Raw genomic sequence first — 57,671 nt, forward strand, 5'->3', positions numbered from 1 at the left:
GACCGATAAACATAATTGCCGAACCATGGCGGTCTTCAATATCCCGGTTTATCAGTTTCTTTCCTGGCAACTTTCACAAAACCTGATTAATCACATTACCCACGGCATTATCATTCAATCGAAAAATCCCCGTTTAGTCAGCTTATTTGAAGTACAGCGTTGGGAGCAGGAACTGCAATTGGAGGATCCCAACCGTCATAAACTGGTTTATGACGAAATCCAGCTGATGATCAAACGTGTCAGCCTTGACGGTTGGCTGTTATTGCTGGAGCCGCCTAAAAAAAACAATCACCAACTTTCCGGCTCCAAACATGCACAAAATTATGTTAGGACAATGCTGGATTACATCGCAAATCATTATAATGCGCCGCTTACCGTGCAATCCGTAGCAAATGCGGTGGGATTAAACACAAATTATGCCATGGGGCTGTTTCAAAGCGCCATGCAGCTAACTATTAAACAATATATTATTATGATGCGTATTAATCACGCCAAAGCTTTGTTGAGCGATACCAACCGAAGTGTGCTTGATATTTCGCTCACCACCGGGTTCAGCTCAATGAGCCGGTTTTACGATAACTTTTTAAAATATACGGGCGTTTCACCAAACAAATACCGCAAACAAATTCGAGCCGACGATAATTGGTCGGCGCAAGGTTTGATCCCGACTACGCAAGCCATAAAAGGCGCAAGCACCGGCGAAAAACTGATTATGACCGGCGAACATTTTAACCAATCCGAAGAATTTTAAGGAAAAATCATGCGACTCCCTCCCCTTAAGGCGGCAAAATTTATCCGCCGTTATAAACGTTTTATGGCAGATGTGGAATTAGCCGACGGCAATATTCTGACCATTCACTGCGCCAACACCGGTGCGATGACTGGCTGCGCGGAAAAAGGCGATACGGTTTGGTATTCCGACTCGAAAAGTACTACAAGAAAATACCCATGCTCTTGGGAACTCACCGAACTGTCAAACGGTAATCTGGTTTGCATTAATACGCACCGTTCGAATCAATTAGTGCAGGAAGCCTTACAAAACAAAGTAATTAAAGAACTTGCCGGGTATTCGGAAATTTACCCCGAGGTTAAATACGGCGAAGAAAACAGCCGCATTGATTTTCTGCTCAAAGGCGAAGGTTTGCCCGATTGTTACGTGGAAGTAAAATCCATTACCTTGGTAAAAAACAATATCGGCATGTTTCCCGATGCCGTCACTACCCGCGGACAAAAACACGTTCGCGAATTGCTAGCCATGAAAAAACGGGGTTATCGCGCTGTTGTGTTATTTGCCGGCTTGCACAACGGCTTTGACTGTTTTAAAACCGCCGAATATATTGATCCCGATTATGACAAGCTTTTGCGCCAGGCAATGAAAGAAGGCGTTGAAGTTTACGCTTATGCGGGCAAATTCGATAAAATTCAAGAAATTCCGACCGCACTTTCTTTAACGGAAGTCGTACCGCTTTGCTTTAATTGATAATTATTTGCATTTATTTATTGACAATAAATATGAGAATGATTATCATAATTACTATTCAAACAATAATAGATAATCACTCCAACATTTCCGGCGTTTCCTTCCCCACAAAGGAAACGCTTTTTTTTCGCCGTCATTCACCGCAAGTTTCTTGCGCAATCGTAAATAATCAAGCAAAAAACAAGGTTCCAGACTTTTCATTTTGACAATAATCTCTATAATGCTAGGTCTAATTATTAAATAGGGCGCCCGGCGGTGGCTTTATCGCTTGAAACCTCGCCAATTAAAATAAAAAATGCCCGTAAAACTGAGTATCAAACCTAAAACAGGAATAAACAATGAGTGATATCAATGTTGTTCTCGCGGAACTAAAGCGCGGTGTTGATGAAGTTCTTTCTGAAGCAGATTTAATTGAGAAACTGAAAGAAAACCGTCCATTGAAAATAAAATTAGGCGCTGACCCTACCGCTCCCGATATCCACTTAGGTCATACAGTGGTGTTAAATAAGTTACGCCAATTCCAAAACTTCGGCCATGAAGTCATTTTCTTAATCGGTGACTTTACCGGCATGGTAGGCGATCCTTCAGGTAAAAACAAAACCCGTCCGCCGTTAAGCCGTGAAGATGTATTACGCAATGCCGAAACCTATAAACAACAAATCTATAAAATCTTGGATCCGCAAAAAACCCGTATCGTATTCAACTCGGATTGGTTAGGTAAATTAGGTACTGAAGGAATGATCCGCTTAGCTTCTAATTATACCGTTGCGCGTATGTTGGAACGTGATGATTTCAAAAAACGCTTTACCGAAAAACAGCCAATTGCCATCCATGAATTTATTTATCCGTTATTGCAAGGCCACGACTCTGTTGCTTTAGAAGCGGATGTTGAATTAGGCGGTACGGATCAAAAATTTAACTTGTTAGTCGGTCGCGAATTACAAAAATCGGCAGGTCAAAAACCGCAAGTTGCAATGACATTACCTCTTTTAGTCGGCTTAGACGGTGAGAAAAAAATGTCTAAATCCTTGGGAAACTACATTGGCGTAACGGATGCGCCGAACGATATGTTCGGTAAAATTATGTCAATTTCCGATGATTTAATGTGGGATTGGTACGATCTTCTTTCATTCCGTCCGTTGACAGAAATCGCTCAATTTAAAGAAGAAGTGAAAAACGGTCGCAATCCTCGCGACGTAAAAATCCTGCTAGCAAAAGAAATTATCGCCCGCTTCCACAGCGAAGCCGATGCGGATGCCGCGGAACAGGAATTTATTAACCGCTTCCAAAAAGGTGCGATGCCTGATGAAATGCCGGAATTTACTTTTGAAGGTGAAATAGGTTTAGCTAATTTATTAAAAGAAGCGGGGTTGGTTGCCTCCACTTCCGAAGCAAACCGCATGGTTCAGCAAGGCGGTGTGAAAATTGACGGCGAAAAAGTCGAAGACGCCAAAACAACGATTAGCGCCTCAACCCATGTTTACCAAGTGGGTAAACGTAAATTCGCGCGCGTAACCGTTCGATAATCAACATTAACCGGGGCGTAATATACGCCCTTTTTTATGGCTCCCTATTTGAGGAAATGCATATGACAAACAAAATTTGGGTATTAGGCGATGCCGTGGTGGATTTAATTCCTGACGGAGACAACCATTATTTACGTTGCGCAGGCGGCGCACCGGCTAATGTGGCGGTCGGCGTTGCCCGTTTAGGTGTGCCTAGCGCATTTATCGGCCGTGTAGGTAAAGATCCGTTAGGGGAATTTATGCGCGATACGCTGAATCAGGAAAATGTAAACACCGATTATATGTTGTTAGATCCTAAACAACGTACTTCGACGGTGGTGGTGGGATTAACCGACGGCGAACGTAGTTTTACCTTTATGGTGAATCCAAGTGCGGATCAATTTTTACAAATTTCCGATCTGCCGCAATTTCAAGCCGGAGACTGGTTGCACTGCTGCTCTATCGCCTTAATCAATGAACCGACCCGCAGCGCTACTTTCACGGCAATGAAAAATATCCGTGCGGCCGGCGGTAAAGTATCTTTCGATCCGAATTTACGCGAAAGCTTATGGAAATCCCAGGATGAAATGATCGATGTGGTGATGGAAGCGGTAAGCCTTGCCGACGTATTGAAATTTTCAGAAGAAGAATTAACGCTGTTAACCCATACCGACAGCCTGGAAAAATCTTTTGAAAAAATCACCGCACTTTATCCCGATAAATTGATTATTGTCACTTTAGGGAAAGATGGCGCGCTCTATCATCTGCACGGTAAAAAAGAGGTGGTTGCAGGGAAAGCGCTGAAACCGGTAGATACCACCGGTGCCGGCGACGCTTTTGTCAGCGGGTTATTAGCCGGATTATCACAAACGGAAAACTGGCAGCAACCTGAACAACTCGTTACTATTATTCGCCAGGCCAACGCCAGCGGTGCGCTTGCCACAACGGCAAAAGGCGCTATGTCGGCATTACCGAATCGGCAACAATTAGCGGAATTTTTAGCAAACTAAAATTCGCAAAATTTATTCCAAACTCATTCTCCGATTATTAATTGCATCAACTTAAAAAGTAAAAATGCAGTGCGTTAAGCGGCCTATGTGAGTGTTCCGCTAAATCTGCACGAATTAAAGAACGTTTATATGCCCCTAATCGGCAGGTTATATCCATTGATTAGTACAGTACAAAAAAGTCCGGCGCTTATCACCGGACTTTTTTATGCCTAAAAATAGAATTTGGTATAAATATATTGTTTTTTATATTTACCGGCTATCTTTTAAGCTAGGAAATACAGCGCCTGATAAGGTTTCAACCAAATACCGGAGTCTTCTTGGGGTATATCCGCATAATTGTTGATTAACACCTGACCTTGCGGTTTTATTTCGATAAATTGCGGCTGATTGCTCAAATTAGCCGCAACCGTTAACCGCTCAGCGGCAGTCGAACGTTGATACAGCCATACGGACTCATGGTTTGGTAACAGATCGTGATAATCGCCGTCGGTTAATACCGCTAATTGTTTACGTAACGCAATCAATTTTTGATAGGTATAAAATACCGAATCTTTATCCGCCAACGCCTGTTCGACGTTGATTTGCGGATAATTTTTAGCCACGTCAATCCACGGCGTAGCACTGGTAAAACCGGCATTCGGCGAAGCGTCCCATTGTACCGGCGTACGCGAATTATCGCGTGATTTTTGCGCTAAAATTTGCAAAATTTCAACCGCACTTTTTCCCTGATTTTGCAGAATTTGATAGGCATTCAGGCTTTCTACATCGCGATACTCTTCAATGGAAGAGAAATTCGGGTTAGTCATACCGATTTCTTCGCCTTGATAGATATACGGCGTACCCTGCATTCCGTGTAATAACATCGCCAGCATTTTGGCGGATACGGTGCGCAATTCGCCTTCATCGCCGAAACGGGAAACAATACGCGGCTGGTCGTGGTTGCACCAAAACAGCGCATTCCACGCTTTACCATGCATACCCTTTTGCCAGTAGTTGAAAATCGATTTAAGTGCTACATAATCCGGTTTGGCATAAGTCCATTTTTCACCGTTCGGATAATCTACTTTGAGATGATGGAAATTGAAGGTCATCGATAACTCGGAGCCGTCCAGGTTAGCGTAGCGCTGACAATGTTCCAGTTTAGTCGAAGACATTTCGCCCACTGTCATCAAGCCGAAAGGTTTTAACGCATTTTGATTCAATTCTTGCAGATATTGGTGGATTTTCGGCCCGTCGGTATAAAAGCGGCGACCGTCACCCTCAAAATCGTCCTCATATTTTTCCGGCTTGGAAATCAGGTTGACTACATCCAGACGCAAGCCATCCACGCCCTTTTCCGCCCAGAAACGACAAATATCGTACAGCTCGGCGCGTAATTTAGGATTTTCCCAGTTAAGATCCGCCTGCTCCGGCGCAAATAAATGCAGGTAATATTTTTGCGCTTTATCCGACCATTTCCACGCATTACCGCCGAATTTGGATTGCCAATTAGTCGGCTGCTCGCGCCAAATATAATAGTCGTGGTACTCGCTGTTCGGATCTTCGCCCTGCTTAAACCATTGGTGAAAAGTTGAGCTATGATTGAACACCATATCCATCACAATACGGATATCACGCTTATGCGCCTCGGCAATCAGTTGCTCAAAATCCGCCATCGTACCGTAACTCGGGTCGATATTACGGTAATCGGCGATGTCATAACCGTTATCAATTTGCGGCGAAACATACATCGGAGTAATCCAGATACCGTCAATACCCAGAGTTTGCAGATAATTCAAGCGCTTAATAATTCCCTGAATATCACCGGTACCGGAACCTGTCGTGTCCTGAAAACTTTTCGGGTAAATCTGATAAATTACCCCGTTTTTCCACCAGTTATCGTTCATTTTGCTTTCCTTTAAATATTTTTTGATATCTCACTGTACACTTTTTGCCAAATCTCCCCTAACCCCTCTTTGCTAAAGAGGGGAATTTGATCTCTAAATGTTTTAATTCAGTAAAAATAATCAAATTCGGTAATCTATCAATCCGCTTTCTATCCCTCTTTGCTAAAGAGAGAAATTTGATCTCTAGATGTTTTAATTTACTGAAAATAATCAAATTTAGATGAGCCGGCAATCTATAAATCCGCTTTCTATCAGTTCCCTTCTTTAGCAAAGAGGGGTTAGGGGAGATTTGGCAGACTAAAAACTTAAAGTGAGAGCTTAACAATTTATTCCAGTGTTCCCGCCGCTTCTTTGCGTTTATATATTGCCATCGTTAATAAAATCGGCACAATAATCGCAACTAACATCGCAATGGCGAAAGTTCCCCAGAATTGGTGCTGAATCGAAAGAATGCCCGGTAAACCGCCGACCCCGATACTGCTTGCCAACACGCCGGCAAATCCGCACACCAATGCCGCACAGGCGGAACCTGTCATCGCGCAAAGCATTGGGAAACGGTATTTTAAGTTGATACCGTACATTGCCGGCTCGGTAACCCCCAGATAAGCGGAAAGCGCCGCAGGTACCGCTACTTCTCGTACGCTGGCTTTTTTCGCCATAATTAATACCGCAACTACCGCAGACGCCTGAGCGATATTTGATAAGGCGATTAACGGCCATACGGGCGTACCGCCGATGCTTTGGATCATCTGCATATCGATGGCAAGTGAAGTCTGATGTACACCGGTAACCACCAACGGCGCATATAAGAAGCCGAATAAAGCGGCGCCGATTGGAGCGAATTCGCCGGTCATCGCCGCTTTCACCACAAAGGCTACGCCGTTACCGATTTCACGTCCGATAGGACCGATAATGGAATGCGCCAGAAACACCGCTAAAATCAGCGACGTGACGGGTACAATGATTAGATTTAAGAAATCCGGCACGATTTTATTTAAGAAACGCTCGATATAGGAAAGAGTTAAGCCCGCCATAATCGCCGGAATAACTTGTGCCTGATAACCGACTTTTTCAATCGAAAATAAACCGAAATCCCACACTTCCGGAATTTGCGAACCTAACGCATAGGAATTCATCAACTGTGAGGACACCAGAGTAACGCCAAGGGTAATACCAAGAATCGGCGAAGTACCCATTTTACGCGCAATCGACCAACAGATACCGACAGGCAGGAAGAAGAAAATCGCCTCGCCGATAAGCCACAGGAAGCTGTGCATACTCGCCCAGAACGCACTGATATCGACCAGAGTTTTAGTCCCCTCTTCAAACATCTTAATATCGCCGATTACGTTGCGGAAACCTAAAATCAAACCTCCGCTGATAAGTGCCGGCAATAACGGAATAAAAATATCCGCCATATGGGAAATTAAACTTTCATACCATTTTTGATTTTTGCGTGCCGCAGCTTTAACCTGCTCCTTATCCACGCTCGCCAAACCGGTCTTTTCCAGTAAAACCTGATAATAATCCCCCACTTCCTGGCCGATAACCACTTGATATTGTCCGCCGGTCGCAAAATTAGCTTTCACCATAGGCAACTCTTCGATAGTCTTTGCATCCACTTTACTTTCATCATTTAACACGAATCGCAGACGGGTAATACAATGAGTTACCGTCGCAATATTTTCCCGCCCGCCGACAGCAACAATTAATTTATCGACATTTTTAGGATCTACTTTATTGATTTTCGCCATAGGATATTCCTCTAACCATTGAAATCGGCCAAATTATAACCTGCAGAAATAAAGTGTAAATGGGAACGTTCCCAATTTTATTCAAAAATATGACAGTGATCACAAAATTTAAGGTTGATGTGTTGAAACCAGATAATGCTCCGTTGAAGATTTTCCCCGTAACTGTCGCATTAATAACTCCACTGCTTTCAGTCCGGCCTGACAATAGCCGAAATCCAGAGATAAAGCGTTTGGCATCATATACTGCAGCAGTTCGTTATATCCCACATATGCTATCGGGAAAACCCGTCCCGATTGTTGAGAAAATTTAAACGCGCCTAAAGCAAGCCGACCGGTAGCGCAAACCAGCGCATCCACCGGTCGGGTAAAAAGTTCCGCACAATGCAGGTATGCACTTTCCGCACTGAGTTCAACCGACACTGAATTCGGACGAATATTATGAGACCGACAAAATTGTAAATAGCTTTGAGTGCGCAGCTTACCTGTTGTTTCGTCACTGTCCTGAATACCCAAATAAGCGATTCTACGATGTCCTTGCCGGTAAAGTTCCGTCATCAAGCGAGTAATTGCCTGTTCATCGTCATAATAAACAGAACTGATATTCGGGTAAGTACGTGCAATCACAACCAGAGAACCCTGCCACTCCCGTACGATTTCAAGAGGTAAAGGAAAAAAACCAAAAAGAATGACGGCATTGACCTGACGTTCACGAAAAAGCTGAAAATGATGTCGCACCTGCTCAGCTTCAAAGCGGCTTTCAACTATCAAAGGCGTGATATGTTCAGCCTGCAATGCCTGTAAAATTGCACGTAAAGTCTGAGATTCACTGCCCGAATCAAGTTTTGAGACAATCACACCTACTACCGGTTCTTGTCCCGCCCGCATGGCTCGAGCGGAACGATTAGGCTGAAAACCGAGTCGATCAATCACTCGTTGAACTTTCTCGCGGGTTTCCGACCGCACTTTAGGATCTTTATTCAGTACGCGGGAAACCGTTGACTTTCCCACATTGCAGAGTTTGGCAATTTCATTAATGGTGTATTTCATAAAGGCCTGTCCTAAATATCGGTGTTGTAATTTGTGAACAAAAATTATACTTAAAATAGGTTTTTGCCGCTATATAAATAGCTCCTCAAATCCCATCGCCATCTTATACAAAAATCCGATATAACCGAGAATACGCCCTGATTTTAACCATAAAAAAGAAAAAATATCATATCCGCAAGAAGTCAATAAACATCACACTTTTGCAATTATTTCTCACCTGATACGGATAAAACCACCATTACGGAAAAAGTATTACCATACGGAAATGCAATCTAGGTTTCATATTTTCTCACTGTAAAGCAAACGTTCTCGTCCGTATTTATCAAAAAATCTTGACATATATCAATTAAATACAAAATCGGGCTTTTCAAGCCAGAACTTTTCCGCTACCATCCGCTTCGTCAAGTAATTGCTTGATATTCATAAAGTTCCTAAATAAAATAATCATAAATAGCTAAACTACTTTCCTACCACCCTTTATGGGTGGTTTTTTTTGTCTGTGTTCTGTTAAAACACTTTTATCCGAATAAAAACCATACTAAATACAAAATTTCCGTTTTTTAAACCGCACTTTTATAGTATTTGCTCAACTCCCCTTACCAATACATCAATTTTCGAGTAAAATGCACCGCTAAATTCAGTTAACCATTATGGGATTTTATATGTCATCACAATTCGTTTTTACGATGCATCGGGTGGGCAAAGTAGTTCCCCCGAAGCGACACATTCTTAAAGATATTTCTCTAAGCTTCTTCCCCGGAGCAAAAATCGGCGTATTAGGCTTAAATGGTGCGGGTAAATCCACCCTTTTGCGCATTATGGCCGGCGTAGATAAAGAATTTGAAGGCGAAGCCCGTCCGCAACCGGGGATCAAAATCGGTTATTTACCGCAAGAACCTAAATTAGATCCGCAGCAAACCGTGCGCGAAGCCATTGAGGAAGCGGTTTCTGAAGTCAAAGGCGCATTAACGCGTTTAGACGAAGTCTATGCGCTTTATGCGGATCCTGACGCCGATTTCGATAAACTCGCTGCGGAACAGGCCGAATTAGAAGCAGTTATTCAAGCCCATGACGGTCACAATTTAGATAATCAGTTGGAACGTGCGGCGGACGCCTTACGCTTACCGGAATGGGAGGCAAAAATCGAAAATTTATCCGGTGGCGAACGCCGTCGTGTGGCCTTATGCCGTTTATTACTGGAAAAACCGGATATGTTGCTGTTAGACGAGCCGACCAACCACTTGGATGCGGAATCCGTAGCCTGGTTAGAACGCTTCTTGCATGATTATGAAGGTACCGTTGTAGCCATTACCCACGACCGTTACTTCTTAGACAATGTTGCAGGCTGGATTTTAGAACTTGACCGCGGCGAAGGCATTCCTTGGGAAGGTAACTATTCTTCCTGGTTGGAACAAAAAGAAAAACGCTTAGCGCAGGAACAAGCGCAGGAATCCGCCCGCCAAAAATCCATCGAAAAAGAATTGGAATGGGTACGTCAAAACCCGAAAGGCCGTCAAGCGAAAAGCAAAGCCCGTATGGCCCGCTTTGAAGAATTGAATTCCGGCGAATACCAAAAACGTAATGAGACCAACGAACTCTTTATTCCGCCAGGCCCTCGTTTAGGTGATAAGGTGCTGGAAGTCGAACATTTGACTAAATCCTATGGCGAACGCACATTAATTGACGATTTGTCTTTCTCAATCCCTAAGGGTGCCATTGTCGGAATTATCGGTCCCAACGGTGCCGGTAAATCTACTTTGTTCCGTATGCTTTCCGGTAAGGAACAACCGGATTCGGGATCTATCACCTTGGGTGAAACGGTGGTGCTGGCCTCGGTAGATCAATTCCGCGACGCAATGGATGACAAAAAAACCGTATGGGAAGAAGTGTCGAACGGTCAGGATATTTTGACGATCGGTAACTTTGAAATCCCAAGCCGTGCTTATGTGGGCCGTTTTAACTTCAAAGGGGTTGATCAGCAAAAACGTGTGGGTGAATTATCCGGTGGTGAACGAGGCCGCCTGCATCTTGCGAAACTGCTACAACGTGGGGGTAACGTTTTATTATTAGATGAACCGACCAATGATCTTGATGTGGAAACTCTACGCGCATTAGAAAACGCGATCTTGGAATTCCCCGGTTGTGTCATGGTTATCTCGCATGACCGTTGGTTCTTAGACCGTATCGCAACTCATATTTTAGACTATGGTGACGAAGGCAAAGTCACCTTCTATGAAGGTAACTTCTCAGACTACGAAGAGTGGAAAAAGAAAACCTTTGGTGCGGAATCTACTCAACCGCATCGTATGAAATACAAACGTATTGCGAAATAGTTAATATTTCAACCAGCATAAAAAATGGCTAAACTCGTTAAGTTTAGCCATTCCTTTTTTAAAAGCATCTAATCCAATATCCGAATAATCACCGGATCTGAATTATCGACCCGTCTACGTAATTCGCCGACTTCAATCAACTCAATACCCGCTTGGGCGGCAAGTTCCAGCAATTGTGTTTCACCCTCAGCTTTAACCGCAACCAATAAACCGCCGGAAGTTTGCGGATCGCATAAAACCGCTTTTTGAAACTCGGTAATTGCACCAATCTTGATTCCGTAACTCTCATAATTTCGCGTTACTCCGCCGGCTAAACAGCCTTGCTCGATATAATAAGGTACACCGTCCAGCATTTTAATTTTATTAAAATGTACATCGGCAACCAAATTCGATCCTTCGCAAATTTCAGCCAAATGACCTAACAACCCGAATCCGGTTACATCGGTCATCGCGGTGACGGATTCCAATTGCGAGAACTGACTGCCAATTAAATTCATTTGGCACATCACTTCCGTTGCCAACCCTTTATGTTCGGGTTTCAATTTACCTCGTTTTTCAGCGGTCGTTAAAATACCGATACCCAATGGCTTGGTTAAATAGAGTTTGCTCCCTGCTTCAGCGGAAGCATTACGTTTTACTTTTTCAGTAGGCACAATTCCCGTTACGGCTAAACCGAAAATAGGTTCCGGCGCATCAATAGAGTGCCCGCCCGCTAAAGCAATTCCCGCTTCACGACAAGCAAAACGTCCGCCATCCACAATCTTTTGCGCCACCTCTGCCGGCAATACATTAATCGGAAATCCAAGGATTGCGATCGCCATTATCGGTTTTCCGCCCATAGCGAAAATATCACTAATGGCATTGGTCGCGGCGATACGTCCGAAATCGAACGGATCGTCAACAATCGGCATGAAAAAGTCCGTGGTACTGATAATACAAGTACCGTTACCAATGTCATAAACCGCCGCATCATCATTAGTGTCGTTCCCCACTAATAAATGAGGATCAACAAATTGTTCCAGCTGACTGTGTAAAATAGTCCCTAACACCTTAGGAGAAATCTTACAGCCTCAACCTGCGCCATGGCTATACTGAGTCAGCCGAATTTGTTCCGCCTCGCTTAAAGCCGGTCGAACTTCATTCGCATCATTTTGCATGCTAAGCTCCTTGTGTTAAGAAATAGGATTTGCATATTATACCCTGATTTATAACAAAACTTGGGATAATTATTATATTTTCCAACCTTATCGGCAAAAAGTCCCTTAAGCGGTTTTAACCTGCTACCGAATCCAGTAGAATAACGCTTAATAAGGATTTTTAACGACGGAATTATGACAAAACACAAACGCCCAACCTTACAGGATATCGCAAATCATCTAGGCGTTACCAAAATGACGATCAGTCGTTATTTACGTAACCCTGCCTCCGTTGCGGAGGAAACCGGTAAGCGCATTGCCAAAGCCATTGAAGAATTCGGTTATATTCCCAACCGGGCGCCGGATATTCTGTCCAATGCCAAAAGCCGTGCTATCGGTGTGCTTGTGCCCTCTTTAACTAACCAGGTTTTTGCCGATGTTATTAAAGGGATTGAAGAAATCACCGATGAGGCGGGTTATCAAACCATGCTGGCTCACTACGGTTATAGCGAAAAGAAAGAAGAACAGCGCATTGAAAGTTTGCTCTCTTATAATGTTGACGGCATTATCCTATCGGAAAACAGCCATTCCGAGCGTACAAAAAAAATGCTGCAGGTTGCTAATATTCCCGTAATTGAAATTATGGATACCAGCGAAATCGGTATTCAGCAGGTGATCGGTTTCGACAATATTGCTGCGGCACAGGCGATGGTTGAGACTATGATTAAGCGCGGATACAAAAAAATCGTCTATTTTTCCGCACGGCTGGATAAACGCACTCAATTAAAAATGCAGGGCTATCAACAAGCAATGAAAAAATATCAGCTGTCGCCACGAATCATTGCTACAAAAGAACATTCCTCGTTTACCCACGGAGCGGAATTATTACATCAGGCATTGAAACAATACCCTGATATCGACGGTATTTTCTGTACCAATGACGACCTGGCTATCGGCGCATTATTTGAATGTCAACGTTTGGGTATTAAGGTTCCCAAGCAAATCGCCATTGCCGGTTTTCACGGGCATGATGTAGGGCAATCCATCACGCCGCAGCTGGCTACGGTTATTACGCCGAGATTACAAATCGGGCGAATCGCCGCTCAAGAACTTTTGGCTCGGCTACAAAATATTCCGGCACAGAGTTCGATTATTAATCTGGGTTATCAAATCCATCTGGGTGAAAGCATATAGTAAAAAGTGCGGTTGAAATTTTTGAATTTTCGACCGCACTTTTCTTCCTATTACTAGGTATTCTTTTTGACTTTAATCATGAATTTATAACGATTTAATAAAAAATTTCAAAAAGTACTTTGTATTTCTCATTAAATATCCTACTATTTTAGTCAAGTTATTCAAATTCTATTTTCCCCACTACAAATTCAGAGGTAATTATGTCTTTTGCAAATCAAAAACTAAGTGACATCGCATTAACCGTTCCCGGCGCAATTCAATTGTTTCGAGAATATGATTTAGATTATTGCTGCGGAGGTGCAGTAGAATTAGCCGTTGCCGTACAGGAAAAAAATTTAGATATTAATGAAATCAACGATCGCTTAACCGAATTACAAAATAATCCGGTAAACGCAGAAGAACAGGATTGGACAAGCGCCTCGTTTGATGAGCTGATTGACTATATTGTGCCTCGTTTTCATGACGGTCACCGTAGTCAGTTGCCCGAACTAATTACCCTGGCGGAAAAAGTTGAGCAGGTACACGGCGATCGTCCGGACTGCCCGACCGGGGTTGCCGCCGAATTACGCAATATGCTGACGGATCTTACTCAGCATATGATGAAAGAAGAGCAGATTTTATTCCCGATGATTAAGGCGGGCAATTACATGATGGCAAGAATGCCGATTCAGGTAATGGAAATGGAACATGCGGAAATGGGCGATCAGCTGGAAGTATTAAAATCCTTGACCGACAATCTGACGCCGCCCGCCGACGCCTGTACCAGCTGGCTGTCATTATATAGCGGTATTGAACACTTTATTGATGAATTAATGTTGCATACTCATACGGAAAATAATATTCTTTTTCCTCGCGTGCGTAATGCCGCTTAATCTGACAAAAAAGTGCGGTAAATTTTACCGCACTTTTGCTTTTATCCGTTTAATTCAGTTTAATTATTGAGCGAAAACCAATACATTTGCCTGATTGATCCTTAATGTTCTCAACGCTGAATTCATAATGGTGCAATTCGGCAATGCGATGCACAATAGACAAACCTAAACCGCTTCCCTTTTCATTCTGCCCGGCGGGGCGATAAAAACGTTGCCCTAATTTATTAATATCCTCATCGCTTACCCCATACCCGTTATCTTCAATAACCACGGTATCTTCATTTAAATTCACCTGAATAACGGAACCTTCCGGGCAATATTTTATACAATTATCAATAAGATTACGCAACATAAGCGAAACTAATAACGGCTGTCCTTTTTTAACCTGAGGCAACGCCTTTCGGTCAAATTTAATCTCAATATTTCGTTGCTGAGCATGGCTGTATTGTTCGCTAATTACTGCCGGAATCAGTTGTTCCCAATAAATGGGTTCCAATTCGTTTAGTTGCGATAAATTATCCAGACGGGACAAAATAAGCAGCTGTTCGATTAACTGACTCGCCCGATCAATGCCTTTCGTTAAATTATCTAACGCTTGTGTCTGTAATTCAGGCTCATCGGTAAGCATTTGCGCCACTTCGGTTTGTATTCGCAGAGCGGCTAGAGGGCTACGCAGCTCATGGGCGGCATCAGAGGTAAAACGGCGCTCGCGCCGGAAAGTTTCCGCCGTACGGGCAAAATAGCCATTCAGGCTTTGCAATAAGGGCAACACTTCCGTCGGCATATCCGCCGTATCAATTAAGTGATTATCTTCCGGCGATCGTTCTCTTACCTCCACAGAAACACGATTTAATAAGCGTAATTCATGATGAATAACAAAAATAATAAGCCCAATCAGCAACGGCAGACTTGCGATCCAAATCCACATCTGACCCAATACGAAATTATTGATTAAGTTATTGCGGTAATCCATTTCCTGTCCGACCGCAATGATCAGATTTTTATCTTTTGAAGGCAGCCAGAATATACGCCAAGACTCATTTCCTTCCGATAACTTCGTTTCCGTAAAGCCCCGATCCGGCGCAAATTGAAATTTTGCCCCGTTGGCATCATCGCTTACCAGCATCTCGCCGGAACGGGTAAAAATGGCAAATGCCAAAGCATCATCGTCATAACTCATCGGTGCTCTCAAAGGTGCCAAATGTCTGGCAAACCGCCCTCTCATATTACGCTCGCGCTGCTGTTCATGCAAAATCTGTTGCAATGAGGAAGAAGATAAGCGCTTTGCCAATAAAATCTGCTGAATATCAAACATATTATTGACTTCCTGACGGACATAATGCCAATTTAACGCGCTTGTTACGCCCCAAATAACCAACGCAATAAAGGAAAGGATCACAATTAACCGAAGTCGAATGCTGTTCATCTTCAATAAATTCATTCTTCGTTTTTACCTAAGGCATAACCGACACCATGTACCGTGCGAATAAACTGTTTACCTAATTTTTGACGTAAATTATGAATATGCACTTCAAGGGCGTTGCTGCTTACTTCATCGTCCCAGTTATATAATTTCTCCTCAATAAACGAACGGGACAACACCCGCTCTTTGTTCATCATAAATAATTCGAGCAAATTATATTCTCTGGTGGTTAACGGAATGTCTTTGCCTTGCAGGCTGACTTTGCGACTGTTCGGATCAAATTTGACTAAGCTGTGTTCAACGATAGGATTCGCCTGACCGTAGCGACGACGAATCAGCGCCTGTAAGCGGGCAATGACTTCCGCTAAGGCAAAAGGTTTGCATAAATAATCATCCGCACCGCGTTGCAAACCGGTAACCCGATCATTCAAGGTATCGCGGGCGGTTAATATTAACACCGGCGTGTCAATTTTTTCATTACGCCATTGTTGCAGAATATCCATACCGTCCATACCGGGCAAGGTTAGATCTAATACAACAGCATCATAAGGTGCGGATTTTATCGCCTGTAAACCGGTTTTTCCGTCTGTGAACCAATCCACTGAAAAGCCTGATTTGGTTAATCCCACTTTGATGCCGTTACCGATTAATGCATCATCTTCAATTAACAATATTCTCATCATCATGCTACTCACAATAAATGTAGGGATACACTGCTGCTATCAAATCACAAGAATACAGCAATTTGAGTAAAGACAGACGGACGCAGCAGTGTATTCCTACATCTACTTCCGGCTATTCTAATTCATTTCATTTCTATAAAAAAGGCGACATCGCTGTCGCCATTAGTTTAATCGCACAATTGCTGCGTTTTTTACTGATTATTGCCGGTTTTATTCCCTTGAGACGGCGCTGCCGCATCTGGTCTAATCTGTTCGATATGAACGGCAAGCACTTCCGTTTTACCCCAGGATTTTTCAACATTCGCTACTAAACGAACGCGATCATCCGCAGAAAAAATATCGCCGTGCCATGCCCGACGGGAAATTTCTATTTCCAATTCTCCGCTACCGTCTTTAAATACATAATCTTTTCGACCGACGCGCTTAATGATATTACCTTCCAGCACAATCATTTGATCGTCTTCCCATTTACCGGCATCCGCCACGCGGGTAACCGACTGGTTTGCAACAAAACCGCCTCGTTGCCCCATTTGCATTCCCATGTAGGGCGCATTGCCCGGCATATTTTTAAACCCTCTGCGCATATTCGCTCTTCCGTCCGGATAACCTCGGTTACACATAGCGCCGTTACACATAGGATTATATTCTCTTACCATGCCGCAAGGCATCACTTCATACGCCGGCGCATTGGCTGCTGGCGCATTAGTTTGCGCGTTGTCCGCCGCATTGGCAAAAAACGCCATACCCATGGTTGATAATGCTAAAATAGTTGCTAAACTTACTTTTTTCATACTATGTTCTCCTTACCTCATTGATAATAACCGCTCTTTATTTGAGCTCAGTAAAACATAGAATTATTAAAAAATAATTAAGGACAAAGGAAAAACTATGCGATACGACAAAATGTCCCCTTTTATTGTAATGGATATTGTAAGAGAGGCGGCAAAATACCCCAACGCCATTCATTTTGAAATAGGTCAACCGGATCTGGCGCCGTCGGAAAAAGTGAAAAAAGCATTGCAAAGTGCGGTAGAAAATAACAAATTTTCTTATACCGAAAGCTTAGGATTATTGGCGCTGCGGAAAAAAATCTGCCAATATTATGACCGCACTTATCATGTTAAAATTACGCCGAATCGCGTACTGCTTACTCCCGGCACAAGCGGTGCATTTTTAATCGCCTATGCGCTAACTTTAGCGCAGGATGATAAATTAGGTTTGACCGACCCGTCTTATCCCTGCTACAAAAATTTTGCCTATATGATGGATATTCAGCCTGAATTTATGCCCGTGGATAAACATAATTGCTATCAGCTTGAGGTTGGGCAATTAAAAGGACGTAACATCAAAGCATTGCAGATTTCCTCGCCGGCGAATCCCACCGGAAATATTTATACCGCCGAAAGTTTGAAAAGCTTAAACGATTACTGCATGGAAAATCATATTGATTTTATTTCCGATGAGCTTTATCACGGCTTGGTTTATGATCAAAATGCCGCCACCGCCTTACAATTCAATCCAAGAGCCTATGTAATTAACGGTTTCTCAAAATATTATTGTATGCCGGGTATGCGTTTGGGCTGGATTATTGTACCGGAAGATAAGGTTCGCGAAGCGGAAATTATCGCGCAAAATATTTTTATCTCGGCGCCGACATTGAGCCAATATGCCGCACTTGAAGCCTTTGAGGAAGAATTTCTAACGGCGACCAAACAAGTATTTCAACAACGGCGCGATTTTTTATACGATGCGTTAAAAGACTTATTCACCATTGAATTTAAACCTCAAGGCGCATTTTATTTATGGGCTGACGTTTCAAAATATACCGATGACAGCTACCAATTCGCTAAAAAAATGTTGCATGAAATCCAGGTCGCCGCAACGCCGGGCATTGATTTCGGCGAGAACGGCACCAAACATTATTTGCGCTTCGCCTACACCAGAGACATCGAACATTTACGCGAAGGTGTAGAACGCATGAAACAATGGTTGAAAAATAAATAGTCTTTCTTCAACACTGATAAAAAATCAAAAAAATTAACCGCACTTTTGATCGAATATCATCAAAAGTGCGGTTAAAAATTTTAAAATTTCTGTAAAAGCTTAAACGGCAACCGTCGGAATTAAGTTTTCATTCCAGAAATCCACCACCGGATTAACCACCGGTTTGATGATGCCGACGCGAAGTACGAAATCACCGAAACCTTCGCCTTGATCGCGTTCCGTTGCCCAGCGTGCGATTAAGCCGTCCAGTTCCGAAAGAATTTCATCAAGTGTGATGTTTTCTTTATACAGTCTTGGAATACGGGTTCCCGCAATATTGCCGCCGAGATGAAGGTTATAGCGCCCTACCGCTTTGCCCACCAGGCCGATTTCCGCTAACATTGCGCGTCCGCAGCCGTTCGGGCAACCGGTAATACGGGTGACGATATAGTCTTGTTCCACATGGTGTTTCGCCATAATTTTATCCAGTTCGTCGATAAATTCCGGCAATACCCGTTCCGATTCCGCCATTGCCAGCGGGCAGGTTGGGAAGGATACGCAGGACATGGCGTTTTCACGCAATTTGCTAATCTTTCTGATTAAACCGTATTGGCGGGCGATATCTTCGATTTGCCGTTTATCTTCTTCGGCAACATTGGCGATAATAATATTTTGGTTGGCCGTAATACGGAAATCGCCCTTATGCACTTTCGCCAGTTCCAGCATACCGGTCATTAACGGTAAATCCGGTTTATCCACTAACCGACCGCTTTCAATAAAGCAGGTTAAATGCCATTTTTTATCAATACCTTTTACCCAGCCGATACGGTCGCCGCGCTCGGTAAATTCAAACGGTCGGATGGCTTCGAATCGGCGTCCCATACGGCGTTCCACTTCTTCGCGGAAACCTTCTAAGGTCATATTCTGAATAGTATAACGCAAGCGGGCGTTTTTACGATCCGCACGGTTACCGAAATCGCGCTGCGTGGTTACAATGGATTCGGCGGCTTTCAGGGTATCTTCAACCGGCACATAACCTAATTCAAGAGCAATATTCGGATAGGTTTTCGTATTGCCGTGTTCAAAGGAAAGCCCGCCGCCCACAAGCACGTTAAAGCCCGCCAGTTTGCCGGTTTTTTCGTCTTTAATGCCCACGAAATTCATATCGTTGCTATATAAATCCACGTCGTTTAACGGCGGCAATACCACGGCGGTTTTATATTTACGCGGTAAATAACGGTTACCTAAAATAGGCTCGTCTTCCTGGCCTAAAAAGCTGTCGGAACTTTGCACTTTTTTGCCTGAAATCCACACATCCAGATAGCCGTTAGTGCGCGGCAATAAATGCTCGGAAATTTTCTTCGCCCATTCGTAGGCTTCCTGATGCAATTCCGATTCAACCGGGTTTGAAGAACATAGCACATTACGGTTCATATCCGAGGCGGTGGCGATGGAATCCAGCCCCAGTTTATGCAGCAAGCGGTGCATATCCTGCAATTTGGTTTTCGGCACGCCGTGATATTGGAACGTCTGTCGGTTGGTTAAACGAATCGATTGATAATAATTGTTATCCCGTGCAAATTTATCAATTTCAATCCATTGCTCGGGCTTGATAATCCCGCCCGGCAAACGGCAACGTAACAGCATAAATTTCCGCGGCTCCAGTTTTTCCTCCTGGCGTTCGGCACGAATGTCGCGGTCGTCCTGTTCATACATTCCGTGGAAACGGATTAATTGGAAATTATCGCCCTTAAAACCGCCGGTTAAACCGTCTTCCAAATCATCTAAAATAGTGCCGCGCAAGTGGTTGCTTTCCTCTTTTAAACGTTCGTTATCAGACAGCGGGTTATCCTGCCACTCCAGGCCTTTTTGTTTTTTATCGCTCATTGGTATTCACTCCTAATACACATCACGTTGATAGCGTTTATCTTCGCGCAAGTCATTTAAATATTCTTCCGCATCCTCCGGCGTTAATTTGCCTTCCCGTGCGATCACTTCCAGCAAAGCGTTTTCCACGTCTTTTGCCATTTTAGAGGCGTCGCCGCATACATAAACATGTGCGCCCTCCTGCAGCCATTGCCAAAGTGCGGTGGATTTTTCACGAATTTTATCCTGCACATAAATTTTCTCCGCCTGATCCCGCGACCACGCAAAATCGTATTTATGCAGATAGCCGTCCTTGGCGAATTGTTGCCATTCCGCCTGATATAGGAAATCCGTCGCAAAATGCTGATTACCGAAAATCAGCCAGTTTTTGCCCTCGGCCTCCTCTGCCTGGCGTTGTTGCAGGAATGCACGGAACGGCGCAATACCAGTTCCCGAACCAATCATAATGATCGGTTTCGATTTATCCTGCGGCAGGCGGAAATTATCATTCGGTTCCACAAAGATTTTCACTTCGCCGTCTTCTTCCACGCGATCCGCTAAAAAGCCGGATGCAACGCCTGTTCTCGCCCGCCCTTCATGTTCGAAACGTACCACGCCGACACTTAAATGCACTTCTTCGCCCACTTCTTCCGGCGAAGAGGAAATGGAATATAAGCGCGGCGTTAACGGACGTAATAAATCGGCAAATTGCTGCGCACTGATTTTGGCCGGGAAGTCGTGCAATACGTCAACAATCGGTGTGTCGTTTACATAATCCGCCAGTTTTTTATCGCTACTCACTAATGCGGTTAACTTTTTGTTATTTGCTAATTGAGCATAGCCTTTCACAAAAGCCGGGGTGTTTTGCGTTAATTCCAGACGGCTTAAAAGTGCGCCATGAATATCCAAGCTTTTGCCGTTTAATTGAACGGATTCGTCAGGTTGGATTTTCAATAACCCCAGTACTTCGTTAATTAAATCGGGATCATTTTCCGCCCATACCCCCAGTGCATCACCCGCTTTGTATTGCAAACCGGAACCGGATAAATCAAATTCGAAATGGCGCACATCTTTTGCCGAATCGCGGGCGGTAATTTTCTGATTGGTGATAAGTTTCGCCGTATATGGATTTTCTTTGCTGTAATTAACCGCACTTTGAGCCGAGCTTGCGCTTACAACAGATGCGACAACGGAAGCCGAAACGGCGGATTTGGCTTTAACCGCCTCAACCACATCCTGGATCCATTTATCGGCAGTCGGTTTGAAATCAAGATCCGCATCGGCACGTGCCAGTAAGCGTTTAGCACCGAGTTCTTCAAAACGTTTGTCGAAATCTTTTCCCGCCTGGCAGAAATTAGGATATGAAGTATCGCCTAAACCTAATACCGCAAATTCAAGGTTGGCTAAATTCGGCGCTTTTTTACCATGCAACAATTTATAAAGCGGCACGCCTTCTTCCGGCGCTTCGCCTTCGCCCTGTGTTGAGGTAACCAATAGGACAAACTGTTCATCGCCAATGGTTTTGGCTTTATACTCTTTCAGCGCTTTGCGGGTTACATTGACGCCTTCCGCTTTTAAACGTTCCGCCAACTGATTCGCCACCCCATTGGCATTGCCGGTTTGCGATGCGGACAGCACTGTCACATTTAAAGGTTTATCTTCGGTTACAAGGGTTGAAGCCGCATTTTCATTTGTCACATTTGTACCTGCATCCTCACCCTGTGCCTTAGCCCAGGCATAACCGGAAAGCCACGCCAGTTGGATTGGATTTAACTTTGCCAGCAACTGTTCCGTTTCCGGCGGTAAAGGGTTTGTTGTGTTTGACATTTTATTTTTCCCACAAATTATTAAAAATCACTCCCCTCCCTTAGCAAAGAGAGGAAATACTTCCCGGCACTAAATTTCCAGAATCATTCCCGCCGCAACCGTGTGATAAGTTGCTTCGTCAATCAAGATAAAGGATCCCGTTGCGATATTTTGCGCGTATGTTGTTGCGGTAATCGGTTTTTGCAAGCTGATTTGCACTTCACCGATATCATTCATTTTTAAGCTGTCCGCTTGCGCCGAATGGCTTAAAGTCTGCACGTCCAGGACGCGATCCACGCTGGATACTTTGGCGAATACGGTTAATGTCGTGTGTTTTAATAAATATTTACGTGCCGGATTTAGTGCGCGCTGATCAAACCAGCAAACCGTCGCCTTTAACGCTTTGGTTGCAACCGTTGCCGAATTTTCCGCTAAAAAAGTATCGCCGCGGGAAATATCAATATCGTCCGCTAAACGCAATGTGACCTGCTCGCCCACTTTTGCCGACTGCACCAGGCCGTTCGGCGAATAAATTTCGGTAATCCGGGTTTCATACCCTGTCGGCTCGATACGGACTTTATCGCCCTTACGGATAGAACCGGATTCAATACGCCCCTGATAACCGCGGAAATCGTCCTGTTTATCCTGATCCAAACGGCTGACCAATTGCACCGGGAAATGAAAATCCTCCGCTTTTTCGGATTGGTGATCATCCGTCGGCAGATTTTCTAAAACGGTTAACAAGGCTTCGCCTTCATACCAGGGCGTCGCATCGCTTTTATGCACAATATTATCACCCTGCAAAGCGGAAACCGGTACAAACACCACTTCTTTCAAACCCAGCTGTTTCGCTAATTTTGTATAGGCGGCGGTGATTGCATTGAATTTATTCTGTTCGAAATTCAGCAAATCCATTTTGTTAACGGCCACGATAATATGCGGGGTGTTTAGATGCTTTAAAATGGCGGAATGACGTTTGGTTTGCGCTAATAATTCCACTTCTTCTTTAGAAAAATCCAATTGAGAAGCATCAATTAGCACCACCGCCGCATTGGCGGTTGAAGCGCCCGTTACCATATTGCGGGTGTATTGCTCGTGTCCCGGGGTATCGGCGATAATGAATTTACGTTTTGCCGTAGAAAAATAACGATACGCCACATCAATGGTAATACCCTGTTCGCGTTCCGCTTCCAACCCGTCGGTTAAAATGGAAAAATCAATTACTTCCCCGTTGCTTTTGGATTTATCCAGACTTAACAGCTGATCGCTCAATAAGGCTTTGCTGTCGTAAAGTAAACGACCGATCAGCGTGCTTTTACCGTCATCCACACTGCCTGCGGTGATAAAACGAAGTGGTGCATATTGGTTTAGGTTGCTCATTATATAATCCTTCAATATTCTGTTTAGCTCCCTTCTTTGCCGCCTTGTGTGCTTGAATTTGTAGGAAAATTTAGCATGTTTGAGCTACGTAGTAGCGAGTTCTAAATTTTCCGTTAAACAAATTCAGGCTAAGCAAGGAAACAAGGCAAAGCAGGGGGTGCTTTCTTTGGTTACTTTCTTTGCACAAGCAAAGAAAGTGACAAAATCAAAAATAACCTTGCTTTTTGCGTTGTTCCATGGCGGCTTCACTGGTGCGATCGTCCATGCGGGTTGCGCTGCGTTCCGAAATCTCAGTTAGCGCCGTTTCTTTAATAATCTCTGCCGGAGTTGCCGCCGTACTGGCCACCGGACAGGTGCAGCTGATATCTCCAACGGTGCGGAAACGTACGGAGACCACTTTGCTTTCGTCGCCCGGTTGTTTCGGCGTAATCGGTGTAACCGGTACCAACAAACCGTTGCGTTCCACTACTTCACGTTGGTGAGCGTAATAAATCGGCGGTAATTCTAATTTTTCCCGTTCGATATATTGCCAGATGTCCAGTTCCGTCCAGTTGGAAATCGGGAATACCCGCATATTTTCGCCTTTATGCAATTTGCCGTTATACAGCGACCATAATTCCGGGCGTTGCGCTTTCGGATCCCATTGACCGAATTCATCACGGAAAGAAAAAATACGTTCTTTAGCGCGGGCTTTTTCTTCGTCGCGACGGGCACCGCCCATTAAGGCGTCAAAACCGTTGGCTTCAATAGTTTCAAGCAGCGTGACCGCCTGTGCCGCATTGCGGGAATCCGTTTCTTTGCGTAACACTACGGTGCCTTTGGCAATGGAATCTTCAACATGGCCGACAACCAAACGTGCATTCAGTTTTTTCACCTGCTCGTCACGGAATTGAATCACTTCCGGGTAGTTATGACCGGTGTCGATATGTACTAACGGAAACGGAAGAACCAAATCCCGTCCTTCTAATTGGAAGGCTTTACGAGCTAAGGCAAGTAAAACCACGGAATCCTTCCCGCCGGAGAAAAGTAATGCGGGATGACTACATTCGGCGACCACTTCGCGAATAATATAAATGGATTCCGCCTCAAGCCAGTCCAGGTGGCCGTTTTCAATTTGATTTTGTGTTGTCATTTATTTCTTCCTTTGTAGAGTGCGCCCATCGGCTCACCGCCTATTAATATAAAATTTTCCCATGGCGGGCGTCTTAAGCCCAGCCGACGGCTTATTTATGCAAACCGCATTCCTTGCTGTCTTTGTTTTCCCACCACCAGCGACCGGCGCGGATATCTTCGCCGGCTTTCACTTGTTTAGTACAGGGTTCGCAACCGATACTCGGATAACCCTGTTTGTACAGTTCGTTATAAGGAATGTCATATTTCAGGATATAGGCCCACACATCCATTTCATGCCAGTCAAAAATCGGGTTATATTTGTCAATACCACGGCTTTGATCCCATTCATGAAATTCAAGTTCGGTACGGGTGACCGACTGCTCTCTGCGCTGCCCTGTCAGCCAGGCATCCGCATCGGCTAACGCCCGGTTTAACGGCTCGATTTTACGGATAAAACAACATTCGCGGCGCAATTCCACGCTTTCATAAAAGGCAAATCTGCCTTTTTCGCGATCATATTTTTCCGCTGCGACGGGATCAGGACGGAATAATCGAAAATCCAAATCGGGATACGTCTTTTTCACCGTATCCGCCAAAGCCAGCGTTTCAGGATTTAAACGTCCGGTTTCCAAGGTGAATACCGTAATCTTTGCCTTGCTTTTAGCGATAACATCGGTAATCACCATGTCTTCCACGGCTAAACTGCTGGCAAATTTGGCATGTTGATGCCGATTGGCAATTTCATGAATACGCTGTGCCAGAAGCTGTTCTTTTTCAGCCAACGCGGCGAAATCCGTTACTGTCGGCTGAGGAATCTGCCAAAAATTCGGTTTAATAATCATTGTTTTCCCACTTTTAAATTAAATTTATCCGTCAGCTTACCCTAAGCTACTCGTTCAATACGCAGGCTATCCAAAGTAAAGTGCGGTCGTTTTTTCGTGAATTTATCTTCACCGAACCAAGCTAATTTTTCATGTAACGACACCACTTCACCCACCACAATTAAAGCCGGAGTCGGCGCTTTTTCCGCCAGTTCAGCCAGATTTTTCAGGGTGCCTATTTGCGTGTGCTGGGTTTCCTGCGTGCCTTGCGAAATTACGGCAACGGGCGTTGAGGCGGCTCTGCCGTGTTGCTGCAAACTTTGCGCAATGGTTGCCGCTTTTAAGGTCCCCATATAAATCACTAATGTCTGATTACTGCGGGCGAGAGTCTGCCATTCTATATCCGAGGCATCGGCTTTGCGGTGCCCGGTGACGAAAACCGCACTTTGCGCATAATCCCGATGGGTCAACGGAATACCCGCATAAGCGGTGGCGCCAATCGCCGCCGTAATGCCCGGCACAACGGAAAACGGAATGCCTTGTTGCGCCAGTACTTCCAGCTCTTCACCGCCGCGGCCGAACACAAAAGGATCGCCGCCTTTCAACCGCACCACACGTTTACCCTGTAGGGCAAGATCCGCTAAAAGCTGATTGGTTTCTTGCTGCGCCACCTGACGCCCCTGCGCCCGTTTGCCGACAAAGATCAATTCCGCATCACGACGTACCAAATCCAGGATTTCGGCGGAAACCAAAGCGTCATATAACACCACATCCGCCTGCTGGATTTCCTGCAAGCCTTTCAGCGTCAATAACCCCGCATCACCCGGCCCGGCACCCACTAAGGAAACCGAACCGCCTTGATAATCTTTGGTCAGTTGTAATTCCAATTCTTTTTTCGCCGCTTCAATCTGACGGTTTTTTAATAGCCGGCTGAATCTGCCGTTGAACAAACTTTCCCAAAAGCGACGACGTTCGGTAATTGTTTTTAATTGTTGTTTTACTTTGTGCCGCCATTTGCCGGAAATATCCGCCATCACACCCAAATGTTGCGGTAATAAGGCTTCCAGCTTTTCACGTAATAAGCGGGCAAGTACCGGTGCCGCGCCGCCGCTTGAAACGGCAACCTGGATCGGACTACGATCGATAATGGAAGGAAAAATAAAGGAGCAACGCGCTTGATCATCAACCACATTAACCAGTTTTTGCCGGCTTTCCGCCACCCGGAAAACCTGTTCGTTAAGTTGTTCGTCATCTGTCGCCGCCACCACTAAAAATACGTTGCGAACCTGTTCGCCGTGGAATTCTTTGGCAATCCAGATAATGCGATCCTGCTCGACAAGTGCGGTCAATTCCGCGTTTAATTTTTGTGCCGTAATGCGCACTTCCGCATTGGCTTTAAGCAGCAAGTTCACTTTACGCGCGGCAATCGCACCGCCGCCTACCACCAGCACCGGACGGTTATTTAAATCGGCGAAAACGGGAAAGTAATTCATCATTTATCCTTATGCTGAGCAGCAATGTAAAGTTGATCGAATAATGCGTTGTCGGCAAAATGGGTTTGATTGATTATGGCCCAATCGCCAAACACTTGGTTCACATCAAAGCTATTCACCGGTGGAAAAAGTGCGGTGGATTTTTGTAAAATTTTTTCATTAGTCGGGCGAAAATGATGTTTTACCGCCAATTCCTGCGCCGCTTCCGACCATAGATTACGTAAATAGGCTTGCGCTTGTTCGTGCGTACCGTTAATTTTTGTGTTGGCGTTAACTTCCGCCACATAAACCGGGGTATAAGCGGTATAACTCGGATAAATCACACTAAAGGTATTCTCACCCAGCGCTTTTGCCGCCAGCGCCGCTTCGTTTTCCGGCGTAATCAACACATCGCCTAAATTACGCTGAGTGAAGGAAATGCTCGCCCCCCGAGCACCGCTTTCCAGCACCGGCACACGGGCTAATATTTTTTTCATAAAAGCTTGCGCTTGTTGCTCATCGCCCTGTGCTTTGGCGTAAGCATAAGCGGATAAATAGGCAAACCGTCCGTTAGCCGAGGTTTTCGGATTGGCAAAAATAACGGATACGTCATCACGAATTAAATCATGCCAGTCATGAATATTTTTCGGATTGCCTTTTTTCACCAGAAATACCATCACCGAACCAAAAGGAACGCTATGGTTTGGCAAGGCTTGCTGCCAGTGGCTATCCACCAATCCTTTTTTAACTAAGGTATCTACATCGCTACTTTGCGTGAGCGTCACCACATCCGCCGGTAAACCGCTCGCCACACTTAACATTTGCTTGCTTGCTCCGCCGTGAGATTGGGAAATCATTAAGTCTTGCCCCTGTTGCGCTTTGTAGGCCTGACGAAATTCGAGATTATATTCTTTATAAAAATCACGAATTACATCATAAGCGACATTAAGCAATACGGTTTTCCGCGCTTGTTGTTCATGAGGTTTCAACCAGATTCCAGCCGAGATAAGCGCAATAAGAAAAATAACAATCCATTTTTTCATTTTGCTCTCCTAAATGTTCGGTGAAACCGAGGTGAAATTCATAACAACAAATACCCGTTCAATCGGTACGGCTAAATTTATAAAACAAAATTTATTCGTTCGAAAATAACAAAAATGAATTTCTTATAACCAAAAGAAATATTTCACCTTAATTTAATCGTTTAAATATTCATAAAAGTTATAAGAAATAATTTTTTGTTCTTTGCATTGAAGGAAAAGTGCGGTTATTTTTTTGAAAAATTTTGTCTGGATATGAATCACGGGAGCAAAAATGAGACAGGTATTGCCGGGCTTTAGACGAGGATTAACTGTCACGATCTTATGGCTGACCTCCATGATCGTGCTGCCTTTAATCTTATTGGTTATCACCGCGTTACAGCTCAAGGGTACGGAAATTTGGCAAATCATTACCAGCGCACGCGTTATTTCCTCCATTCTGCTTTCTTTTAAAATGGCGTTGGCGGCAACGGTGGTTAACATCATTTTCGGTTTTTTATTAGCCTGGATTCTTGTTCGCTACAATTTTCGGGGAAAATCGCTGGTGAATGCGTTTATTGACCTGCCTTTCGCCCTGCCGACGGCGGTGGCGGGAATTGCCCTTGCCTCTCTCTACGCGCCGACAGGTTTAATCGGCGGCATTCTAGCCAAAGCGGGCGTTCAAATCGCCTATACGCCGAGCGGCATTGCTATCGCCCTGATTTTTGTCAGCCTGCCTTTCGTAGTAAGGGCTATCCAACCCGTACTCGCCAATTTTGACCCGAGTTTTGAGGAAGCGGCCCATATTTTAGGCGCATCAAAATGGACGACGCTAACCAAGGTGATTATTCCCGCCCTGCTGCCGGCCATTATCGGCGGCGCCGGCATGGGCTTTGCCCGTTCGCTGGGCGAATACGGTTCCGTGATTTTTATCGCCGGTAACGTGCCTTTGGTCTCCGAAATCGCGCCGTTGATTATTATGTCGAAACTGGATCTTTATGATGTACAGGGGGCATCGGTTGTAGCGTTACTGATGATTTTAATTTCATTTATTTTGATTTTTCTAGTCAATTGGCTGCAATGGGCAATCAATAAACGCATAACACAGGTGAAATAAAATGGAAAAAACGGATTGGCAAAAATGGGGATTAATCGGCGTCGGGCTATTATTCTTCACAATTATTTTATTATTTCCGTTGTTGACGGTGTTCTATTACGCCTTGGAACAAGGTATTGATTTATTTATCAAATCGATTCAGGAGGAAGAGGCTCAAGCGGCAATTTGGCTGACCGTTAAAGTAGCGTTAATCGTGCTGCCGATTAATATTTTTATCGGCGTGGTAATGGCCTGGACGATTGCTTACTTTAATTTTAAAGGTAAGAGTTTTTTAACCGCACTTTTAGATTTGCCTTTTTCCGTTTCACCCGTTGTGGTCGGCTTAATGTTTTTGCTGATGTTCGGTATCGACAGTTTCTTCGGACAATGGCTTGCGGCGCATCAGATTCGCGTTATTTTTGCCCTGCCCGGCATTGTGTTGGCGACCTTATTTGTGACGTTCCCGCTGATTGTCAAATCCCTGATCCCGACGATGAATGCGCAAGGTAACAGTGAAGAACAGGCGGCATTAATTCTCGGTGCAAACAGTTGGACATTGTTCCGCAAGATTACTTTTCCCAAAATTAAATGGGCGTTAATTTACGGCGTTATTTTAAGCAATGCGCGCGCGATGGGCGAGTTTGGCGCGGTAAGTGTGGTTTCCGGACATATCCGCGGGCTGACTAATACCATCCCCCTTTATGTGGAAATAAGCTACAACGAATACCAGTTTGTCGCCGCCTTTGCTTGCGCCAGCTTGTTGGCTTTACTGGCAATATTTACTCTTGGTTTGCAAAATACGCTGACTTGGTTACAGAAACGAAAATTCAACCGACATTAAACAGGAAACCACCATGTCCATAAAAATTGAAAATTTAGAAAAACATTTTGGCAGTTTCCATGCCTTGAAAAATATTAATTTACAATTCAAACAAAACCAGCTAACGGCGCTTTTAGGCCCCAGCGGTTGCGGAAAAACCACCCTTTTGCGCATCATCGCGGGACTTGAATTTGCAGATTCCGGCAAAATTTTATTTGAACATCGGGATGTCACGGATTTATCGGCAAAGGATCGCGGCGTGGGATTTGTATTTCAGCATTATGCGCTGTTTCAAAATATGACGGTTTATGACAACGTTGCCTTCGGTTTACGGGTAAAACCGCGTAAAGAACGTCCGAGCAAGGAAGAAATTCAGCAAAAAGTAACCGCACTTTTAAAACTGGTAAAACTGGATTGGCTGGCAAATGCTTACCCTAATCAGTTGTCAGGCGGACAACGGCAACGCATCGCGTTAGCTCGCTCCCTTGCGGTGCAACCCAAAGTATTATTACTGGACGAACCTTTCGGCGCCTTAGATGCGCAGGTACGCAAAGAATTACGCCGCTGGTTGCGCGATCTGCATCAGGAATTGAATGTGACCAGTATTTTTGTCACCCATGATCAGGATGAAGCGCTGGATGTCTCCGATCGTATCGTGGTAATGAATCAGGGACAAATTGAACAAATCGACGAACCGAATCAAATTTACCATGCCCCGCAAACGCCTTTCGTCACCCAGTTTGTGGGTGATGTGAATATTTTTCACGGACATATTGATGAAGGTAATCTGGTCATTGGCGAGTTCAGCCACAAAATTGATCCGGCAACTAACACTACACAACCGGTAAATAATCAATCGGCGACCGCTTATATTCGTCCCTATGAACTCACCATATCAAGACATGCCGACAACGCCCTCGCTACCGGTAAAATCACCCATATTAATGCGATTGGTTTTATTGTACGTATCGAAATCGAGAGTGCGCAAAGTGATCAGCCGATTGAAGTAATTCTGACGAAAGCCGCTTATAGCCAGTCTCAATATAAGGTAAACGAACAGATTTACCTCGTACCGGACAAACTCAATCTGTTCCAGCAGATGAACATCTAGAATAAAAAGTGCGGTCGAAAAAACAAAATTTTTTGAATGGCGGACTTCAGCCGGACGCCATATCCGGCGTCCGGTCAATTATCCGTTAAATAAGAAAATATTCTTAATCCTTCAATTCACGGATTTTTTGGATGACATTGCTGGTTGAACAACCGTTCTCGAAGTTTAAGACCTTAACATCGCCGCCGTTTGCCCAAACTTCTTTTGAGCCGGCAATATCTTCCGGTTTGTAATCGCCTCCCTTCACCAATAAATCAGGCAAAACTTCACCTATTAAACGCTGAGGCGTATCTTCATCAAATGCCACCAGCCAGTCGACCGATGAAAGCCCGGCAAGTACCGCCATTCTTGACGGTAAATCGTTAATCGGTCTCGTCTCGCCTTTCAGACGTTTAACGGAATCATCCGTGTTGACGGCGACAATCAGACGATCGCCGAGTTTACGCGCATTTTCCAAATAAGAAACATGTCCGGGATGTAAAATATCGAAACAACCGTTAGTCATCACGATTTTTTCCCCGCGGGCTTTAGCTAATTGAACGGCAACTTTAAGCTCATCTTCGTTCATAATGCCGAAACCGGTTGAAGATCTGCCATGAATGGCATTTTCCAATTCGATGGTGGAAACCGTTGAAGTCCCCAGTTTACCGACCACAATACCGGCGGCGACATTAGATAAGAAGCAAGCTTCTTCAAAAGAACGTCCGTCGGCAAGGGCTGTGGCTAATACGCTGATTACCGTATCGCCGGCGCCGGTCACATCAAAAACTTCTTTGGCTTCTGTCGGTAAGTGATAAGCTTCCTGTCCCGGTCGTAATAACGTCATTCCTTTTTCCGAGCGGGTAACCAATAAAGCGCTTAATTCAATATCGGCAATAAGCTTGAGGCCTTTGTCGATAATGTCTTCTTCGGTATCACATTTCCCTACGACAGCTTCAAATTCAGACATATTCGGTGTTAATAATGTCGCACCGCGATAACGTTCAAAATCCGTGCCTTTCGGATCAATCAATACCGGTACTTTGGCTTTACGGGCAATCTGGATCATCTGTTGCACATCATTTAAAGTTCCTTTGCCGTAATCGGAAAGGATTAACGCACCAAAATTTTTAACCGCATTTTCAAGTTTTATCAGCAATTCGGTACTTTGTACGTTTTTAAAATCCTCTTCAAAATCAAGGCGTAACAATTGCTGATGACGGGAAAGAATACGTAGTTTTGTAATTGTCGGGTGAGTAGCTAACCGCACAAAATCACAATCAATTTTTTGTGTTTGCAACAACGTCGTTAGTGCTTTTCCCGTTTCATCCAACCCGGTTAAGCCGAGTAGTTGAACCGGCACATTTAGCGAGGCAATATTCATCGCCACGTTTGCCGCTCCGCCGGCACGTTCTTCATTTTCCTGAACTCGCACAACAGGCACCGGTGCTTCCGGTGATATACGATTTGTCGCACCAAACCAATAGCGATCTAACATTACATCGCCTAAAACCAGTACTTTCGCTTGATTAAATTGAGCCGAATATTGAGCCATATTGAATCCTATGCATATTTATTTGTTATAAAACAGAAATTTTGCAGATTTTACCACAGTCCCGACTTGATTGGCTTAAAATTTAAGTAAATTTCCGTTAAACTAATAAACAAGTTTTATCATGTTATATTTCATTCTCTGTTATGGCAAAAAATAATACTCCTATATTTCAAAAATCTTTTTTAGCCCCCAAGTACTGGCCGTTTTGGCTTGCTGTCGGCATTTTCCGTCTGATTCTTTTATTGCCTTACCCTCTTTTATGTAAAATCGGTCTGGGTTTGGGAAAATTATTTTCTAAACTGAGTGTCGGTAAACGCAGATCTCAAATCGTGCGCCGTAATCTGCAGCTTTGCTTTCCAAACTGGAATGAAGAAAAAATTGAATCAACTTTGCAAGCCAATCTAGAGTCTGTAGGTATGGCAATTATCGAAACCGGTATGGCGTGGTTCTGGTCAGATAAGCGTATTGCCAAATGGAGCAAAATTGAAGGTATCGAATATCTCAAAAATAATGCTAAAGACGGGATTATTTTAGTCGGTGTGCATTTTCTTACGCTGGAACTTGGCGCTCGTATAATAGGTTTGCAACATCCGGGGATCGGTGTTTATCGCCCGAATGACAATCCGATTATGGATTGGTTGCAGTATCGCGGCCGCATTCGTTCCAACAAAGATTTATTAGATCGCAAGGATCTGCGCAGCATGATTAAAGCCTTGCGCACCGGCAATACTATTTGGTATGCGCCTGATCATGACTACGGCAGAAAAAATGCGGTTTTCGTACCGCTCTTTTCGGTACCTGATGCGGCAACAACCACAGGCAGCTATTATTTATTAAAATCCTCTCCGCTCAGTAAGGTAGTCCCTTTTGCACCGCTACGTAATACGGACGGTTCCGGCTATACCGTGACTGTCGAACCTCCGGTAGATTTTACCGATATTTTGCATGATAAAGAGGCAATTGCCAAACGCATGAATAAAGTGGTGGAAAGAGAAATTATGCTTGGAGTGGAACAATATATGTGGTTACATCGCCGTTTTAAAACACGCCCTAACGAATCGGATAAAAGTTTATATGATTAAAACAGGATGTAAGCCGGACATAACGCTCGTTAAAATTGTATTAAGCTATCCATAAAATCATCTTTAAAATCAATATGGCGGACACCACACTCGGTGTCCGTTAAACATTTAGGCATTTATCAGTATCCGTATTGTCATTTTAAGAGTCAATCAACACTAAAATAGCCGCATCACCGCCCCACTCTTTCGGAGCCCGGTGTAACGCTCTTACGTTAGGATGTTGCACCAACCAGCGGGGAATTTGCCGTTTTAACGTATAAGTGCCATATCCCGTCATAATACTTGCGCAATAAACATGTTCGTCAAGGCAAGCCTGAATCAGGCTTGCCAATTCCAGTTTTGCCTGCTCTTTGGTTAATCCGTGCAGATCTAAAAATAATTCGGGAGAAAAATCCCCTCGGCGCAATTGTTTAAGTAAATAGGTATCTTCTCCCTCACGTAAATATTTCACCGCATCTTCTTCATTCAGTAAGGGTTCGTATTCATCTGAAAAATAAAACAGCGTATCTGATTTTTCTCTAATTTCACGCTGTTCCGATTTCTTTTTTACACTTACTTTTTTCGGTGCTACAAATGTATTTTGTGCCAGTTTTTTTGCGCCTTTAATACTTTCGCGAAATAAATTTATATCTTCATCTTTTAACATTCTTCACCTCAAAATATAGCTATTTATCGTCATGATAGCATATAATATCGTAAAATTAATCTTGCATAGATATGTGCTCTATTCTCATATCTCATTTCATATAGGTATTATTATGACGTCTGTTACTTTCAATCAAGAATTAATTGATTTTATTCAAGCGGATGATATAACAAACAATCTTCATAGCATTAAAGATTATCTGCGTTGGACTTATAGCAATTTCAATCGTTCGGATATTTATTACGGCCACGGACAAGACAATAGTTGGGATGAGTCAACTCAGCTCGTTTTATCTGGCTTAGATCTGCCGCTCGACCTTCCACAGGAATTATACAATGCCAATCTTACTCAAGCAGAAAAAGAAACGGTGATAAATTTAGTTATCAAGCGTTTGACAAAGCGTTTACCCGTTGCTTATTTAACCAATTCCGCTTGGTTTTGCGGTTTGGAATTTTATGTGGATGAACGCGTTATCATTCCCCGTTCCCCAATCAGCGCATTAATTGAAAACCGCTTTCAAGGCATTATTGTCAAGGAACCTAAACGTATTTTAGATATGTGTACCGGTAGCGGCTGTATTGCCATTGCCTGTGCGGAACAATTTAAAGAAGCGGAAGTGGATGCAGTGGATCTTTCCATTGATGCGCTGAATGTGGCTGAAATCAATATTGATCGTTATAACCTCTCCGAGCGGGTTTTCCCGATACAATCGGATTTATTCGATAATGTGCCCGCAGATAAATACGACCTAATCGTATCTAATCCGCCTTATGTGGACCGAGAAGATCTTGCCGATATGCCGGAAGAATTTCATTACGAACCGGAAATGGCTTTAGGATCGGGTGTTGACGGTTTAACGATCACCAAACAAATTTTAGCAAATGCGGCAAATTATCTGAATGATGACGGCGTATTGGTTTGTGAGGTAGGAAACAGTATGATCCACCTGATAGAACAATACCCTGATGTGCCTTTCAATTGGGTAGAATTACGTAACGGCGGTGTAGGCGTATTTGTTTTAACTAAAGCACAGTTAATTGCATATCAAACCAAATTTACGGATTGATCCCAAACAAAAACGGCATATAAGAATTTATATGCCGTTTATTGATTAATAAGAAAGTAAATTAACCGTTAATAAAATCTTCACCTGACTTAATGTCACCTTGTAAAGTTTCTAACATAGCATTTAACGCTTTTTCTTCAAATGCACTTAATTTACCCAGGGTTAAGTATTCTTCAACACCTTCTGTACCTAAACGAACCGGTTGTGCAAAGAAACGGGCATATTTGCCGTCGCCTTCCACATAAGCGCATTCAACAACTTTCGCACCTTGCGAGGCTTTCACTAATGCTAATGCAAAACGTGCCGCCGCCTGCGCCATAGATAAGGTTGCAGAACCGCCGCCCGCTTTTGCTTCAACCACTTCCGTACCTGCATTTTGGATACGATGCGTTAAAGCAATGATTTCCTCTTCACTGCTCCATTCAACATTTTGAACTTGAGACAATAACGGAAGAATGGTTACACCCGAATGACCGCCGATAACAGGAATTGTAACCCGAGTAGGATCTAAGCCTTTTAATTCGGCGATAAAGGTTTCCGCTCGAAGAATATCTAAGGTAGTAATGCCGAATAATTTACGTTTGTCGTAAACACCCGCTTTTTTCAATACTTCGGCCGCAATGGCAACCATCGCATTAACCGGGTTGGTGATAATACCCACACAGGCTTTCGGGCATTGTTCCGCCACTTTTTCGGTCAGACTACGAATAATACCCGCATTAACACCGAATAAATCCGCACGTGTCATGCCCGGTTTACGTGCCACACCCGCAGAAATTAACACAATATCCGCCCCTTTTAATGCTTCTGAAGGATCCGTACCGGCAAAACCTTCAACCACAACATCTGTTGGGATATGGCTAAGATCTTTAGCAACACCCGGGGTGACGGGTGCGACATCATACAGAGATAAAGATGAACCAGCCGGTAATTGTAACTTTAATAATAAAGCCAACGCTTGACCAATGCCGCCTGCGGCACCTAGAACTGCAACTTTCATTTAAGACTCCTTAATGTGGAAATTTATAACTTGAAATTGGTAGAAAGTATAAAGACAGAATCACAAAATTACAAATACTTAGTCGCTATTTTCACGATCTAAAACAAATTTTTTGCTAATTTTTTTCGAAAACGAAAATAACTAAAAATAGTTATTACCGAATAAATCATATTTCTAAATTTTTATTGCATTTTTTTGAATTTTTATGCAAAATTTATGCAATTTGTGTTAATGGAAAATAAATATGGCAATAGAAAAAACGGATAATTTATTAACTGTATTTAAAGACTTACTTTCACAGGAACGTTTCGGTTCGCAAAGTGAGATTGTCAGTGCGTTGCAAGACTTGGGTTTCAGTAATATTAATCAATCCAAAGTCTCCCGGATGCTGACAAAATTCGGTGCGATCCGCACCCGTAATACCCGTATGGAAATGGTATATTGCCTGCCCAATGAATTAAGCGTGCCGAACACCAGCAGTCCGCTGAAAAATCTCGTGCTAGACATTGATCATAATGACTTTCTTATCGTGATCAAAACAAGCCCGGGCGCTGCACAACTTATCGCCCGGTTACTGGATTCCGTCGGCAAAACGGAAGGTATTTTAGGTACTATTGCGGGAGATGATACGATTTTTATCACACCGACGAAAGGAACGGGCATTAAAGAATTAATTAATACCATTCAACAACTTTTTGAGAATTCTTTATAAATATGAAGATACTGATTACCGGCGCAACAGGGTTAGTGGGAAAAGCACTAACCCGACAATTACTCAAGCAATCTCATCAGATCACCGCCCTCACTCGCGCCGTTAATACCGCCCAAAAACTATTCCCCGAAGTTGATTGGGTTTCTTCTCTTTCTACTTATAAAAATCTGGATCAATTTGATGCGGTTGTTAATCTTGCCGGCGAACCTATTTTTGATAAAAAATGGACGGATGAACAAAAACTGCGGTTAAAAAACAGCAGAATTTTATTAACTCAACAACTAACGCAATTAATAAATCGGGGAAAACGCCCGCCGGTATTTATATCCGGTTCTGCATCAGGATTTTATGGCAATGCGGGAAGCCAATTATTAACAGAATCGGCTTTGCCCGCAACTTCATTTACAGCCGAACTCTGCCAGGCTTGGGAAGCTGCGGCACAACAAGCCGACACCCGGGTTTGCGTGATTCGCACCGGAATGGTGATGTCGCCCAGAGGCGGCGCTCTCGCCCGAATGTTACCGCTTTATCGTTTCGGATTAGCGGGGAAATTAGGCTCCGGACAGCAATTTATGCCTTGGATTGCCCTAAAAGACATGGTGCGAGGCATTATCTTTCTGATAAATAATCCCAACGCCGTCGGCGCGTTTAATTTTTCCTCACCGAATCCCGTAACCAATAAAGAATTTAACTGCTTATTAGGATCCAGACTAAAACGCCCTCACTTTTTTTCTGTCCCCGCTTGCATATTACGGTTATTTTTGGGTGAACGCGCCTGTTTGTTGCTGGACAGCCAAAATGTTTATCCTAAAAAACTGCTGGACTTAGGTTATACGTTCCAATTCGAATATTTAGAGACTTATTTTTCGAAAACGCTCAAGCAAAAACGAAAAAAATAAACCGCACTTTTGACGGTTTCATCACAATTTAACGCCAAAAGTGCGGTCGGTTTTTGCCAATTTTTTACAATTGCTGATAAAGCCGTAAGGCATAAGCATCCGACATGCCGGCAATATAATCGCAAATAATTCTGTGTTTTCCTTCATCTGTGGCATTTTGCCAGCGTTTTACCGTATTTCTCGGTAAAAGCCGTTCGGGATCACTTTCGAAAATCTGGAACATTTCGGTCAATATGCGTTGACCTTTATATTCGATCCGTTGGGTTTCTACGTCTCGGATAACATACTTGAATACAAAACGCTTAAATACATTCAACGCGTCCAGTACTCCTTTTGGCAGTTCCGCATTATAACGTAGCAACGGTTCGGCAAAATCTGCGGTCATTTTCCAGCGAATATGGGTAATAAAATAATTAACTAACGCACCGATAGCATTCTTCCTCTGGTAATGCTGATCGGAAAATAATTTTTCGGTAATTTGTTCAATGTTAGACTGTATCCAGTTTGAACGACAGTTTTTCAGTTCAACCTCCGCCTCTTGCCATTGCTGACGGTTAACCAGCCCGACGACGACGGCATCTTCTAAATCATGCACCGCATAAGCAATGTCATCCGCAATTTCCATAATACTGCAATCCAATGACTTAAATTTGGTTTTCAGCATATCCGACGGCGATTGGCGCGGTTGCTGAAATTGCCCGAACAAGGTGCGGTCGGCGTCGCTCAAAGGCTGTAACAACCACTCAAACATAGGTAAATCATCATAAAATAATCCTTTGCCCGGTCGCCAATCGTTAATCTTTACATAACGGGGATCACCATTTGACTGTAAATCCGATTTTGCATAATCGGGCGAGGAAAGATCCAGCAAAGTAGGATATTTTACCAACCCCAGAATAGTACGGCGGGTTAGATTCATGCCGGCGGAGAGCGTATAGGGTTCCAACTTGGTTACAATACGGAATGTCTGCGCGTTTCCTTCAAAACCATGATGTTCTCTCATCATATAATTAAGAGCAACTTCGCCGCCGTGCCCGAAAGGAGGGTGCCCGATATCATGGGCAAAACATAAACTTTCAATTAAATCGTTAGAAGGTAAAAGCGGTTTTAAACTTTGTTGCAATGCGGTTTTATCCGCATTCAGTTGCGCCGCCAAATGCTCAAAACTGTCGCCGAATTTCAGTTGCGCCACCAGACTATTACCAATTTGCGCCACCTCAAGAGAATGGGTTAAACGGGTACGATAAAAATCATTTTCACCTACTGCGTGAATCTGCGTTTTTGCCTGCAAGCAGCGAAATGCCGCACTATGCAAAATACGCCCGCGATCGCGCCGATACGGCGGACGATGATCTTTCTCTCTCGGCTTATCCGTAATAAATCGTTGCTGCCAAATATTATTTAACTGTATTTTCTGCATTTATCCATCACATACAAAATGAAACGAGTTTAAACACTAAAGGTGCTAATAATGAACTAATAATCCCACATAAAACCAATGAGATCGAGCTATAATTTCCCGCTTTTGCATCCACTTCAAGACAGCTGACCGTTCCCAGCGCATGAGATACCGATCCCACGGCAAGCCCAATGGCTTCCGAGTTTTTTAATTGTAATTTTTTTAATACCAAATAACCAAAAACAGACCCCTGCAAACCGGCAACAACCACCCCTACCGCAGCCACTGCCGGCACGCCGCCGATATTTTGTGCAATCGCCATAGCAATCGGCGTAGTGACCGATTTTGGTAATACCGTCGCCACCACATCTGCTGAAGCACCCAAGGCTAAGGCTAATAATGCACCGCTAAACATTGATAACAAGGAGGCGGAAGTCACTATAAACAAGATGGCTTTCCAACGGACGGCAATTTGATGAAGCTGTTCATATAACGGCAATGCCAATGCCACTACACTGACACCAAGCAAATTATTCAAGGGTGCATTACCCGCCATATATTGATCATAAGGAATGTCTGCCGCCAGCAATACCGCAACTAAAATAATTACGGTTAAAACAAAACTATTTAACAAAACGGATTTAATCCGCTTAGTGATGAGTAACGCAATCATAAAAGCGGCAATAGTTAATAACGTATAAAAATAAATCATGATGCCTCTCCTTTATTGTTTACATTATTAATATCCCGTTTTTTAATCGCTTTTTTACGTAGCCGGGTAAAGGAATTTAACGAAAACAAATAATCCCCTAAAAAACCGATCACCAATAAAGTCACGCAGGTGCTGACTATATTAGGAATTAATAATGAACTTGCGTGAGAAACCAACAGATCGGAATATTTCATCACGCCGACGCTTACCGGCACAAACAGCACCGCCATGTAGCGGATTAATAACGAGGCACCGAAGAAAACCCAATCGACTTTAATAATTTGCGTAGTCAGCCCGATAAAAAGAATCAGCAAACCGAATATACTGCCGGGAATACCGATGGGAATGAGCTTTGCAAGCCCTTCGCCAATAAATAAAATCAAATATAAAATAATCAAAGATCGCACGAATAAAAATATTTTTTGTCTCATAACTATCTCTCTGTTATCCGAGTAAAAATAAAAAATATAGCGCTGATAAATGCGTCGAAAAATAGGTTTCAAGTCTACTCTCATTTATTTCCTTTTGTTACCCTTTTTTGAGTAGAATATGCCGATTTAAATCAATATAACTGTAAAAACATGAAAAACATTCGCTCATTTATAAGTATCTTCTTAATTTTATTACCACTTTGGGCGCAGGCGCAGCGCGAAGTGAAATGTCGTGTAGTCCGGGTGTCCGACGGCGACAGCCTCACCTGTTTGGCGCATAACAATAAACAAATCAAAGTACGCCTGCTGGACATTGATGCGCCCGAACGCCGTCAGCCCTTCGGCAATAAAGCCCGTCAGCAATTAGCCCAACTGATTTTTAAGCGGGAAATAACATTGCGTATTTCCGGTTATGATCGCTATAACCGAACACTTGCCACGGTTTTTAACGAAAAAAATGAAAATATCAACTTAAAAATGGTACAACTTGGTTTGGCATGGGCTTATAATCAGTATTCGGAAAATCCCGAGTACGGCAAGGCCGAGGCGTTGGCGAAAAAACGCAAAATCGGTTTATGGCGGGAAACAAATCCCATAGAACCAAGCCGCTATCGCCGGGAATTATACAAAAGAAATATTCAAAATAAAAAACAACGTACTGAGAAAAATTAATGTTCGACACTACCGGATTCCGTTCGCACTTCCCTTATTTTCAGCATCCCGACAGGGTCATATATTTAGATAACGCAGCAACCACTCTAAAACCGCAAAGTTTAATTGATGCGACGGTAAAATTTTATCAATCCGCCGGTTCCGTACACCGCAGCCAATATGATGAAGAACAAACGGCACTCTATGAGCAGGCTCGCTCACAAGTTCGTCAATTAATCAATGCGGAAAGTGACAAAGCAATTATCTGGACCTCCGGTACAACGCAAGCCATTAACACCGTGGCAAACGGATTAATTCCTTATATTCAGTCTGACGATGAAATCATTATCAGCGAGGCGGATCATCATGCCAATTTTGTGACCTGGTCGATGATTGCACAAAAGTGCGGTGCAAAATTGCGTATTTTACCGATTCAGGATAATTGGCTAATCAATGAAAACGCTCTTTTGGTAGCCTTAAACAAACGAACCAAAGTAGTGGCGCTCAATTTTGTATCTAACGTAACAGGCACGGAACAACCAGTCGAACATTTAATCCGCTTAATCCGCAAGCATAGTTCCGCTCTGGTTTCCGTCGATGCGGCGCAAGCAATCAGTCACGTTAAAATTGATTTGCGGAAACTGGATGCGGACTTTTTATCCTTTTCCGCCCATAAAATTTACGGTCCGAACGGATTAGGAGTTTTAAGCGGGAAATTAACCGCACTTGAACTGCTTCAGCCCTTAATTTACGGCGGGAAAATGGTTGATCGGGTATCAAAACAACAAATTAGTTTTGCCGAACTGCCCTACCGTTTAGAAGCCGGCACGCCGAATATTGCCGGTGTAATCGGCTTTAATGCCGTATTGTCATGGCTTAATCAATGGGATTTCGAACAGGCGGAACATCATGCGGTGCAGCTTGCCGAACAGACAAAAGTGCGGTTAAAAAATTACGAATTTTGTCAACTGTTTAATTCGCCGAAACCAAGTTCGGTTATCAGTTTTGTCTTTAAAAATATTGCCGGTTCCGATCTCGCAACATTACTGGCAGAACAGAATATCGCACTGCGTACCGGCGTTCACTGCGCCCAGCCTTATTTATCCCGGTTGGGACAACATTCAACCCTGAGATTAAGTTTTGCCCCTTACAATACGCAACAAGAGGTTGACGCCTTTTTCACCGCATTGGACAAAAGCCTTGCATTATTAGAGGAATAAATGAATTTACAGGAACAATTAAAAAACGCTAAAAATTGGGAAGAACGCTATCGGTTAATTATTCAGGCGGGCAAAAATATTACCAAGCCGACGGAACAGGAACTGGCGGAAATGCAACCCCTCTCGGGTTGTGAAGCACAGGTGTGGTTTAAAATTTCACAAAATTCCGACCGCACTTTACATTTTCAGGCTTATAGCGACGCCCGTATTATCAACGGATTATTATGGATTTTATCCCTCGCCGTTAACGGGAAGCCGACGGAACAATGCCGCCGGTTCGATTTAACCTCTTATTATGCGGAATTAGGTATTGCTCAACGTTTAACTTCAACCCGTCTTAACGGTTTGAAACAAATTGAAGGCTTTATTCATCAAGCGGGAAATTAAGCAAGCGAAATTTGCTGATTTTTGACCGCACTTTTCAAATACAAAAAAAGAGATAGTTAAGACTATCTCTTTTGCATATTAGTGGGAACGCAAACGTTGTAAAAACGCTTTGGTTCGTTCATGTTGAGGATTATCGAATAATTGTTTAGGAGAGCCCCGTTCCACAATAATCCCGCCGTCCATCACAATCACTAAATCCGCCACATCTAACGCGAATTTAATTTCATGGGTGACAACCACCATCGTCCAGCCTTCTTTGGCAAGGCTTTTCATTGTATCCAACACATCTTGTACCAATTCCGGATCCAACGCCGAAGTAGGTTCGTCAAATAACATTAATTCCGGTTGTAACGCCAATGCGCGTGCGATGCCCACACGTTGTTGCTGACCGCCGGAAAGTTGGAACGGATAAAGATCCGCTTTATCGGCTAAACCGACTTTTGTCAGCAATGCTAAGGCTTCTTCACGGGCCTGCGCAACCTTTTTGCTCTGCACCCGCACCGGACCTTCCATCACATTTTCCAATGCGGTTTTATGGGGAAACAAATTATAGTTCTGGAACACCATCCCCGCCTTACGGCGCAGGGCCAAAATATCTTTTTTCGACGGTTTAGCGGCGAAATCAATCTTTAACGGCGCCGCATTATCAAACTCAATGGTGCCTTGCTCCGGCATTTCCAACGCATTTAAACAACGCAAAAAAGTGGTTTTGCCCGAACCGGAAGGTCCGAGAATAACCACCACTTCGCCTTTTGTAATGTCTAAATCAATACCGCGCAAAATCACGTTTTCACCAAAGGCTTTATGAATATTTTTTACTTTTATCATATTATCTCGCTACGTAACGCTCCATGCGTTTCTCAACCTTAGCCTGGATCACGAATAATACCCAACAGAAACACCAATAAATTAAACCCGCTTCAATATAAATCGGCAGGAAATCATAAGACATATTCGCCATTTGTTGAGCGACACGGAACATTTCCGTAACGGTAACCACCGAAGCCAAGGAAGTATCTTTAAACAAACCGATAAAGGTATTGCTTAACGGCGGAACCGCAACGCGAAAAGCCTGCGGAGCGATAATACGGCGAAATGTCTGCATATAGCTCATACCGATAGTATAGCCCGCTTCCCATTGACCTTTCGGTACGGAAGAAATCGCCGCACGTACGGTTTCGGAGGCATAAGCCCCGATATTCAATGAAAAACCGATAATTGCCGCAGGAATCGGATCAATAAAAATCCCCAGCGCGGGCAATCCGTAAAATACAACGGAAATCTGCACCAACATCGGCGTGCCGCGAATAATGGAGATATAAACTTTAACGACCACCAAAAATAAACGGTGGATTACTCCGTTAACCGGCGTAACCCGTACCAGCGCTACCGCAACGGAAATAATCATGCCGATTATAAAAGATGAAACGGCAAGAGGTATCGAAACCAATACCGCCGCTTCCACCATCGGCCAAAAAGCGCTAATGACCAAGTCCACGCGGGACTCGGTCATAAAAGGAATGGAAAGAAGGAGATTATTTAACACTGATATCTTTTCCGAAGAATTGTTCGCCTAATTTTTTCAACGTGCCGTCTTTTTGTAGCTCAATTACCGCCGCACTAATTTTTGCCAGCGCTTCGTCATTACCTTTATTTACGATTAAACCTGAACCTAATTTTTCTTCAGCCGGTGCTTCCCAAGCCGATTTTAAACCCGAATTCGGATTTTTCTTCAAATAATCTAAAATCGCCAGACTATCGTTTAAGGTAAAATCGGCACGTTTTTGTTGAACGACTAATAATGATTGCGCTAAACCGTCAACCGGTACGATTTTCGCCTGTTTCTCTCTTGCTAATTCACCATAGTTACTGGTTAACGACTGCGCCGCTTTACGATCTTTAATATCGTCTAAAGTTTTAATGCTATCGTCATCCGCACGAACCGCCATCATGGCGCCGGACCAGCTATAAGGCTCGGATTTATCAAATGTCGCCTGACGTTCAGGTGTCGTTAACGCCACTTGGTTCGCCACAATATCAAAACGCCCCGCTTTCAGGCCCGCCATCATAGAATCCCATGCGGTTTCCTTAAATTCAACTTTCACGCCCAGTTTGTCGGCTACCGCTCGCGTTACTTCTACATCATAACCGGTTAATTTACCGCTGGCGTCATGATAAGTAAAAGGTGCGTAAGTCCCTTCCGTACCCACCGTAATGGTGCCTTTATTATTAATGCGATCTAATAAACTATCCGCTGCAACAGCTTGAGTTGTGGTTGCCACAGCAAATATGCCTGTCGCTAAAAGTACTAATTTTTTAAACATCATAAAGTTTCCTTATAAAAAAATGGAATTAATTAAAAACGGAGCTATTTTAAAAGCAGAAAAAACTTTGAGGAAATAACTAATAAGAATAAGTTATTATAAAAAAAGAATAGGATTTGTTTATCTTTTATAAGCGGTTTTATTGAAAAATCGGTAAAAATGCACCGCACTTTTCCATCAAGTTATTTGTCTGCCGCCATGATTCCGTTACAATACTTACTAATTCTTTCGCCTAAGGATGTGTTATGACCATGCCGTTACCTTCTATTGAACAAACTCTGATTCAACTCGCCGATAATTTAATCACACATTTTCCGGAACAGTTTAACTCTCAAATTTATCAACAAATTCAAAAAGATATCAGTAACATTAAAACGCCGGTGGGCGCGTTAATGCGAGCGGTTTCAATGTCTGATTTTGTGACGGAAATTCTGCAAAAACAACCGCACTTTTTAGCCGAATGCTGGTATAAAACGCCGCAACCGGCGGATTGCGACAGTTATGCCGCCCGCCTGTCCGTTCAACTGGCTGACATTCAGGAAGAAACCGGCTTATACAAAACACTGCGTGATTTCCGCAATCAAGAAATGGCAAAACTAAGCATTTGCCAAAGTTTAAATTCAGCTACGGTAGAAGAAATTTTTATCCGTCTTTCACAACTGGCGGAAGCTTTGATTATCGGCGCGCGGGATTGGCTATATCAGCGTGCTTGCTTAGACTGGGGAACACCGACGGACAATCAGGGCAATGTACAACAACTTTACATTCTCGGTATGGGAAAATTAGGCGGTTTTGAATTGAATTTTTCTTCGGATATTGACCTGATATTCACCTACCCGGCCAATGGTGAAACCGTCGGTAGCCGAAAACCTATTGATAACCAAAAATTCTTCACCCGGTTAGGACAACGGTTAATCAGCGCCCTTGACGAATTCACCGAAGACGGTTTTGTTTATCGCACGGACATGCGCTTGCGCCCCTTTGGCGACAGCGGCGCCTTAGCGTTGAGCTTTAATGCCATGGAATCCTATTATCAGGAACAAGGACGGGATTGGGAGCGTTACGCGATGATTAAAGGCAGAATCCTGGGAGCGGACGAACAGGATCCGAATGTGAAAACGCTACGCCAATTATTACGCCCTTTTATTTACCGCCGCTATATTGATTTCAGCGTTATTCAGTCGTTACGTGACATGAAAAGCAAAATTGAGCGTGAAGTTCGCCGTCGCGGCTTGGTCGATAACATCAAACTCGGCGCCGGCGGTATCCGCGAAATAGAATTTATCGTTCAGGTCTTCCAACTTATTCGCGGCGGGCGGGAAATCAGTTTGCAGCAGCATGAATTGCTGAAATTACTGCCTGAAATCGAAAAATTGAATTTAATTACCGCAGATCAACATCAGGATTTGTTACAAGCTTATTTGTTTTTACGCCGGGTGGAAAACGTACTGCAAGCCATTAATGACAAACAAACTCAATTACTACCCGCTGACGAATTAAACCGATGCCGTTTAATTAGCGCCACCTGTGAATTTACTCAATGGGATAACAATCATCGGCCGCAAAAAATACAATATCCGATTCATGACTGGGAAAGCTTTTATCAGGTACTGCAACAACACCAACAAAAAGTGCGGTCGGTTTTTAATAATTTAATCGGATTTAATAATGAAAATGAGGCTGACGATTCGGACAATGCCTGGAGTGATTTTCTTGATGCGGATCTGGAACAAGGTGAAATCGCGGATATTCTTGCACAACAGGGGGTCAGCGAAGAAGAACGCGACGAGATTATCGGCAGACTGGAAGCTTTTCGTCATAGTGTCAGCCACCGTTCAATCGGGATCCGCGGGCGAGAAGTGCTGACTCAACTTATGCCGCTCCTGTTGCTGCAAATTTTTTCCAACAAAAAATACCGCACTTTGCTGCCGAGAATGTTGAATATTGTCGAAAAGATTCTTACCAGAACCACTTATTTAGAACTGCTACTGGAAAATCCGCAGGCACTAACGCAATTGATCGAACTTTGTGCCAAATCACAGCTGATTGCCGAACAAGTGGCGCAACATCCTATTTTATTGGACGAATTATTGGATCGCGAGGCATTGCTCAATCCGCCTTCCTTTGAGCAATATCCGGCGGAATTACAACAATATTTATTGCGTCTGCCTGAAGATGACGACGAACAATTTATTACCGCACTACGTCAATTCAAACAGGCGACGCTGTTGCGTATTGCCGCGGCGGACATTCTCGGCGCATTGCCGGTCATGAAAGTCAGTGATCACCTGACGTTCCTGGCGGAAACCATTTTGCATACGGTAGTCAACCTTGCATGGCAACAGATTACCGCCCGTTTCGGCAAACCCGAACATTTACAGAATAATGAAAAGGGATTTTTAGTGGTGGGCTATGGCAAACTTGGCGGTATTGAGCTGGGCTATCGTTCGGATTTGGATCTGGTTTTTCTCTGTGACGAAATCCATTCCGGTCAAACCGTCGGTGGCAAGAAAGTGATCGACAGTCACCAGTTTTATCTGCGGCTGGCTCAAAAAATTATCAGTATTTTCAGCATGACCACCAGCGCGGGAATTCTCTATGAAGTGGATTTGCGTTTACGCCCGTCCGGTGAAGCGGGGCCTTTATGTTGTTCATTCAAGGCTTTCGAAGATTATCAAATGAACGAAGCCTGGACATGGGAAAAACAATCGCTGGTTCGCAGCCGGGCGGTCTATGGCGAACCGGCATTGCGGGAAAAATTCGAATTAATACGAACCGGAATCCTCGCCTCACCCAGAGATTTAACCCGACTAAAAATTGACGTGCGGGAAATGCGTGAAAAAATGTATCGGCATTTTGCCGGTGCCGACGACAATAAATTCAATATTAAAAAGGATCAGGGCGGCATTACGGACATTGAATTTATCGCGCAATATCTGGTACTTGCCCATGCACCTGAAAATCCTAACTTAGCGTATTGGTCGGATAACGTGCGGATTTTTGACATTATGGCGGAACATGGAATTATTACACTTAATGAAGCCGAAAAGCTGAAAAATTGCTATACGGGCTTACGCAACCAAATTCATCACCTGAATCTGCTGGGCGAACCGCCAATTGTATCAAAAGAAGAATTTGCCGATGAGCGCCGGTTCATTCATCAAATCTGGCAAAAATTATTTTTTGAGTAGTTAAAGTAGTTAAAAGTGCGGTCGGTTTTGTCGGATTTTTAATAAAAAAGGGGTAAAGCACAAAATACTTTAACCCTCTTTAATCAACTCTGCTTATTTTACAATGCGTAAATGAGATGCCGATTTTTTATCCTTAGTTTTCTTATTCGCAGTTTTCGTGGTTTTAGCTTCTTTCTTCGCATTGTCAACCACATCTGTAAAACCTAAAGGCTGATCATGAGTAAGTTCAGCCGGTTTTTTATCTAATTCGTCATAAATCGGCTCAGGTTCGAACATCACTCCGTCACCGTTTTCTCTTGCATAAATCGCTAAAGCCGCACCGAGCGGAATGTAAATTTCGCGGGGAACACCCTGAAAACGCGCATTAAACATCACCGCATCATTAGTTAACTGCAAATTAGCTACCGCGCCGGAAGAAAGATTTAATACGATTTGCCCGTCTCTTACATATTCCTGCGGTACATCCACACCATAATAAGTAGCATCCACCACTAAATATGGAGTAAACTCATTATCAACTAACCAATCATAATAAGCTCTTAATAAATAAGGGCGCTTTGGCGATGATTTATATTCCATTTTATTTTTCATCCATTAAATTTTTAGGTGCGTTATTGCCTAGTGATTGAACAAATGATTCGCGTTCAAAAACTTTCGCCATATAACCTTTGATGGCTTTTGCACCCGCACCGCCGAATTCCACACCTAATTCTTGCATTCTCCATAATAACGGCGCTATATAGCAATCCACTAAGCTGAATTCTTCACTCATAAAGTATGGGGTCTGTGTGAAAATCGGCGCAATAGCTAACATTTCTTCTTTTAATTGTTTTAATGCCGTTGCACGTTCTTCTTCAGTGCCTTTTTCCGCTTTTTCTAAAGCGGGATACCAGTCTTGTTCGATACGTAGCATTAATAAACGGGTTTTACCTCGAGCAACCGGATAAACCGGCATTAACGGCGGATGAGGAAAACGTTCGTCAAGGTATTCCATAATAATACGAGAATTAAACAGCACTAAATCGCGATCAACCAACGTAGGTAAAGTGCCATAGGGATTTAATTCCATTAAATCTTCCGATAATGCTTGCGGATCTACAATTTCCGTCTCATAAGCAACACCTTTTTCTGCTAATACGATACGTACTTGATGGCAATAAATATCTGATTTATCTGAAAAAAGGGTCATTATTGAACGTTTATTTGCAGCGCTTGTCATCTATTCCTCCGACGACTTAAAATAAATTATGAATATTAGCTTAAAGCTTATTAAAAATACTAAGTTCTTAAAAAATTGGCGTTTATTTTACCATAAATCAGCAAGCGTTTTCCAAACGATCTACATTTTTTTAGGAAAAAACCTATTTTTAATAATTTTAAGGAAATGGTTAGAATTTGTTTATTAATTGAGCAAAAAAAATTGCAAGCCCGAAAGCTTGCAATCTCTGAATACAAACGAAAATATAAAATTAACGTTTTGAGAATTGTGGACGACGACGCGCTTTGCGAAGACCCACTTTTTTACGTTCAACACGACGTGCGTCACGAGTAACAAAGCCCGCTGCACGTAATACCGGACGTAAAGATTCATCGTATTCCATTAATGCACGAGTGATACCGTGACGGATTGCACCCGCTTGACCTGAAATACCGCCACCCTTAACTGTGATGTAAAGGTCTAGTTTTTCAGTCATCTCAACCAATTCTAACGGTTGACGTACGATCATGCGTGAAGTTTCACGGCCGAAATATACGTCTAGTTCACGTTGGTTGATAGTGATTTTACCACTGCCCGGTTTGATGAAAACACGAGCTGAAGAGCTTTTGCGGCGACCTGTGCCGTAGTTTTGATTTGCTGCTGTCATTTTCGTGCTCCGTGATTAGATATCTAAAACTTGTGGTTGTTGTGCTGCATGTTCATGTTGTGAACCTGCGTACACTTTTAATTTACGGAACATTGCACGGCCTAACGGACCTTTTGGCAACATACCTTTAACCGCAATCTCAATCACTGCTTCCGGACGGCGAGCAATCATTTCTTTAAAAGTCGCTTGTTTAATACCGCCGACATAACCAGTGTGCCAGTAGTAAACTTTATCGGTTTCTTTACGACCTGTTACCGCTACTTTATCCGCATTGATAACGATGATGTAATCACCTGTATCTACGTGCGGAGTGTACTCAGCTTTATGTTTACCACGAAGGCGACTCGCTAATTCGGTCGCTAAACGACCTAACGTTTTACCTGTCGCATCTACTACATACCAGTCACGTTTAACTGTTTCCGGTTTTGCTACAAAAGTTTTCATTAATTTAATTACCAATATTTGATATTAATACCCAGTGTTCTCTCTTTTATTTATTAGATGAACACAACCATTGATCTCAATCAAGCACCCCTTCGAGTGTGATCTCGACGAATTAATGTGCGGTGGGAAAACCGCCACATTTACAGGGTCGGAGGATTATACATAAAATATAAGGAGAATGCCAGCCATAAAATAAACAATTTCGATAAAAGTGCGGTCAAAAAATTGAGAATTTAAAGCTGATTTTGATTTCACCAAAACGACAAAACCCGCTCAAATAAGCGGGTCTTACTATATGGTGCTTCGGGCGAGACTCGAACTCGCACATCCCAAGGACACTGCCACCTGAAGACAGCGTGTCTACCAATTCCACCACCGAAGCATGTACGGCGCAAATTTTATCGGGGATCTGACATATCGGCAAGTACTTTCTTCACAAAACTTCTCTTTTTTTAAATATGATTCAAAAATTGAATGTGCCCTATGCCGTCAAAATCATATTAATCATTATAATAAGCCGGCTTAAATACCGTGATCCAGTTCAAAGAAACGGCGGACAAATAAGACAAAGTACAAAAATCAAGTTATGATATTGGTAATCGTTTTACCATGAGGAGTATTTATTATGCAAAGCGAAATGTTATTACCCGCAATCGGCGGTTTTATTGCCGGTGTGATTCTCACTTATTTAGTACTGCGTTTGACTAAAGGCTCGATAAAAAACCAAGCCAAAACGGAAAACGCCTTGCAACAGGCGAAAGCCGAATTGGCGGAACAAAAGAAACAGCTTGAAAGACACTTTGCCGAAAGCGCAAGTTTATTGAAAACCTTATCCGAAGATTATCAAAAACTTTATCGCCATTTAGCCGCTTCGTCCACCACTTTACTGCCCGAATTTAAAGAACTCTTTAACGGTTCGACGGTAAATCAGGATAAACCGCGTATTGAACCGACAATTTCCGACCTTAAAACGATTACCGAAGAAAACGAAGATCAGCCTCGGGATTATTCCGAAGGCGCATCCGGTATTCTGAGCGTAGAACGCTAACCCGGCGGAACCTTACAAAAATCCGAAAAAAACAACCGCACTTTTGCTTCGAAGTGCGGTTGTTTTTTCTGAATTTTCTGCGAAAATCAATTAATCTAAATATTCTAAGCCATATTGATACAAGGCATTTTTTTTATATCCGTAAAGTTCCGCAACAATCGCCGCCGCTTTTTTTAACGGCAGTTCCTTCGCTAGCAACGCTAAAGCTTTTATAGCCTGAGGGCTTATTTCTTCGGCATCATCCGATTTAGCTTTGCCTTCAATAACCAACACCATTTCACCTTTAGTCCGATTCGGATCTTCCGCCAGCCATTTTCGTAGATTGGCAACCGTATCACCTGTAATCGTTTCCCAGGTTTTCGTAATTTCCCGGGCAAGTACGATGTAACGTTCCGCGCCTAATACCGCTTCAATATCTTCGAGCGTATCAAGAATACGGTGCGTGCTTTCATAGAAAATTAAAGTGCGGTCTTCTTCGGCAATATTTTGCAATTTATCTTTTCTGGCTTTGCTTTTTGCCGGCAAGAATCCCTCAAAACAAAAACGATCGGAAGCAATACCCGAGGCGCACAATGCGGTAATCGCCGCACAAGCGCCCGGCAGCGGCACAACTTTTAAACCTGTCTGACGGCATTTACGCACGAGATGAAAACCGGGGTCGCTGATAAGCGGTGTGCCCGCATCCGAAATTAAGGCGATATTCGTGCCTTGGCGTAATTTTTCCACCAATGCATCCGCTTTTTGTTGTTCATTATGATCATGCAGGGCAAAAAATGGTTTCTTTATACCATAATGGCTCAATAATAAGCCGCTATGACGGGTGTCTTCAGCCGCGATTAAATCTACTTGGGTAAAAATATCTAATGCCCGTTGAGTAATATCTTGTAAATTACCTATTGGGGTCGCAACAATATATAAAGTTCCGTAGGAATTATTCATTTTGTCGATTCTTTTTATTTGCTTTTAATGAGTTAGAGAAGTAAGATCGCCCCATTCTTTTAGATACGGAGTAACTATGACTATTCTATTACAACGCGCCAAATTTAAAAAACGTTTAATGCCGATTTTATTTCCGCTGATGCTTGCGGGATGTACCAATTTATTTGGCAGTAATTTTCAAGATGTTTTAAAAAATGATGCGAACGCAAGTTCCGAATTTTATATGAATAAAATTGAACAAACCAGAGAAGTCGAAGACCAACAAACCTATAAACTTCTCGCCGCTCGCGTGCTTGTAACCGAAAATAAAACCGCTCAAGCCGAAGCCTTACTTGCCGAGTTAACCAAACTTACGCCTGAACAACAATTAGACAAATCTATTCTAGATGCGTTAATTGCCGCGGTGAAACGTGATAATGACAGCGCATCAACTTTGTTAAAAACGATTCCGTTGGCGCAGTTAAGTCAGTCTCAAACTTCCCGTTATTACGAAGTTCAAGCCCGTATTGCAGAAAACAAAACGGATATTATTGAAGCCGTTAAAGCCCGTATTCAAATGGATATGGCGTTAACCGACGTACAAAGAAAACAGGATAATATCGATAAAATCTGGGCATTATTACGTAGTGGCAATAAAACTCTTATTAATACCACTCAACCGGAAGGTAATGTCGCCTTGGCCGGTTGGTTGGATTTAACCAAAGCTTATAATGATAATTTAAGCCAGCCGAGCCAATTGGCACAAGCATTGCAAAACTGGAAAACCACCTATCCGAACCACAGCGCCGCCTATTTATTTCCGACGGAATTAAAAAGCCTTTCTAACTTTACCCAGACCCAAGTAAATAAAATTGCATTATTACTACCGTTAAGCGGTAATGCGTCTATTTTAGGCAGTACTATTAAATCCGGTTTCGATGATTCAAGAGGGGCGGATAAATCCGTCCAGGTTGATGTTATCGATACCATGGCAATGCCGGTAACCGATGCTATAACGCTGGCGAAACAAAATGGCGACGGAATGATTGTCGGTCCGTTATTAAAAGATAATGTGGATGTAATTTTAAGCAACCCGACCGCAGTTCAGGGAATGAATGTGTTAGCGCTGAACTCTACGCCGAATGCTCGAGCTATCGATAAAATGTGTTATTACGGTTTAGCGCCGGAAGATGAAGCGGAAGCGGCGGCAAACAGAATGTGGAATGACGGCGTTCGTCAACCGATCGTTGCTGTGCCGCAAAGTGATTTAGGTCAACGTACCGCTTCCGCATTTAACGTTCGCTGGCAGCAACTTGCCGCTAGCGATGCAGATGTACGTTATTATAATCAGCCTGATGACGCCGCTTATAATTTAACCGCCGATCCTGCACAAAATCAGGCAATCTACATTGTGGTTACCGACAGCGAACAACTAATGTCCATTAAGGGAGCACTGGATAATTCCGGCGTAAAAGCGAAAATTTATACCAACTCTCGCAATAATTCATCAAATAATGCGGTTGAATATCGTCTGGCAATGGAAGGCGTTACCTTCAGTGATATTCCGTTCTTTAAAGATTTAGACGGCGAACAATATAAGAAAATCGAAGCGGCTACCGGCGGCGATTATTCTCTCATGCGTTTATACGCAATGGGTGCCGATTCCTGGCTGTTAGCGCATTCATTTAATGAATTACGCCAGGTTCCGGGCTTTTCATTAAGCGGTTTAACCGGTAAATTAACAGCCGGACCAAACTGCAATGTCGAACGTGATTTGACTTGGTATTCTTACCAAGGCGGTAATATTGTGCCATTAAACTAATATGTTTAGTCTAAAACGGCAACAAGGGGCGAGCTTTGAGCAACAAGCTCGCCTTTTTTTAGAATCACAAGGTTTACAATTTATCGCAGCGAATCAAAACTTCAAATGCGGTGAATTGGATCTCATCATGCTGGACGGTGAAACCATTGTATTTGTTGAAGTCCGTCAACGCAAAAATGATCACTTCGGCTCCGCAGTGGAAAGTGTTGATTGGCAAAAACAGCAAAAATGGATAAATGCCGCAAGTCTTTGGCTGGCAACACAAAACCACAGCTTAGAAGATACGGATTGCCGATTTGATTTAGTCGCTTTTGGCGCTACCGCTTCAAATGTTCAATGGCTTAAAAATTTTATTGAATAATATGTTAGAAAAAATTAAAGATCTTTATACTGAAAATATTCAAACACAAATTTCCGCTTCCCGCCTTCTTCCCGAAACCATTGTCGAAGCAACTACAAAATTGGTGAGTTGTTTATTACGAGGCAATAAAATTATAGTGTGCGGACACGGCCGATCATACGCCAATGCTCAGTTTTTAGTGGCTAATTTACTGAATCGTTATGAGTTGGAACGTCCTAGTTTCCCTTCTGTATTACTAACCATTGATAGTGCGGTCGGTTCCGCTATCGTTTCGGATAATCACATAACAACCCTTTATCAGCGCCAATTTAATGCTATTGCACAACAAGGGGATATTCTGGTGGCGTTAGTACCGAATTCCGGTGATGAATCCATTATTAATGTGATTAATTGTGCGACAAATAAGGATGTTGAAATTATCGCCTTAACCGGTGCTAACGATGATCATTTACAGGGTTTAATTTCCGAAAACGATCTTGAAGTCCAAACTCCGGCGATAAAAGAAAGCCGGATTTTAGAAGGCCATTTATTCATTATTAACGCATTGTGCGAATTAATCGACCATACTCTGTTTACACAAAGTGGTTGACAAAGCAGTTAACTCAAACCACACTAGAAACGTCCAATACTCTAGGAGATTATATAAATGAATATGCATAAATTAAAAAAACTGACATTTATTATTGGTTCGGCGCTTTTATTGCAAGGCTGTGTCGCCGCACTTGTAGGCGGTGGTGCGGTGGCGACAAAAGTCGGCACTGATCCTCGAACAACCGGCACACAATTAGATGATGAAACTCTAAAATTCCAAGTGTATAACGCGGTCAACAAAGACGAACAAATTAAGCAGGAAGGGCGTATTGTCGTATCGTCTTATAGCGGACGCGTGTTGTTATTAGGGCAAGTTCCGACAGAAAGCTTAAAATCTGTGGCAACCAGCCTGGCAAAAGGGGTTGACGGTGTAGGCGACGTATATAATGAAATCCGCGTCGGCTCCCCTATTACAGTTACTCAAAAAACAAAAGATAGTTGGATTACAAGTAAAATCAAATCGGATATGTTGCTAAATTCATCCGTCAAAACAACGGATATCAAAGTGATTACCGAAAACGGTGAAGTTTTCCTGATGGGTAATGTTACTCAAGAACAGGCAAATGCGGCCGCGGAAGTTGCTCGAAATATCAGCGGTGTTGAAAAAGTCGTAAAAGTATTTAAATATCTGGACTAATTTGATTTCACTAAAAAAACTGCGGTAAAATTTACCGCAGTTTTTTACTTCTTTATTATCTGAAAAAACAAAATGGCGCTATAAGCGCCATTTTTCATATCCTTAAGCTAGCCAACCGGCTTGATTTGCAATAAATAATCCCGCAAAACTGATTAAGAAGATTAATCCGGCAATAGAAAGCCAGAATAATCCGCCACGTACTTTATGCTCGCCTTTTAATACTAATGAAAGATTTAACCAGGCAAATAATGGAGCAAAGACGAATGAGGTAATCATAGCAAAACTTAACATCGGACCTACCGCATTATTAAAATAGAAAATAATGGCTAACCCGGAAAGCGCTGCCAAGATGACCGCAAGGTTTAAATATTTCGGTGAGCTTTCTTTACGTTTAAGCAATAAGCGCAGACTTTCAACATTAGTCCGAGAATAACCGTCAATTACCGTAATGGTTGTTCCGAACATACACATGAAGGCGATAAAGGCGATTAGACCGCGTGCCCAATCCCCGATAGTAGAAGCATACATATTGATAAGCTGGGCAATATACTTACCGCCGACCATTTGTACTTGTTCACCGGAACCAAATTGAACTAAAGCCCCTAATGCCAAAAAGACTAACGCCAAAACGGCAGTACCTATATAGCCCACATTAAAGTCAAAAATACCGTCTCTATAAGTCACTTTCGTTAAGCGACGTTTTGCCACAACCCACATAGAATTCAACGCGGAAATCTCAATAGGTGCCGGCATCCAACCCATTAACGCAACGATAAAACCCAAACCCAACGGACCTAAATTCCATGGTGACGGCGCAACGTAATCTGCCTGTGCAACCCCCTGAATACCGTTACGGAATAAAGCAATCAGTACCGCCATTACCGTTGTTACGGTTAATGCAATCATAATCAACTTAGACAAGCCGTCTAGCATTCTATATTTACCTAATAATAAAATGCCGGAGCTAACCGTAATCACAATTAAACTGAGTATTGGAACGGGAACCGGGAAAGGCAGTACAAAAGTAAGAATCGCCGCACATAATAACCCTACGGCGGCGGTATTAATGATAGTAGCAAAGATATTCAATAGGAAGAAAAACCACAGATAAAATTTTCCTTTTTGCAGATAACCTTCAAGTAAGGTATTTCCGCTATCTAAGGTATATTGTGCGCCGAAACGGAAAAAAGGATATTTAAATAAATTAGCTAAAATAATGATAGGTACTAATTGCCAACTATAAATTGCGCCGGCTTGAGTGGACATAATAATATGGGAACCGCCGACAGCTGCGGATGCCATTAAAATACCGGGACCCAAAGCACCTAATTTAGATCGCCATGACGATTTTTCTGAGGTTATTTCATTGTTCATTTTAATTTCCATTAATTGTAAAGATAACAGTACGATTTTACGTGTTTTTTACACTTTTACAAATATAATTTAATAGATATTAAAATTTAATGAATAAAATTTAGAATAAAGAATCAGTCGAAATTTATTTTGATGAAAAGATGGCTGGGGTACTAGGATTCGAACCTAGGAATGCTGAGATCAAAACCCAGTGCCTTACCGCTTGGCGATACCCCATCAGATTATCTTGCATAAGATTTTTTAGAATTCGTTTGATAGTATGGCTGGGGTACTAGGATTCGAACCTAGGAATGCTGAGATCAAAACCCAGTGCCTTACCGCTTGGCGATACCCCACCTACTAAAAGACTTGCAAGCAATGAATGGTGCGGGACGAGGGACTTGAACCCACACACCTCGCGGCGCCAGAACCTAAATCTGGTGCGTCTACCAATTTCGCCAGTCCCGCATTATGGTGGCTACAGCGAGATTCGAACTTGCGACCCCAACATTATGAGTGTTGTGCTCTAACCAGCTGAGCTATGTAGCCATTTCATATTGCGTCACCA

At 43.2% G+C, this 57,671-nt stretch carries 53 protein-coding genes and 5 tRNA genes (1 of these 58 cut by a window edge); 24 read left to right on the forward strand and 34 right to left on the reverse strand.

Annotated features, from left to right (window positions below; translation table 11 throughout):
• From melR to A4G13_RS03840, 4 genes are all read left to right on the forward strand, one after another.
• Positions 1-751, forward strand: partial view of a transcriptional regulator MelR gene (melR, locus tag A4G13_RS03825; protein ID WP_243739742.1) — the 3' portion only. The gene continues 275 nt to the left of window position 1, outside the view; only the last 751 of its 1,026 coding nucleotides appear in the window; its start codon lies beyond the left edge, outside the window; the stop codon is at positions 749-751.
• Between the two features lie 9 nt (positions 752-760).
• On the forward strand, positions 761-1,480 hold the full coding sequence (sfsA, locus tag A4G13_RS03830; RefSeq protein WP_090653816.1) for a DNA/RNA nuclease SfsA: 720 nt from the start codon (positions 761-763) through the stop codon (positions 1,478-1,480).
• 338 nt (positions 1,481-1,818) lie between these two features.
• The gene (gene tyrS / locus A4G13_RS03835; protein WP_090653818.1) at positions 1,819-3,006 is read left to right on the forward strand and encodes a tyrosine--tRNA ligase; all 1,188 of its coding nucleotides are present in this window, start codon (positions 1,819-1,821) and stop codon (positions 3,004-3,006) included.
• Between the two features lie 62 nt (positions 3,007-3,068).
• Entirely contained in the window at positions 3,069-3,995 is a 927-nt protein-coding gene (locus A4G13_RS03840) for an aminoimidazole riboside kinase (RefSeq protein ID WP_090653820.1), read from the forward strand.
• 263 nt (positions 3,996-4,258) lie between these two features.
• On the opposite strand, the gene treC is transcribed toward A4G13_RS03840, so the two are convergent.
• The 3 genes from treC to A4G13_RS03855 form a co-directional block, all read right to left on the reverse strand.
• The gene (gene treC, locus A4G13_RS03845; RefSeq protein WP_090653822.1) at positions 4,259-5,881 is read right to left on the reverse strand and encodes an alpha,alpha-phosphotrehalase; all 1,623 of its coding nucleotides are present in this window, start codon (positions 5,879-5,881) and stop codon (positions 4,259-4,261) included.
• 326 nt (positions 5,882-6,207) lie between these two features.
• Positions 6,208-7,635, reverse strand: coding sequence for a PTS trehalose transporter subunit IIBC (treB, locus tag A4G13_RS03850; RefSeq protein WP_090653824.1), 1,428 nt, complete (start codon positions 7,633-7,635; stop codon positions 6,208-6,210).
• Between the two features lie 108 nt (positions 7,636-7,743).
• Entirely contained in the window at positions 7,744-8,682 is a 939-nt protein-coding gene (locus A4G13_RS03855; protein ID WP_011200412.1) for a LacI family DNA-binding transcriptional regulator, read from the reverse strand.
• A 662-nt stretch (positions 8,683-9,344) separates the two neighbouring features.
• Between A4G13_RS03855 and ettA the strand changes: the two genes are divergently transcribed.
• Positions 9,345-11,015, forward strand: coding sequence for an energy-dependent translational throttle protein EttA (ettA, locus tag A4G13_RS03860; protein ID WP_090653826.1), 1,671 nt, complete (start codon positions 9,345-9,347; stop codon positions 11,013-11,015).
• Positions 11,016-11,083: 68 nt separating this feature from the next.
• Here the strand turns inward: ettA and selD are convergent, their stop codons facing one another.
• Entirely contained in the window at positions 11,084-12,172 is a 1,089-nt protein-coding gene (gene selD, locus A4G13_RS03865) for a selenide, water dikinase SelD (RefSeq protein WP_090653827.1), read from the reverse strand.
• Positions 12,173-12,346: 174 nt separating this feature from the next.
• Between selD and gntR the strand changes: the two genes are divergently transcribed.
• Both gntR and ytfE read left to right on the forward strand, forming a co-directional pair.
• Complete coding sequence (gntR, locus tag A4G13_RS03870; protein ID WP_090653829.1) at positions 12,347-13,345, forward strand: gluconate operon transcriptional repressor GntR; 999 nt, start codon at positions 12,347-12,349, stop codon at positions 13,343-13,345.
• Between the two features lie 200 nt (positions 13,346-13,545).
• The gene (gene ytfE / locus A4G13_RS03875; RefSeq protein ID WP_090653831.1) at positions 13,546-14,217 is read left to right on the forward strand and encodes an iron-sulfur cluster repair protein YtfE; all 672 of its coding nucleotides are present in this window, start codon (positions 13,546-13,548) and stop codon (positions 14,215-14,217) included.
• Between the two features lie 49 nt (positions 14,218-14,266).
• On the opposite strand, the gene qseC is transcribed toward ytfE, so the two are convergent.
• From qseC to A4G13_RS03890, 3 genes are all read right to left on the reverse strand, one after another.
• Positions 14,267-15,658, reverse strand: a complete 1,392-nt coding sequence (gene qseC, locus A4G13_RS03880; protein WP_090653833.1) for a quorum sensing histidine kinase QseC — start codon at positions 15,656-15,658, stop codon at positions 14,267-14,269.
• The gene (locus A4G13_RS03885; protein ID WP_041639767.1) at positions 15,655-16,320 is read right to left on the reverse strand and encodes a response regulator; all 666 of its coding nucleotides are present in this window, start codon (positions 16,318-16,320) and stop codon (positions 15,655-15,657) included. The genes qseC and A4G13_RS03885 overlap by 4 nt, the downstream gene beginning before the upstream one ends.
• Before the next feature lie 194 nt (positions 16,321-16,514).
• The gene (locus tag A4G13_RS03890; protein WP_090653835.1) at positions 16,515-17,114 is read right to left on the reverse strand and encodes a YgiW/YdeI family stress tolerance OB fold protein; all 600 of its coding nucleotides are present in this window, start codon (positions 17,112-17,114) and stop codon (positions 16,515-16,517) included.
• A gap of 97 nt (positions 17,115-17,211) precedes the next feature.
• Between A4G13_RS03890 and A4G13_RS03895 the strand changes: the two genes are divergently transcribed.
• Complete coding sequence (locus A4G13_RS03895; protein WP_090653837.1) at positions 17,212-18,327, forward strand: pyridoxal phosphate-dependent aminotransferase; 1,116 nt, start codon at positions 17,212-17,214, stop codon at positions 18,325-18,327.
• A 99-nt stretch (positions 18,328-18,426) separates the two neighbouring features.
• On the opposite strand, the gene cysI is transcribed toward A4G13_RS03895, so the two are convergent.
• The 7 genes from cysI to A4G13_RS03930 all read right to left on the reverse strand — a co-directional run bounded on the left by cysI (position 18,427) and on the right by A4G13_RS03930 (position 27,807).
• Positions 18,427-20,193 carry an assimilatory sulfite reductase (NADPH) hemoprotein subunit gene (gene cysI / locus A4G13_RS03900; RefSeq protein WP_090653839.1) on the reverse strand — a complete coding sequence of 589 codons (1,767 nt, stop codon included), beginning with the start codon at positions 20,191-20,193 and terminating at the stop codon, positions 18,427-18,429.
• A gap of 12 nt (positions 20,194-20,205) precedes the next feature.
• Positions 20,206-21,999, reverse strand: a complete 1,794-nt coding sequence (locus tag A4G13_RS03905) for an assimilatory sulfite reductase (NADPH) flavoprotein subunit (RefSeq protein WP_090653841.1) — start codon at positions 21,997-21,999, stop codon at positions 20,206-20,208.
• Positions 22,000-22,068: 69 nt separating this feature from the next.
• On the reverse strand, positions 22,069-23,358 hold the full coding sequence (locus A4G13_RS03910; RefSeq protein ID WP_041639770.1) for a sulfate adenylyltransferase subunit 1: 1,290 nt from the start codon (positions 23,356-23,358) through the stop codon (positions 22,069-22,071).
• A gap of 205 nt (positions 23,359-23,563) precedes the next feature.
• Positions 23,564-24,490, reverse strand: a complete 927-nt coding sequence (gene cysD, locus A4G13_RS03915) for a sulfate adenylyltransferase subunit CysD (protein ID WP_090653843.1) — start codon at positions 24,488-24,490, stop codon at positions 23,564-23,566.
• A gap of 91 nt (positions 24,491-24,581) precedes the next feature.
• Positions 24,582-25,313 (reverse strand): phosphoadenylyl-sulfate reductase, encoded by a 732-nt coding sequence (locus tag A4G13_RS03920; protein ID WP_090653844.1) that lies wholly within the window; start codon positions 25,311-25,313, stop codon positions 24,582-24,584.
• A 41-nt stretch (positions 25,314-25,354) separates the two neighbouring features.
• The gene (gene cysG, locus A4G13_RS03925; protein WP_090653846.1) at positions 25,355-26,785 is read right to left on the reverse strand and encodes a siroheme synthase CysG; all 1,431 of its coding nucleotides are present in this window, start codon (positions 26,783-26,785) and stop codon (positions 25,355-25,357) included.
• Positions 26,785-27,807: a sulfate ABC transporter substrate-binding protein gene (locus A4G13_RS03930; RefSeq protein WP_090653848.1), complete on the reverse strand. Its 1,023-nt coding sequence runs from the start codon at positions 27,805-27,807 to the stop codon at positions 26,785-26,787. The genes cysG and A4G13_RS03930 overlap by 1 nt, the downstream gene beginning before the upstream one ends.
• A 271-nt stretch (positions 27,808-28,078) precedes the next feature.
• On the opposite strand from A4G13_RS03930, the gene cysT reads away from it, so the two are divergent.
• Genes cysT through A4G13_RS03945 form a run of 3 tightly spaced genes read left to right on the forward strand, consistent with a single transcriptional unit; the run spans position 28,079 to position 30,810 of the window.
• Positions 28,079-28,900, forward strand: a complete 822-nt coding sequence (gene cysT / locus A4G13_RS03935; protein WP_090653851.1) for a sulfate ABC transporter permease subunit CysT — start codon at positions 28,079-28,081, stop codon at positions 28,898-28,900.
• 1 nt (position 28,901) lies between these two features.
• A complete protein-coding gene (gene cysW, locus A4G13_RS03940; RefSeq protein WP_090653852.1) occupies positions 28,902-29,720 on the forward strand; it encodes a sulfate ABC transporter permease subunit CysW in 819 nt (272 codons plus the stop codon).
• Between the two features lie 13 nt (positions 29,721-29,733).
• Complete coding sequence (locus A4G13_RS03945) at positions 29,734-30,810, forward strand: sulfate/molybdate ABC transporter ATP-binding protein (protein ID WP_090653853.1); 1,077 nt, start codon at positions 29,734-29,736, stop codon at positions 30,808-30,810.
• 103 nt (positions 30,811-30,913) lie between these two features.
• Here the strand turns inward: A4G13_RS03945 and hldE are convergent, their stop codons facing one another.
• On the reverse strand, positions 30,914-32,344 hold the full coding sequence (gene hldE, locus A4G13_RS03950; protein ID WP_090653854.1) for a bifunctional D-glycero-beta-D-manno-heptose-7-phosphate kinase/D-glycero-beta-D-manno-heptose 1-phosphate adenylyltransferase HldE: 1,431 nt from the start codon (positions 32,342-32,344) through the stop codon (positions 30,914-30,916).
• A gap of 143 nt (positions 32,345-32,487) precedes the next feature.
• Here hldE and A4G13_RS03955 point away from each other — a divergent pair, with 143 nt between their 5' ends.
• Complete coding sequence (locus A4G13_RS03955; protein WP_011200437.1) at positions 32,488-33,426, forward strand: Kdo(2)-lipid IV(A) acyltransferase; 939 nt, start codon at positions 32,488-32,490, stop codon at positions 33,424-33,426.
• Between the two features lie 139 nt (positions 33,427-33,565).
• On the opposite strand, the gene smrB is transcribed toward A4G13_RS03955, so the two are convergent.
• The gene (gene smrB / locus A4G13_RS03960) at positions 33,566-34,072 is read right to left on the reverse strand and encodes an endonuclease SmrB (RefSeq protein ID WP_090653856.1); all 507 of its coding nucleotides are present in this window, start codon (positions 34,070-34,072) and stop codon (positions 33,566-33,568) included.
• Between the two features lie 112 nt (positions 34,073-34,184).
• On the opposite strand from smrB, the gene prmB reads away from it, so the two are divergent.
• Positions 34,185-35,138 carry a 50S ribosomal protein L3 N(5)-glutamine methyltransferase gene (prmB, locus tag A4G13_RS03965; protein WP_090653858.1) on the forward strand — a complete coding sequence of 318 codons (954 nt, stop codon included), beginning with the start codon at positions 34,185-34,187 and terminating at the stop codon, positions 35,136-35,138.
• A gap of 61 nt (positions 35,139-35,199) precedes the next feature.
• Here the strand turns inward: prmB and mdh are convergent, their stop codons facing one another.
• Positions 35,200-36,138 (reverse strand): malate dehydrogenase, encoded by a 939-nt coding sequence (gene mdh / locus A4G13_RS03970; protein ID WP_011200440.1) that lies wholly within the window; start codon positions 36,136-36,138, stop codon positions 35,200-35,202.
• Positions 36,139-36,382: 244 nt separating this feature from the next.
• On the opposite strand from mdh, the gene argR reads away from it, so the two are divergent.
• Together argR and A4G13_RS03980 are read left to right on the forward strand one after the other, a co-directional pair.
• Complete coding sequence (gene argR / locus A4G13_RS03975; protein ID WP_011200441.1) at positions 36,383-36,850, forward strand: transcriptional regulator ArgR; 468 nt, start codon at positions 36,383-36,385, stop codon at positions 36,848-36,850.
• Between the two features lie 2 nt (positions 36,851-36,852).
• Positions 36,853-37,749, forward strand: a complete 897-nt coding sequence (locus tag A4G13_RS03980; protein ID WP_090653860.1) for a TIGR01777 family oxidoreductase — start codon at positions 36,853-36,855, stop codon at positions 37,747-37,749.
• 64 nt (positions 37,750-37,813) lie between these two features.
• On the opposite strand, the gene A4G13_RS03985 is transcribed toward A4G13_RS03980, so the two are convergent.
• Genes A4G13_RS03985 through A4G13_RS03995 form a run of 3 tightly spaced genes read right to left on the reverse strand, consistent with a single transcriptional unit; the run spans position 37,814 to position 40,291 of the window.
• The gene (locus tag A4G13_RS03985) at positions 37,814-39,169 is read right to left on the reverse strand and encodes an anti-phage deoxyguanosine triphosphatase (protein WP_011200443.1); all 1,356 of its coding nucleotides are present in this window, start codon (positions 39,167-39,169) and stop codon (positions 37,814-37,816) included.
• A 7-nt stretch (positions 39,170-39,176) separates the two neighbouring features.
• On the reverse strand, positions 39,177-39,860 hold the full coding sequence (locus tag A4G13_RS03990) for a CidB/LrgB family autolysis modulator (RefSeq protein ID WP_011200444.1): 684 nt from the start codon (positions 39,858-39,860) through the stop codon (positions 39,177-39,179).
• On the reverse strand, positions 39,857-40,291 hold the full coding sequence (locus A4G13_RS03995; RefSeq protein ID WP_090653973.1) for a CidA/LrgA family protein: 435 nt from the start codon (positions 40,289-40,291) through the stop codon (positions 39,857-39,859). Before A4G13_RS03995 ends, A4G13_RS03990 begins: the two co-directional genes overlap by 4 nt.
• A 150-nt stretch (positions 40,292-40,441) precedes the next feature.
• Here A4G13_RS03995 and A4G13_RS04000 point away from each other — a divergent pair, with 150 nt between their 5' ends.
• The 3 genes from A4G13_RS04000 to A4G13_RS04010 are packed head-to-tail and all read left to right on the forward strand — an operon-like array spanning position 40,442 to position 42,549.
• Positions 40,442-40,963, forward strand: a complete 522-nt coding sequence (locus tag A4G13_RS04000) for a thermonuclease family protein (protein WP_090653862.1) — start codon at positions 40,442-40,444, stop codon at positions 40,961-40,963.
• On the forward strand, positions 40,963-42,162 hold the full coding sequence (locus A4G13_RS04005) for a cysteine desulfurase (RefSeq protein WP_090653864.1): 1,200 nt from the start codon (positions 40,963-40,965) through the stop codon (positions 42,160-42,162). The genes A4G13_RS04000 and A4G13_RS04005 overlap by 1 nt, the downstream gene beginning before the upstream one ends.
• Positions 42,163-42,549 carry a SufE family protein gene (locus tag A4G13_RS04010; RefSeq protein ID WP_090653866.1) on the forward strand — a complete coding sequence of 129 codons (387 nt, stop codon included), beginning with the start codon at positions 42,163-42,165 and terminating at the stop codon, positions 42,547-42,549.
• Positions 42,550-42,627: 78 nt separating this feature from the next.
• Here the strand turns inward: A4G13_RS04010 and A4G13_RS04015 are convergent, their stop codons facing one another.
• The 3 genes from A4G13_RS04015 to A4G13_RS04025 are packed head-to-tail and all read right to left on the reverse strand — an operon-like array spanning position 42,628 to position 44,873.
• Complete coding sequence (locus A4G13_RS04015) at positions 42,628-43,377, reverse strand: amino acid ABC transporter ATP-binding protein (RefSeq protein WP_090653868.1); 750 nt, start codon at positions 43,375-43,377, stop codon at positions 42,628-42,630.
• A gap of 1 nt (position 43,378) precedes the next feature.
• Positions 43,379-44,095 (reverse strand): amino acid ABC transporter permease, encoded by a 717-nt coding sequence (locus A4G13_RS04020; RefSeq protein ID WP_090653870.1) that lies wholly within the window; start codon positions 44,093-44,095, stop codon positions 43,379-43,381.
• The gene (locus tag A4G13_RS04025) at positions 44,085-44,873 is read right to left on the reverse strand and encodes an amino acid ABC transporter substrate-binding protein (RefSeq protein ID WP_090653974.1); all 789 of its coding nucleotides are present in this window, start codon (positions 44,871-44,873) and stop codon (positions 44,085-44,087) included. The genes A4G13_RS04020 and A4G13_RS04025 overlap by 11 nt, the downstream gene beginning before the upstream one ends.
• 245 nt (positions 44,874-45,118) lie before the next feature.
• Here A4G13_RS04025 and glnE point away from each other — a divergent pair, with 245 nt between their 5' ends.
• A complete protein-coding gene (gene glnE, locus A4G13_RS04030; RefSeq protein ID WP_090653872.1) occupies positions 45,119-48,064 on the forward strand; it encodes a bifunctional [glutamate--ammonia ligase]-adenylyl-L-tyrosine phosphorylase/[glutamate--ammonia-ligase] adenylyltransferase in 2,946 nt (981 codons plus the stop codon).
• A gap of 93 nt (positions 48,065-48,157) precedes the next feature.
• On the opposite strand, the gene A4G13_RS04035 is transcribed toward glnE, so the two are convergent.
• The 5 genes from A4G13_RS04035 to A4G13_RS04055 form a co-directional block, all read right to left on the reverse strand.
• Entirely contained in the window at positions 48,158-48,643 is a 486-nt protein-coding gene (locus A4G13_RS04035) for a ClpXP protease specificity-enhancing factor (RefSeq protein WP_090653976.1), read from the reverse strand.
• Between the two features lies 1 nt (position 48,644).
• On the reverse strand, positions 48,645-49,283 hold the full coding sequence (gene sspA, locus A4G13_RS04040; RefSeq protein ID WP_011200455.1) for a stringent starvation protein SspA: 639 nt from the start codon (positions 49,281-49,283) through the stop codon (positions 48,645-48,647).
• A 250-nt stretch (positions 49,284-49,533) separates the two neighbouring features.
• Positions 49,534-49,929, reverse strand: coding sequence for a 30S ribosomal protein S9 (gene rpsI / locus A4G13_RS04045; RefSeq protein WP_011200456.1), 396 nt, complete (start codon positions 49,927-49,929; stop codon positions 49,534-49,536).
• A gap of 15 nt (positions 49,930-49,944) precedes the next feature.
• Entirely contained in the window at positions 49,945-50,373 is a 429-nt protein-coding gene (gene rplM, locus A4G13_RS04050) for a 50S ribosomal protein L13 (protein WP_011200457.1), read from the reverse strand.
• Between the two features lie 296 nt (positions 50,374-50,669).
• A tRNA-Leu gene (locus A4G13_RS04055) sits at positions 50,670-50,755 on the reverse strand.
• Positions 50,756-50,998: 243 nt separating this feature from the next.
• On the opposite strand from A4G13_RS04055, the gene A4G13_RS04060 reads away from it, so the two are divergent.
• Positions 50,999-51,421, forward strand: a complete 423-nt coding sequence (locus A4G13_RS04060) for a Z-ring associated ZapG family protein (protein WP_090653874.1) — start codon at positions 50,999-51,001, stop codon at positions 51,419-51,421.
• 90 nt (positions 51,422-51,511) lie between these two features.
• Here A4G13_RS04060 and rsmI read toward each other — a convergent pair whose 3' ends face one another.
• On the reverse strand, positions 51,512-52,360 hold the full coding sequence (rsmI, locus tag A4G13_RS04065) for a 16S rRNA (cytidine(1402)-2'-O)-methyltransferase (protein ID WP_090653875.1): 849 nt from the start codon (positions 52,358-52,360) through the stop codon (positions 51,512-51,514).
• Positions 52,361-52,436: 76 nt separating this feature from the next.
• Between rsmI and A4G13_RS04070 the strand changes: the two genes are divergently transcribed.
• Genes A4G13_RS04070 through dolP form a run of 4 tightly spaced genes read left to right on the forward strand, consistent with a single transcriptional unit; the run spans position 52,437 to position 55,750 of the window.
• Positions 52,437-54,161, forward strand: a complete 1,725-nt coding sequence (locus A4G13_RS04070; protein WP_090653877.1) for a penicillin-binding protein activator — start codon at positions 52,437-52,439, stop codon at positions 54,159-54,161.
• A gap of 1 nt (position 54,162) precedes the next feature.
• Entirely contained in the window at positions 54,163-54,522 is a 360-nt protein-coding gene (locus A4G13_RS04075; RefSeq protein WP_090653879.1) for a YraN family protein, read from the forward strand.
• A 1-nt stretch (position 54,523) separates the two neighbouring features.
• Positions 54,524-55,111 (forward strand): D-sedoheptulose-7-phosphate isomerase, encoded by a 588-nt coding sequence (locus A4G13_RS04080; RefSeq protein ID WP_041640199.1) that lies wholly within the window; start codon positions 54,524-54,526, stop codon positions 55,109-55,111.
• Between the two features lie 57 nt (positions 55,112-55,168).
• The gene (dolP, locus tag A4G13_RS04085) at positions 55,169-55,750 is read left to right on the forward strand and encodes a division/outer membrane stress-associated lipid-binding lipoprotein (protein WP_090653881.1); all 582 of its coding nucleotides are present in this window, start codon (positions 55,169-55,171) and stop codon (positions 55,748-55,750) included.
• A gap of 102 nt (positions 55,751-55,852) precedes the next feature.
• Here the strand turns inward: dolP and A4G13_RS04090 are convergent, their stop codons facing one another.
• The 5 genes from A4G13_RS04090 to A4G13_RS04110 form a co-directional block, all read right to left on the reverse strand.
• A complete protein-coding gene (locus tag A4G13_RS04090; protein ID WP_165898018.1) occupies positions 55,853-57,124 on the reverse strand; it encodes an NRAMP family divalent metal transporter in 1,272 nt (423 codons plus the stop codon).
• Positions 57,125-57,265: 141 nt separating this feature from the next.
• Positions 57,266-57,340, reverse strand: a tRNA-Gln gene (locus A4G13_RS04095).
• Between the two features lie 44 nt (positions 57,341-57,384).
• Positions 57,385-57,459, reverse strand: a tRNA-Gln gene (locus tag A4G13_RS04100).
• A gap of 27 nt (positions 57,460-57,486) precedes the next feature.
• Positions 57,487-57,571 (reverse strand) — tRNA-Leu (locus A4G13_RS04105).
• Positions 57,572-57,575: 4 nt separating this feature from the next.
• Positions 57,576-57,652, reverse strand: a tRNA-Met gene (locus A4G13_RS04110).
• Positions 57,653-57,671: the final 19 nt, after the last annotated feature.

This window comes from Basfia succiniciproducens (genome assembly GCF_011455875.1).
GTDB lineage: Bacteria > Pseudomonadota > Gammaproteobacteria > Enterobacterales > Pasteurellaceae > Basfia > Basfia succiniciproducens.

Excerpts from the sequence above, each read along its gene's own strand:
- sfsA (WP_090653816.1), top strand. The coding sequence starts at position 761 with ATGCGACTCCCTCCCCTTAAGGCGGCAAAATTTATCCGCCGTTATAAA.
- tyrS (WP_090653818.1), top strand. The coding sequence starts at position 1,819 with ATGAGTGATATCAATGTTGTTCTCGCGGAACTAAAGCGCGGTGTTGAT.
- A4G13_RS03840 (WP_090653820.1), top strand. The coding sequence starts at position 3,069 with ATGACAAACAAAATTTGGGTATTAGGCGATGCCGTGGTGGATTTAATT.
- treC (WP_090653822.1), bottom strand. The coding sequence starts at position 5,881 with ATGAACGATAACTGGTGGAAAAACGGGGTAATTTATCAGATTTACCCG.
- treB (WP_090653824.1), bottom strand. The coding sequence starts at position 7,635 with ATGGCGAAAATCAATAAAGTAGATCCTAAAAATGTCGATAAATTAATT.
- A4G13_RS03855 (WP_011200412.1), bottom strand. The coding sequence starts at position 8,682 with ATGAAATACACCATTAATGAAATTGCCAAACTCTGCAATGTGGGAAAG.
- ettA (WP_090653826.1), top strand. The coding sequence starts at position 9,345 with ATGTCATCACAATTCGTTTTTACGATGCATCGGGTGGGCAAAGTAGTT.
- gntR (WP_090653829.1), top strand. The coding sequence starts at position 12,347 with ATGACAAAACACAAACGCCCAACCTTACAGGATATCGCAAATCATCTA.
- ytfE (WP_090653831.1), top strand. The coding sequence starts at position 13,546 with ATGTCTTTTGCAAATCAAAAACTAAGTGACATCGCATTAACCGTTCCC.
- qseC (WP_090653833.1), bottom strand. The coding sequence starts at position 15,658 with ATGAATTTATTGAAGATGAACAGCATTCGACTTCGGTTAATTGTGATC.
- A4G13_RS03885 (WP_041639767.1), bottom strand. The coding sequence starts at position 16,320 with ATGAGAATATTGTTAATTGAAGATGATGCATTAATCGGTAACGGCATC.
- A4G13_RS03890 (WP_090653835.1), bottom strand. The coding sequence starts at position 17,114 with ATGAAAAAAGTAAGTTTAGCAACTATTTTAGCATTATCAACCATGGGT.
- A4G13_RS03895 (WP_090653837.1), top strand. The coding sequence starts at position 17,212 with ATGCGATACGACAAAATGTCCCCTTTTATTGTAATGGATATTGTAAGA.
- cysI (WP_090653839.1), bottom strand. The coding sequence starts at position 20,193 with ATGAGCGATAAAAAACAAAAAGGCCTGGAGTGGCAGGATAACCCGCTG.
- A4G13_RS03905 (WP_090653841.1), bottom strand. The coding sequence starts at position 21,999 with ATGTCAAACACAACAAACCCTTTACCGCCGGAAACGGAACAGTTGCTG.
- A4G13_RS03910 (WP_041639770.1), bottom strand. The coding sequence starts at position 23,358 with ATGAGCAACCTAAACCAATATGCACCACTTCGTTTTATCACCGCAGGC.
- cysD (WP_090653843.1), bottom strand. The coding sequence starts at position 24,490 with ATGACAACACAAAATCAAATTGAAAACGGCCACCTGGACTGGCTTGAG.
- A4G13_RS03920 (WP_090653844.1), bottom strand. The coding sequence starts at position 25,313 with ATGATTATTAAACCGAATTTTTGGCAGATTCCTCAGCCGACAGTAACG.
- cysG (WP_090653846.1), bottom strand. The coding sequence starts at position 26,785 with ATGAATTACTTTCCCGTTTTCGCCGATTTAAATAACCGTCCGGTGCTG.
- A4G13_RS03930 (WP_090653848.1), bottom strand. The coding sequence starts at position 27,807 with ATGAAAAAATGGATTGTTATTTTTCTTATTGCGCTTATCTCGGCTGGA.
- cysT (WP_090653851.1), top strand. The coding sequence starts at position 28,079 with ATGAGACAGGTATTGCCGGGCTTTAGACGAGGATTAACTGTCACGATC.
- cysW (WP_090653852.1), top strand. The coding sequence starts at position 28,902 with ATGGAAAAAACGGATTGGCAAAAATGGGGATTAATCGGCGTCGGGCTA.
- A4G13_RS03945 (WP_090653853.1), top strand. The coding sequence starts at position 29,734 with ATGTCCATAAAAATTGAAAATTTAGAAAAACATTTTGGCAGTTTCCAT.
- hldE (WP_090653854.1), bottom strand. The coding sequence starts at position 32,344 with ATGGCTCAATATTCGGCTCAATTTAATCAAGCGAAAGTACTGGTTTTA.
- A4G13_RS03955 (WP_011200437.1), top strand. The coding sequence starts at position 32,488 with ATGGCAAAAAATAATACTCCTATATTTCAAAAATCTTTTTTAGCCCCC.
- smrB (WP_090653856.1), bottom strand. The coding sequence starts at position 34,072 with ATGTTAAAAGATGAAGATATAAATTTATTTCGCGAAAGTATTAAAGGC.
- prmB (WP_090653858.1), top strand. The coding sequence starts at position 34,185 with ATGACGTCTGTTACTTTCAATCAAGAATTAATTGATTTTATTCAAGCG.
- mdh (WP_011200440.1), bottom strand. The coding sequence starts at position 36,138 with ATGAAAGTTGCAGTTCTAGGTGCCGCAGGCGGCATTGGTCAAGCGTTG.
- argR (WP_011200441.1), top strand. The coding sequence starts at position 36,383 with ATGGCAATAGAAAAAACGGATAATTTATTAACTGTATTTAAAGACTTA.
- A4G13_RS03980 (WP_090653860.1), top strand. The coding sequence starts at position 36,853 with ATGAAGATACTGATTACCGGCGCAACAGGGTTAGTGGGAAAAGCACTA.
- A4G13_RS03985 (WP_011200443.1), bottom strand. The coding sequence starts at position 39,169 with ATGCAGAAAATACAGTTAAATAATATTTGGCAGCAACGATTTATTACG.
- A4G13_RS03990 (WP_011200444.1), bottom strand. The coding sequence starts at position 39,860 with ATGATTTATTTTTATACGTTATTAACTATTGCCGCTTTTATGATTGCG.
- A4G13_RS03995 (WP_090653973.1), bottom strand. The coding sequence starts at position 40,291 with ATGAGACAAAAAATATTTTTATTCGTGCGATCTTTGATTATTTTATAT.
- A4G13_RS04000 (WP_090653862.1), top strand. The coding sequence starts at position 40,442 with ATGAAAAACATTCGCTCATTTATAAGTATCTTCTTAATTTTATTACCA.
- A4G13_RS04005 (WP_090653864.1), top strand. The coding sequence starts at position 40,963 with ATGTTCGACACTACCGGATTCCGTTCGCACTTCCCTTATTTTCAGCAT.
- A4G13_RS04010 (WP_090653866.1), top strand. The coding sequence starts at position 42,163 with ATGAATTTACAGGAACAATTAAAAAACGCTAAAAATTGGGAAGAACGC.
- A4G13_RS04015 (WP_090653868.1), bottom strand. The coding sequence starts at position 43,377 with ATGATAAAAGTAAAAAATATTCATAAAGCCTTTGGTGAAAACGTGATT.
- A4G13_RS04025 (WP_090653974.1), bottom strand. The coding sequence starts at position 44,873 with ATGTTTAAAAAATTAGTACTTTTAGCGACAGGCATATTTGCTGTGGCA.
- glnE (WP_090653872.1), top strand. The coding sequence starts at position 45,119 with ATGACCATGCCGTTACCTTCTATTGAACAAACTCTGATTCAACTCGCC.
- A4G13_RS04035 (WP_090653976.1), bottom strand. The coding sequence starts at position 48,643 with ATGGAATATAAATCATCGCCAAAGCGCCCTTATTTATTAAGAGCTTAT.
- sspA (WP_011200455.1), bottom strand. The coding sequence starts at position 49,283 with ATGACAAGCGCTGCAAATAAACGTTCAATAATGACCCTTTTTTCAGAT.
- rpsI (WP_011200456.1), bottom strand. The coding sequence starts at position 49,929 with ATGACAGCAGCAAATCAAAACTACGGCACAGGTCGCCGCAAAAGCTCT.
- rplM (WP_011200457.1), bottom strand. The coding sequence starts at position 50,373 with ATGAAAACTTTTGTAGCAAAACCGGAAACAGTTAAACGTGACTGGTAT.
- A4G13_RS04060 (WP_090653874.1), top strand. The coding sequence starts at position 50,999 with ATGCAAAGCGAAATGTTATTACCCGCAATCGGCGGTTTTATTGCCGGT.
- rsmI (WP_090653875.1), bottom strand. The coding sequence starts at position 52,360 with ATGAATAATTCCTACGGAACTTTATATATTGTTGCGACCCCAATAGGT.
- A4G13_RS04070 (WP_090653877.1), top strand. The coding sequence starts at position 52,437 with ATGACTATTCTATTACAACGCGCCAAATTTAAAAAACGTTTAATGCCG.
- A4G13_RS04075 (WP_090653879.1), top strand. The coding sequence starts at position 54,163 with ATGTTTAGTCTAAAACGGCAACAAGGGGCGAGCTTTGAGCAACAAGCT.
- A4G13_RS04080 (WP_041640199.1), top strand. The coding sequence starts at position 54,524 with ATGTTAGAAAAAATTAAAGATCTTTATACTGAAAATATTCAAACACAA.
- dolP (WP_090653881.1), top strand. The coding sequence starts at position 55,169 with ATGAATATGCATAAATTAAAAAAACTGACATTTATTATTGGTTCGGCG.
- A4G13_RS04090 (WP_165898018.1), bottom strand. The coding sequence starts at position 57,124 with ATGAACAATGAAATAACCTCAGAAAAATCGTCATGGCGATCTAAATTA.